The 56,177-nt window shown below is 71.3% G+C and carries 51 protein-coding genes (1 of these 51 running past the window's edge); 28 read left to right on the plus strand and 23 right to left on the minus strand.

Annotation, left to right across the window (positions count from 1 at the left end; genetic code table 11):
* Positions 1–32 precede the first annotated feature (32 nt).
* The 3 genes from AB8A24_RS12455 to AB8A24_RS12465 all read right to left on the minus strand — a co-directional run bounded on the left by AB8A24_RS12455 (position 33) and on the right by AB8A24_RS12465 (position 3,893).
* Positions 33–1,886 (minus strand): glycosyl hydrolase family 18 protein, encoded by a 1,854-nt coding sequence (locus AB8A24_RS12455; RefSeq protein WP_369475556.1) that lies wholly within the window; start codon positions 1,884–1,886, stop codon positions 33–35.
* Positions 1,887–2,058: 172 nt separating this feature from the next.
* Positions 2,059–2,712 carry a response regulator transcription factor gene (locus AB8A24_RS12460; RefSeq protein ID WP_266379849.1) on the minus strand — a complete coding sequence of 218 codons (654 nt, stop codon included), beginning with the start codon at positions 2,710–2,712 and terminating at the stop codon, positions 2,059–2,061.
* On the minus strand, positions 2,709–3,893 hold the full coding sequence (locus AB8A24_RS12465) for a histidine kinase (RefSeq protein ID WP_328961633.1): 1,185 nt from the start codon (positions 3,891–3,893) through the stop codon (positions 2,709–2,711). Before AB8A24_RS12465 ends, AB8A24_RS12460 begins: the two co-directional genes overlap by 4 nt.
* A gap of 163 nt (positions 3,894–4,056) precedes the next feature.
* On the opposite strand from AB8A24_RS12465, the gene AB8A24_RS12470 reads away from it, so the two are divergent.
* The gene (locus AB8A24_RS12470) at positions 4,057–4,635 is read left to right on the plus strand and encodes a hypothetical protein (RefSeq protein ID WP_328961632.1); all 579 of its coding nucleotides are present in this window, start codon (positions 4,057–4,059) and stop codon (positions 4,633–4,635) included.
* A 54-nt stretch (positions 4,636–4,689) separates the two neighbouring features.
* Here the strand turns inward: AB8A24_RS12470 and AB8A24_RS12475 are convergent, their stop codons facing one another.
* Positions 4,690–5,262, minus strand: a complete 573-nt coding sequence (locus AB8A24_RS12475) for a cob(I)yrinic acid a,c-diamide adenosyltransferase (protein ID WP_033218852.1) — start codon at positions 5,260–5,262, stop codon at positions 4,690–4,692.
* Positions 5,263–5,361: 99 nt separating this feature from the next.
* On the opposite strand from AB8A24_RS12475, the gene AB8A24_RS12480 reads away from it, so the two are divergent.
* From AB8A24_RS12480 to AB8A24_RS12495, 4 genes are all read left to right on the plus strand, one after another.
* Positions 5,362–5,901 (plus strand): hypothetical protein, encoded by a 540-nt coding sequence (locus AB8A24_RS12480; RefSeq protein ID WP_369475560.1) that lies wholly within the window; start codon positions 5,362–5,364, stop codon positions 5,899–5,901.
* A gap of 156 nt (positions 5,902–6,057) precedes the next feature.
* Positions 6,058–6,906 (plus strand): 3-hydroxyacyl-CoA dehydrogenase family protein, encoded by an 849-nt coding sequence (locus tag AB8A24_RS12485; RefSeq protein WP_266379839.1) that lies wholly within the window; start codon positions 6,058–6,060, stop codon positions 6,904–6,906.
* Between the two features lie 175 nt (positions 6,907–7,081).
* A complete protein-coding gene (locus AB8A24_RS12490; RefSeq protein WP_030764081.1) occupies positions 7,082–7,405 on the plus strand; it encodes an STAS domain-containing protein in 324 nt (107 codons plus the stop codon).
* 192 nt (positions 7,406–7,597) lie between these two features.
* Positions 7,598–10,117, plus strand: coding sequence for an ATP-binding protein (locus AB8A24_RS12495; RefSeq protein WP_369475563.1), 2,520 nt, complete (start codon positions 7,598–7,600; stop codon positions 10,115–10,117).
* Positions 10,118–10,172: 55 nt separating this feature from the next.
* Here the strand turns inward: AB8A24_RS12495 and nucS are convergent, their stop codons facing one another.
* Positions 10,173–10,844 carry an endonuclease NucS gene (gene nucS / locus AB8A24_RS12500; protein ID WP_189743080.1) on the minus strand — a complete coding sequence of 224 codons (672 nt, stop codon included), beginning with the start codon at positions 10,842–10,844 and terminating at the stop codon, positions 10,173–10,175.
* Positions 10,845–11,064: 220 nt separating this feature from the next.
* Here nucS and AB8A24_RS12505 point away from each other — a divergent pair, with 220 nt between their 5' ends.
* On the plus strand, positions 11,065–11,457 hold the full coding sequence (locus AB8A24_RS12505; RefSeq protein WP_328961628.1) for an SCO5389 family protein: 393 nt from the start codon (positions 11,065–11,067) through the stop codon (positions 11,455–11,457).
* A 94-nt stretch (positions 11,458–11,551) separates the two neighbouring features.
* Here the strand turns inward: AB8A24_RS12505 and AB8A24_RS12510 are convergent, their stop codons facing one another.
* Positions 11,552–12,583 carry an LLM class flavin-dependent oxidoreductase gene (locus AB8A24_RS12510; protein WP_369475566.1) on the minus strand — a complete coding sequence of 344 codons (1,032 nt, stop codon included), beginning with the start codon at positions 12,581–12,583 and terminating at the stop codon, positions 11,552–11,554.
* 229 nt (positions 12,584–12,812) lie between these two features.
* On the opposite strand from AB8A24_RS12510, the gene AB8A24_RS12515 reads away from it, so the two are divergent.
* Positions 12,813–13,139 (plus strand): hypothetical protein, encoded by a 327-nt coding sequence (locus AB8A24_RS12515; protein ID WP_030009607.1) that lies wholly within the window; start codon positions 12,813–12,815, stop codon positions 13,137–13,139.
* A 29-nt stretch (positions 13,140–13,168) separates the two neighbouring features.
* Here AB8A24_RS12515 and AB8A24_RS12520 read toward each other — a convergent pair whose 3' ends face one another.
* The 7 genes from AB8A24_RS12520 to mce all read right to left on the minus strand — a co-directional run bounded on the left by AB8A24_RS12520 (position 13,169) and on the right by mce (position 23,467).
* Positions 13,169–14,005, minus strand: a complete 837-nt coding sequence (locus AB8A24_RS12520) for an ABC transporter permease (protein ID WP_328961626.1) — start codon at positions 14,003–14,005, stop codon at positions 13,169–13,171.
* A complete protein-coding gene (locus AB8A24_RS12525) occupies positions 14,002–15,138 on the minus strand; it encodes an ABC transporter ATP-binding protein (protein ID WP_328961625.1) in 1,137 nt (378 codons plus the stop codon). The genes AB8A24_RS12520 and AB8A24_RS12525 overlap by 4 nt, the downstream gene beginning before the upstream one ends.
* Positions 15,139–15,284: 146 nt before the next feature.
* Positions 15,285–16,058, minus strand: coding sequence for an ABC transporter permease subunit (locus AB8A24_RS12530; RefSeq protein ID WP_328965851.1), 774 nt, complete (start codon positions 16,056–16,058; stop codon positions 15,285–15,287).
* Complete coding sequence (locus AB8A24_RS12535; protein ID WP_266379823.1) at positions 16,058–17,053, minus strand: ABC transporter ATP-binding protein; 996 nt, start codon at positions 17,051–17,053, stop codon at positions 16,058–16,060. Before AB8A24_RS12535 ends, AB8A24_RS12530 begins: the two co-directional genes overlap by 1 nt.
* A gap of 102 nt (positions 17,054–17,155) precedes the next feature.
* Positions 17,156–18,094: a cellulose-binding protein gene (locus tag AB8A24_RS12540; protein ID WP_030386920.1), complete on the minus strand. Its 939-nt coding sequence runs from the start codon at positions 18,092–18,094 to the stop codon at positions 17,156–17,158.
* A gap of 195 nt (positions 18,095–18,289) precedes the next feature.
* A complete protein-coding gene (gene scy / locus AB8A24_RS12545) occupies positions 18,290–22,846 on the minus strand; it encodes a polarized growth protein Scy (RefSeq protein WP_328961624.1) in 4,557 nt (1,518 codons plus the stop codon).
* Positions 22,847–23,038: 192 nt separating this feature from the next.
* Positions 23,039–23,467, minus strand: a complete 429-nt coding sequence (mce, locus tag AB8A24_RS12550; protein ID WP_008738238.1) for a methylmalonyl-CoA epimerase — start codon at positions 23,465–23,467, stop codon at positions 23,039–23,041.
* A 135-nt stretch (positions 23,468–23,602) separates the two neighbouring features.
* Between mce and AB8A24_RS12555 the strand changes: the two genes are divergently transcribed.
* Positions 23,603–24,802 carry an acetyl-CoA C-acetyltransferase gene (locus AB8A24_RS12555; RefSeq protein ID WP_030720841.1) on the plus strand — a complete coding sequence of 400 codons (1,200 nt, stop codon included), beginning with the start codon at positions 23,603–23,605 and terminating at the stop codon, positions 24,800–24,802.
* A 107-nt stretch (positions 24,803–24,909) separates the two neighbouring features.
* Complete coding sequence (meaB, locus tag AB8A24_RS12560; RefSeq protein ID WP_266379813.1) at positions 24,910–25,872, plus strand: methylmalonyl Co-A mutase-associated GTPase MeaB; 963 nt, start codon at positions 24,910–24,912, stop codon at positions 25,870–25,872.
* Between the two features lie 64 nt (positions 25,873–25,936).
* On the opposite strand, the gene AB8A24_RS12565 is transcribed toward meaB, so the two are convergent.
* From AB8A24_RS12565 to AB8A24_RS12585, 5 genes are all read right to left on the minus strand, one after another.
* Positions 25,937–26,512 carry a PepSY domain-containing protein gene (locus tag AB8A24_RS12565; RefSeq protein ID WP_369475571.1) on the minus strand — a complete coding sequence of 192 codons (576 nt, stop codon included), beginning with the start codon at positions 26,510–26,512 and terminating at the stop codon, positions 25,937–25,939.
* Between the two features lie 128 nt (positions 26,513–26,640).
* Positions 26,641–27,144 carry a MarR family transcriptional regulator gene (locus AB8A24_RS12570; RefSeq protein WP_328965850.1) on the minus strand — a complete coding sequence of 168 codons (504 nt, stop codon included), beginning with the start codon at positions 27,142–27,144 and terminating at the stop codon, positions 26,641–26,643.
* Between the two features lie 64 nt (positions 27,145–27,208).
* A complete protein-coding gene (locus tag AB8A24_RS12575) occupies positions 27,209–28,012 on the minus strand; it encodes an AIM24 family protein (RefSeq protein WP_266384722.1) in 804 nt (267 codons plus the stop codon).
* 11 nt (positions 28,013–28,023) lie between these two features.
* Positions 28,024–28,674: an AIM24 family protein gene (locus AB8A24_RS12580; protein WP_030720825.1), complete on the minus strand. Its 651-nt coding sequence runs from the start codon at positions 28,672–28,674 to the stop codon at positions 28,024–28,026.
* Positions 28,674–29,312: an AIM24 family protein gene (locus AB8A24_RS12585; RefSeq protein ID WP_328961622.1), complete on the minus strand. Its 639-nt coding sequence runs from the start codon at positions 29,310–29,312 to the stop codon at positions 28,674–28,676. The genes AB8A24_RS12580 and AB8A24_RS12585 overlap by 1 nt, the downstream gene beginning before the upstream one ends.
* Positions 29,313–29,499: 187 nt before the next feature.
* Between AB8A24_RS12585 and AB8A24_RS12590 the strand changes: the two genes are divergently transcribed.
* The 7 genes from AB8A24_RS12590 to AB8A24_RS12620 all read left to right on the plus strand — a co-directional run bounded on the left by AB8A24_RS12590 (position 29,500) and on the right by AB8A24_RS12620 (position 36,223).
* On the plus strand, positions 29,500–29,847 hold the full coding sequence (locus tag AB8A24_RS12590; protein ID WP_033218884.1) for a DUF3817 domain-containing protein: 348 nt from the start codon (positions 29,500–29,502) through the stop codon (positions 29,845–29,847).
* Positions 29,844–30,140 carry an MTH1187 family thiamine-binding protein gene (locus AB8A24_RS12595; RefSeq protein ID WP_252309841.1) on the plus strand — a complete coding sequence of 99 codons (297 nt, stop codon included), beginning with the start codon at positions 29,844–29,846 and terminating at the stop codon, positions 30,138–30,140. The genes AB8A24_RS12590 and AB8A24_RS12595 overlap by 4 nt, the downstream gene beginning before the upstream one ends.
* A gap of 170 nt (positions 30,141–30,310) precedes the next feature.
* Positions 30,311–31,009, plus strand: coding sequence for a hypothetical protein (locus AB8A24_RS12600; protein ID WP_328961621.1), 699 nt, complete (start codon positions 30,311–30,313; stop codon positions 31,007–31,009).
* Positions 31,006–31,695, plus strand: coding sequence for a DUF4166 domain-containing protein (locus AB8A24_RS12605; protein ID WP_266482533.1), 690 nt, complete (start codon positions 31,006–31,008; stop codon positions 31,693–31,695). Before AB8A24_RS12600 ends, AB8A24_RS12605 begins: the two co-directional genes overlap by 4 nt.
* Positions 31,692–32,321 (plus strand): TetR/AcrR family transcriptional regulator, encoded by a 630-nt coding sequence (locus tag AB8A24_RS12610; RefSeq protein WP_266379796.1) that lies wholly within the window; start codon positions 31,692–31,694, stop codon positions 32,319–32,321. Before AB8A24_RS12605 ends, AB8A24_RS12610 begins: the two co-directional genes overlap by 4 nt.
* Before the next feature lie 162 nt (positions 32,322–32,483).
* Positions 32,484–34,244 (plus strand): glycosyltransferase family 2 protein, encoded by a 1,761-nt coding sequence (locus AB8A24_RS12615; RefSeq protein ID WP_369475576.1) that lies wholly within the window; start codon positions 32,484–32,486, stop codon positions 34,242–34,244.
* Between the two features lie 2 nt (positions 34,245–34,246).
* On the plus strand, positions 34,247–36,223 hold the full coding sequence (locus tag AB8A24_RS12620; protein WP_369475577.1) for a galactose oxidase-like domain-containing protein: 1,977 nt from the start codon (positions 34,247–34,249) through the stop codon (positions 36,221–36,223).
* A 4-nt stretch (positions 36,224–36,227) separates the two neighbouring features.
* Here AB8A24_RS12620 and AB8A24_RS12625 read toward each other — a convergent pair whose 3' ends face one another.
* Positions 36,228–37,268, minus strand: a complete 1,041-nt coding sequence (locus AB8A24_RS12625) for a glycoside hydrolase family 6 protein (RefSeq protein WP_369475579.1) — start codon at positions 37,266–37,268, stop codon at positions 36,228–36,230.
* 148 nt (positions 37,269–37,416) lie between these two features.
* A complete protein-coding gene (locus AB8A24_RS12630; RefSeq protein ID WP_369475581.1) occupies positions 37,417–38,412 on the minus strand; it encodes a DUF5937 family protein in 996 nt (331 codons plus the stop codon).
* A 154-nt stretch (positions 38,413–38,566) separates the two neighbouring features.
* Between AB8A24_RS12630 and AB8A24_RS12635 the strand changes: the two genes are divergently transcribed.
* From AB8A24_RS12635 to AB8A24_RS12655, 5 genes are all read left to right on the plus strand, one after another.
* Positions 38,567–39,823 (plus strand): MFS transporter, encoded by a 1,257-nt coding sequence (locus AB8A24_RS12635; RefSeq protein WP_369475583.1) that lies wholly within the window; start codon positions 38,567–38,569, stop codon positions 39,821–39,823.
* Positions 39,824–39,844: 21 nt separating this feature from the next.
* Complete coding sequence (locus AB8A24_RS12640) at positions 39,845–40,351, plus strand: MarR family winged helix-turn-helix transcriptional regulator (protein ID WP_030720792.1); 507 nt, start codon at positions 39,845–39,847, stop codon at positions 40,349–40,351.
* A 77-nt stretch (positions 40,352–40,428) separates the two neighbouring features.
* Complete coding sequence (locus tag AB8A24_RS12645) at positions 40,429–40,758, plus strand: DUF3817 domain-containing protein (protein WP_328961614.1); 330 nt, start codon at positions 40,429–40,431, stop codon at positions 40,756–40,758.
* Positions 40,759–40,856: 98 nt separating this feature from the next.
* Positions 40,857–42,557, plus strand: a complete 1,701-nt coding sequence (locus tag AB8A24_RS12650) for a methylmalonyl-CoA mutase (RefSeq protein WP_369475586.1) — start codon at positions 40,857–40,859, stop codon at positions 42,555–42,557.
* 55 nt (positions 42,558–42,612) lie between these two features.
* Complete coding sequence (locus AB8A24_RS12655; protein ID WP_328961612.1) at positions 42,613–43,014, plus strand: hypothetical protein; 402 nt, start codon at positions 42,613–42,615, stop codon at positions 43,012–43,014.
* Positions 43,015–43,024: 10 nt separating this feature from the next.
* On the opposite strand, the gene AB8A24_RS12660 is transcribed toward AB8A24_RS12655, so the two are convergent.
* On the minus strand, positions 43,025–43,645 hold the full coding sequence (locus tag AB8A24_RS12660; RefSeq protein ID WP_328961611.1) for a TetR/AcrR family transcriptional regulator: 621 nt from the start codon (positions 43,643–43,645) through the stop codon (positions 43,025–43,027).
* 249 nt (positions 43,646–43,894) lie between these two features.
* Here AB8A24_RS12660 and AB8A24_RS12665 point away from each other — a divergent pair, with 249 nt between their 5' ends.
* From AB8A24_RS12665 to AB8A24_RS12695, 7 genes are all read left to right on the plus strand, one after another.
* Positions 43,895–44,908, plus strand: coding sequence for a tetratricopeptide repeat protein (locus AB8A24_RS12665; RefSeq protein ID WP_328961610.1), 1,014 nt, complete (start codon positions 43,895–43,897; stop codon positions 44,906–44,908).
* A gap of 628 nt (positions 44,909–45,536) precedes the next feature.
* Entirely contained in the window at positions 45,537–46,184 is a 648-nt protein-coding gene (locus AB8A24_RS12670; protein ID WP_369475589.1) for a DUF6230 family protein, read from the plus strand.
* Positions 46,185–46,293: 109 nt separating this feature from the next.
* A complete protein-coding gene (locus tag AB8A24_RS12675) occupies positions 46,294–46,896 on the plus strand; it encodes a DUF6114 domain-containing protein (protein WP_369475591.1) in 603 nt (200 codons plus the stop codon).
* Positions 46,886–48,214: a hypothetical protein gene (locus AB8A24_RS12680; protein ID WP_369475593.1), complete on the plus strand. Its 1,329-nt coding sequence runs from the start codon at positions 46,886–46,888 to the stop codon at positions 48,212–48,214. The genes AB8A24_RS12675 and AB8A24_RS12680 overlap by 11 nt, the downstream gene beginning before the upstream one ends.
* 241 nt (positions 48,215–48,455) lie before the next feature.
* Positions 48,456–49,337 (plus strand): VCBS repeat-containing protein, encoded by an 882-nt coding sequence (locus tag AB8A24_RS12685; protein ID WP_328961607.1) that lies wholly within the window; start codon positions 48,456–48,458, stop codon positions 49,335–49,337.
* A gap of 20 nt (positions 49,338–49,357) precedes the next feature.
* Positions 49,358–53,815 (plus strand): polymorphic toxin-type HINT domain-containing protein, encoded by a 4,458-nt coding sequence (locus tag AB8A24_RS12690; RefSeq protein WP_369475595.1) that lies wholly within the window; start codon positions 49,358–49,360, stop codon positions 53,813–53,815.
* A gap of 5 nt (positions 53,816–53,820) precedes the next feature.
* A complete protein-coding gene (locus AB8A24_RS12695) occupies positions 53,821–54,477 on the plus strand; it encodes a hypothetical protein (RefSeq protein WP_328961605.1) in 657 nt (218 codons plus the stop codon).
* A gap of 104 nt (positions 54,478–54,581) precedes the next feature.
* On the opposite strand, the gene pyk is transcribed toward AB8A24_RS12695, so the two are convergent.
* Together pyk and AB8A24_RS12705 are read right to left on the minus strand one after the other, a co-directional pair.
* Entirely contained in the window at positions 54,582–56,009 is a 1,428-nt protein-coding gene (gene pyk / locus AB8A24_RS12700; RefSeq protein ID WP_328961604.1) for a pyruvate kinase, read from the minus strand.
* A gap of 61 nt (positions 56,010–56,070) precedes the next feature.
* Positions 56,071–56,177, minus strand: the end of a protein-coding gene (locus tag AB8A24_RS12705) for an acetate kinase (protein WP_328961603.1). Its footprint extends 1,108 nt past the window's final position; 107 of the gene's 1,215 nt are visible here — the last part of the coding sequence; its start codon lies off the right edge, out of view; it ends in the stop codon at positions 56,071–56,073.

The following is a 56,177-nucleotide window of genomic DNA, read 5'->3' on the forward strand; positions in this document are numbered from 1 at the left end:
CGGGGGCGGACCCGTCTCCCCGGCTTCGGTCTTTACCGCAGCCCGGTGTGGACCGCGTTCGCGAGCTCACCGTTGGTGGTGTCGCCGCTGAACTCCCAGTAGAAGGCTCCCCTGAGGCCTTGCTGCTTGGCCCAGGTCATCTTCCCGGCGATGGTGGCGGGGGTGTCGTAGCTCCACCAGTTGCTGCCGCACTTGGCGTAGGCGGTGCCGGCGACGGTGCCCGTGGCCGGGCAGCTGTTCTTGAGCACCTTGTAGTCCTCGATGCCCTGCTCGTACGTGCCGGGCGCCGGTCCGGTGGCGGTGCCGCCGGGGGCCGCCTGGGTCACTCCGGTCCAGCCGCGGCCGTAGAAGCCGATGCCGAGGTTGAGCTTCGAGCCGGGGACGCCCTTGGCCTTGAGCTTGGCGATGGCGTCCGCCGAGTTGAAGCCGGCCTGCGGGATGCCGGCGTACGAGGTCAGCGGGGAGTGCGGGGCCGTGGGGCCCTGGGCCGCCCAGGCCCCGAAGAAGTCGTACGTCATGACGTTGTAGAAGTCGGTGTACTGCGCGGCGCCCGCGTAGTCGGCCTTGTCGATCTTGCCGCCGTCCGAGGCGTCGGCGGTGATGGCCGCGGTGACCAGGTTGTTCGCGCCGAACCTGGCCTTCACGGCCTGCATGAGGTTCTTGAAGGCGGCCGCTCCGCTGGTGTCGCAGGACAGGCCGCAGGCGTTCGGGTACTCCCAGTCCAGGTCGATGCCGTCGAAGACGTCGGCCCAGCGCGGGTCCTCGACCAGGTTGTAGCAGGACTGGGCGAAGGCGGTCGGGTTGGCGGCGGCCTGCGGGAAGCCGCCGGACCAGGTCCAGCCGCCGAAGGACCACAGGATCTTGATGTTCGGGTAGGCCTTCTTCAGCTTGCGCAGCTGGTTGAAGTTGCCGCGCAGCGGCTGGTCCCAGGTGTCGGCGACGCCGTCGACGCTCTGGTCGGCGGTGTAGGCCTTGTCGTAGTCGGCGTAGGCGTCACCGATGGTGCACTGGCCGTTCTGGACGTTGCCGAAGGCGTAGTTGATGTGGGTGATCTTGCCCGCGGTGCCGGAGGTGACCAGGTTCTTCACGTGGTAGTTGCGGCCGTAGACGCCCCAGTTGGTGAAGTAGCCGAGCTTGACCTTGTCGCCCGGGTCCGGGGGGATGACCCCGCCGGTCGTCGTCACCGTCGCCGAGCCGGAGGAGGGGCCGGTCTGGTCGATGGTGTCGCGGGCGGTGACGCTGTACGTGTACGTCGTGCCCTTGGTCAGGCCGGAGTCGGCGTAGCCGGTCCCGGTGACCGTGGCGATCTTGTCGGAGCCCCGGTAGACGTCGTAGTTCTTGACGCCCTTGTCGTCGGTGGCCGGGGTCCAGGCCAGGGTGAGCGAGGTGTCGGCGATGTTGCTCGCGGTGGGGGTGCCGGGAGCCGTGGGGGGAGTGTCGCCGGGCTGGGTGCCGCCGTCGCAGGAGGCGCCGTTGATCTTGCAGCCGCTCGGGGCGCCGCCGCCGGCGCCGTTGAAGCCGAAGGAGGCGGTGGCGCCGGGGGCGAGGGTGCCGTTCCAGCCGAGGTTCTTGGCGGTCCAGTGGGTGCCCGAACTGGTGACGGTGGCGTCCCAGGCCGAGGTGACCGAAGTGCCCGCCGGGTAGTCCCACTCCACGGTCCAGCTGCTGAGGGTGGTGGTGCCGGTGTTCTTCACCACCCACTTGCCCTCGAAGCCGGAGCCCCAGTCGGAGACCTTGGTGTACGTCGCCGTCGCGGAGGCGGCTGCCTGGGCCGGGCCGGCCAGGGCGACGAGGCCGGTGACGGGCAGGGCGAGTGCGGCCACGATCGCCGCGACTCGGCTGAAGAACCGGGAGCGCCTGGTGCGGGGTGGGGATGCTGTGCTCAAGGGTGATCCTCCGTAGGTCCGTCGCGGTCGTGGGGACGACTACGACATGGGGGTGGGACCTGCGCCGCCCGTGAGCACGCTTTGTCATGGCACGCTCACCACAGTGTTGCGGCGAGCGTAGAAAGGTCTGGACCAACCGTCAAGAGGTCCAGACCGGTGCGCGCCGACCCGCCTATATCCCCAATTCCTGTGCCAGCACGGCCGCTTGGAGTCTGCTGCGCAGCTCCAGCTTGCCCAGCAGCCTGCTGACGTGCGTCTTGGCCGTCGCCTCCGCCATCTCCAGGCGCACCGCGATCTCCGCGTTCGACAGGCCTTCGCCCAGGGCGCTCAGCACCTCCCGCTCCCGCCGGGTGAGGGAGGCGACCGCCGCGGCCCGCTCCGGCGCCGGGGCCGGCCGCGTCGGGCGGGGCGCCGCGAACTCCGCGATCAGCCTGCGGGTCACCGCCGGGGAGATCAGCCCCTCGCCGCGCGCGACGGTCCGTACCGCCTCGATCAGCTCCGCGGCGTCCGCGTTCTTCAGCAGGAAGCCCGCGGCCCCCGCCCGCAGCGCCCCGAAGACGTATTCGTCGAGGTCGAAGGTGGTCAGCACCAGGACGTCCGCCAGCCCCTCCGAGACCACCTGTCGGGTCGCGGACACCCCGTCGAGCCGGGGCATCTGCACGTCCATGAGGACGAGATCCGGCCGTAGCTCCCGGGCCAGGCGCACCGCCTCCTCCCCGTCGGCCGCCTCGCCCACCACCTCGATGTCGCCCGCGCTGCGCAGGATGAGCACCAGCCCGGCCCGGACCGCGCCCTGATCCTCCGCCACCACCACCCGAATGGTCATGCCTCCACCGCTTTCTCCTCCGCGGGCAGTGTCGCCCGCACCTGCCACACCGCACCGGACCGCCCCGCCGTGAACTGTCCGCCCAGCAGCTCCGTCCGCTCCCGCATGCCGATCAGCCCGGCCCCCGAACCCGGGGCGCGCGGGCCCGGCCGGTCCCCGAAGGGCGAGTCCACCCCTACGGTCAGCAGCCCGTCGGTGTGCGCCACGCGGACCGTGACCGTGCCCGGGGCGGCGTGCTTGAGGGCGTTGGTCAGCGACTCCTGGACGATCCGGTACGCGGCCAGCTCCACCGGCGCCGCCGCCGGCTCACCCGAGGTCCGGTCGTCGTGGAGCACGAACGTCAGCCCGCTCGCCGAGCCGTTGGTCCTGGCCTGCCCGAGCAGGGCGTCCAAGCCGTCCAACGAGGGCACGGCGACCGGCTCCTTGTCGCCGCCGGCATCCCGCAGCAGCCCGATCAGCCGGCGCATTTCGGCCAGCCCCTGCACGCTGTTCTCGCGGATCACCCCGAGCGCGTCCCGGCTGGTCGCGGCCGTGTCGATGGAGAGCGCGGCGGTGGAGTGGATGGCGATGGCGGAGAGGTGGTTGGCCACCATGTCGTGCAGCTCCCGGGCCATCCGGGCGCGCTCGGCGGCCACGGCCTGACTACGGTCCATCTCGGCCAGCAGCGCGGTCTGCTCGGCGCGCAGCCGGGCCGCCTCGGCGGCCTCGCGATGGTTGCGCAGGGTGGCGCCGGTCAGGGCCGGGCCGAAGCTCACGATGCCGGTGATCGCACCGATCAGCAGGGCCTGCGGGGTGCGCAGCCAGGCCAGCGAGGCGATGGTGACCACGAGGGTGATCAGGCCGGTGCTGATCGGGAGCCGCCGGGCCATGGCCGGTTTCCCGTACACGACGGCGGCGTACATCAGGTCGGTGAAGATCACGACGGTGGCGAGGCTGCCGACCGTGAACTGGTCGGCGACCACCCCGACGGTGCCGACGGCCAGGGTCAGATTCGGCTTGGTGCGGCGCAGCAGCTCCATCGCGCCGAGGGCCACGAGGGGGACCAGGGCCGCCCAGGCCGGCAGGAAGCCCCGGCCGGGGCTGCTGTAGACCCCGAGCGACCAGAAGGCCAGGCCGGCGGCCGTGCTGACCACCGCGAGGAAGACGTCGTCACGGTGGGGGCGCAGGCTTTTCTCGGTCACGTTCCCATCCAACAGGGTGCGTGGGCCCCGCACGTCGGCGGAGAGGCCGAGGTGCGGGTACATCGAACGATGCAGGCCCACATGGTCAATGGCGACGACGTATCGGGCCCGGCCGGACGGGAGTCTGGGAGGGAACGGAGAACCCGAGCGGACGGAGAGTCCCATGATCGTCGCGCTGATCATCGCCTGTGAGGTCGGCTTCTGGGTACTGCTGGCGGCCGGCCTGGCCCTGCGCTACCTCGCGAAGATGCCCAGGCTGGGGGCGGCGGTCCTGCTGTGCGAGCCCATGATGGAGCTGGTCCTGCTGGTCGTCACCACGCTCGACCTCAAGAACGGCGCCGAGCCGGACTGGAAGCACGGACTGGCCGCCCTGTACATCGGCTACACCGTCGCCTACGGCCACTACACGATCAAGTGGCTCGACGGGCACGCCGCGTACCGGCTGGCCGGAGGACCGAAGCCGGTGGGTCCCGGGTACGGGAAGGCGCGGGCCCTGCACGAGTGGAAGCTCTGGGTCCGTACGGTGATCGCCGCCGCGGTCGCCCTGACGCTGCTGCAGGTGGCGATCTGGTACGTGGGCGACGCGGGCGACGTCAGCTCGCTCCAGGGCTGGCAGTCCGGCGCCCTGCGGGCGGTCGGGATCCACGCCCTGGTCGCCCTGGGGTACACGATCTGGCCGAGCAAGGCCCCGGCCGTCCCGGACGTCGCCGGGGAACGGCCGCGCGCCCGGACCGAGCGCTAGGGAGTGTCTTGTCGGTCAGGCCCTGCTCGACCGACAAGATCCGAAAGAGACGGCCTAGCGCTCGCCGCCCGGCACCCACAGAACGTCCCCGACCTCCTTGTTGGCCACCCGGGCCAGGATGAACAGGAGGTCGGAGAGCCGGTTGAGGTAGGTGGCGGTCAGCGGGTTCATCACCTCGCCGTGCACCTCCAGCGCCGCCCACGTCGAACGCTCGGCGCGCCGGACCACCGTGCAGGCCTGGTGCAGCAGGGCCGCGCCGGGGGTGCCGCCGGGGAGGATGAAGCTGCGCAGCTTCTCCACCTGCTCCAGGAAGTGGTCGCAGTCCGCCTCCAGCTTGTCCACGTAGAACTGCTCCACGCGCAGCGGCGGGTACTGCGGGTTCTCGACCACCGGGGTGCACAGGTCGGCGCCGACGTCGAAGAGGTCGTTCTGCACGCGGACCAGGACCTTCACCACGTCCGCCGACAGCCCGCCGAGCGCGATCGCCGTCCCGATGGCCGCGTTGGCCTCGTTGGCGTCGGCGTACGCGGAGATCCGCAGGTCGGTCTTGGCGGTGCGGCTCATGTCGCCGAGGGCGGTCGTGCCCTGGTCGCCGGTACGGGTGTAGATGCGCGTGAGGTTCACCATGCGGCCAGGGTAGACGGGCCCGCGGGGGAAATTCCGGGCGAGGTCGCCGCTGCTCACGTACGGTCCGGTGGGGCCGTGGCCCCGGAGGGGAGCGGCGAAGTGGCCGACGTGTACTACATCTGGCGGCTCGCCGAGGCCGCCCAGCAGATCGATCTCCTGGCGGGCTTCCTCGCCACCCGGCACGCGGACGGCCCGGCCGCCCTCCGTGCATCGGCCGAGAGCGCCCGGGCCGGGCGTGCGGCCGTGGCCGCCGGGCGCCTGGGGGAGGCCCTGGACCGCATCGACGACCTGCGCGAACACGCTGCCCGTTGGGCGGGCCACCCGCACCACCCGGGCGAGCCGACCGCCGTCGAGCACGAGGCGAGGGTCTGGGACTACGCCAAGGACATGCTGCGCGCACAGCTCCCGCCCGGGGAGGCGAAGGTCTCCACCGCGGGCCGGATCCTGTGGCAGATCCACCGCCTGCGGCGGGAGATCTGCGCGCGCCCGGAGGCGGACGAACAGGCCCGGGCGGACGCCCTCCACCTCGCGGGACGCGGCGCCATGGCCGTCGAGATCGGCCACCTCGGCGCCGCGCGCAAGGAGCTGAAGCGGCTGCGCGCACTGGCCGAGAGGTACGCCGGGGACGAGGACGGGTGAACTGGACGGCGGGGGAGGGTTGCTGGGCCGTACCGGTGTGATGTCCGTCATCTGAGACGTGACGCGTGTTACTTCACGGTCACACCGCACCGCCCGGGCGCTAGTCTCCGCCGGAGTGGCTACGTGACTGTGCCGTATGGAAACGAGGGGTGTGTAGTGGCTGGGAAGCTCGCCGTCATCGGTGCCGGACTGATGGGTTCCGGAATCGCGCAGGTCTCCGCTCAGGCGGGTTGGGACGTCGTACTCCGCGATGTCACCGAGGCCGCGCTGACCCGTGGCACGGACGGAATCAAGGCCTCCTACGACAAGTTCGTCTCCAAGGGCAAGCTGACGGCCGAGGACGCCCAGGCGGCGCTCGCGCGCATCACCACCACCACGGACCTCGACGCGGTCGCCGATGTCGACATCGTGGTCGAGGCCGCCTTCGAGAAGATCGAGATCAAGCACGAGATCTTCCGCGCCCTGGACAAGATCGTCCGCGAGGACACGATCCTCGCCTCCAACACCTCCGCCATCCCGATCACGAAGATCGCGGCCGTGACGGAGCGTCCGGAGCGGGTCGTCGGCGCGCACTTCTTCTCGCCCGTCCCGATGATGCAGCTGTGCGAGCTCGTGCGCGGCTACAAGACGAGCGACGAAACCCTCGCGACCACCCGTGCGTTCGCCGAGTCCGTCGGCAAGACCTGCATCGTCGTCAACCGCGACGTCGCCGGTTTCGTGACGACCCGTCTGATCTCCGCGCTGGTCGTCGAGGCCGCGAAGCTGTACGAATCGGGCGTGGCCTCCGCCGAGGACATCGACATCGCCTGCAAGCTCGGCTTCGGGCACGCGATGGGCCCGCTGGCCACCGCCGACCTCACGGGCGTCGACATCCTGCTGCACGCCACCAGCAACATCTACACCGAGTCCCAGGACGAGAAGTTCGCCCCGCCGGAGCTCATGCGGCGGATGGTGGACGCCGGGGACATCGGCCGCAAGAGCGGCCAGGGCTTCTACAAGCACTGAGGCCTGGCCCTGCCACGGAGCACCACCGTTCGAATGCCGTCACCCCCCAGGGTGAATTAGGTATCGGTTCGCTCACGGTCGGCAACTTCCCTGCCCGTGCGGCAGTCAGTTGCAGTGAGAGTTGCCGACCACGGACCAGTCGGACCATACGTACGCAGTACCGCCGGGAGTACACATGCACATCAGGGGCGACCACGCCGAACTCGCAGTCGGGGGCCGCCTCGACGTGCGCAGCGCGGCGGACGCCCGTACGGCCCTCCACTCCGCCCTCGACGACGGGCAGGGGGATCTCGTCCTCGACCTCACCGGGCTCGACTCCTGGGACGCGACCGGCCTCGGCGTGATCATGGGAGCGCACCGCCGGGCCGGCCGGACCGGCCGCCGCCTGGTCCTGCGCGGCGTGCCCCCGCAGATGCAGCGGCTGCTCGTCGCGACCCGGCTGCACCGGATCCTCGCGATCGAGGGCGGCCTGGAAGCCGAGTCCCTGCCCCGCGTCTGACCGACAAGCCGCTGACCTTCGCATTCCCTGCGGAAACGTAACGGTCCGGTGGTGATCGCACCCCTGCGGTTTCCCGCACGACCGGCCACGGTCTAGGGTTCGGGCGGAAACCGGACCGGTAGCGACAGCGGGTGCGCGACGGCCGGGAGGTACGACGGCGAGGCGCGCGGCCCGCGATCGGGGGACTGGGTCATGGACCGTACACAGGGGCAGACCGAGCAGCACGAGCAGCCCACGGGCGGCTCCGCGCCCGCGGCACCCACCGCGCCCGCGACACCCGCGACACCCGCGGCGGTCGGACCCGCGCGGGTCGTCAGCCTGACCGCGGGCGGGTTCGCCCTCACCGTGAACCCGGTCGACGGCAGCGAGATCGAACCGCTGCGCCCCGGCACCGAGCCGGCCAGCCCCGCCAAGCGCGACGCGGCCGCCCGCGCGGCCCGCACCGCCGCCGCACGGCCGCCCGTACTGCCGGGCCCCGCCGTCCCCGCCCGCCCCCTGCCGGCGCGCGAGGAGGAGCGGGAGCGGCTCGTCCGGCTGCTGGGCCGGGGTCGGTCCGTACGGCTGACCGGGCCCTCGGGATCCGGCCGTAGCGCCCTGCTCGACGCGGTCGCCGACCGGTGCGCGGGCCTGGCGCCCGACGGCGTCGTACGGCTCAGCGGATACGGGCAGCAGCAGCCCGGGGAACTGCTCCACGCCCTCTACACGACCGTGTACGAGGCCGAGCGGGAGCGCCCCGGCCGGGTCGAGCTCCTGGCCCGCGTACGGGAGATAGGCGCCGTCGTCCTCCTGGACGACCTGGAGATGGGCGGGACCGCCCTCGACGAACTGATGCGCGCCACCCCCGAATGCGCCTACCTGCTGGCAGCGACCCCCGACACCCGCGCTCCCTCCGACGACTCGCACATCGAGGAGGTCTTCCTCGGTGGGCTGGGCAAGGCCGACTGCCTGGAACTGCTGGAAGCGGGCGTCGGACGGCCGTTGACGGACGAGGAGATCGCCTGGGCGGGGGACCTGCGCTTCGCCTCCGAGGGGCTGCCCCTGCGCTTCGTACAGGCCGCCGCGCTGCTGCGGCAGCGGGACGAGCTCAACCACAGCGACGAGGACGACGAGGAGGAGGAGCCCGGCGTCTTCGAGGAACGCCCCCGCGACGCCGTGCACGTGCCGCTGCCGACCCTCGCCGAAGGTGCCGCCCCGGCGGAGCTGCTCGCCTCGCGGGTCAGCGAGTCGGCGCGCGCGGCCCTGCGGATCGCGTGCGCGCTGGGCGGCGAGCTGCCGCACCACGCGCACCTGCCCGCGCTGGTGGGGGACACCCACGCCGACACGGCGGTGGCGGAGCTGCTGGCCTGCGGGCTGCTGACGCCCGTCGGGACCCGGTACCGGCTGGCCGCGGGCGTCGCCCGGCAGCTGGAGGAGGTCGGGTACGGGGACACCGCCTCGGAGGAGGCCCGTACGGCCGCCCGGCACTACGCCTGGTGGACCGGGCACGCCTCGGTGGTCCCGGAGCGGGTCGCGGCGGAGGCGGACGCGGTGCTCGCGGCGCTGGCCGGCGCGGACGTCGTCGCGGCGGTGCTGTTGGCGCGCACGGCGGCTCCGGCGTTCGCGGCCTCGCTGCACTGGGAGGCCTGGGAGCGGGTGCTGCGCTCGGGAGCGGAGGCCGCGCGCAAGGCCGGCGAGGTCGCCGAACAGGCGTACTTCCACCACGAACTCGGCGTGCTGGCCCTGTGCGAGGAGCGCCTGGACCGGGCGCGGGCCGAGCTGGAGACCTCGATCGGGCTGCGCGGCGCCCTGGCGGACAAGCGGGGCACCGTCGCGGGACGTCGGGCGCTGGCGCTGGTCGTCGACCGGGAGACGGCGGGGGCGGCCGCGTCACCCCCGCTGCGGCTGGAGGCACCGGCACCGGCCGCCCTGGCACCGGCACCGGCTGTCCTGGCGGCGGGTGCCGAGGCCGTGACGGTGGCCACCCCGGCGACCCCGGCCGGCCCTGGCGCCGCCGCACCGCGGGTGGCCCCGTCCTCCGCGTCCGCCCCGGCCTCCCGGGCGGCCTCCGAGGCGTCCACGACCCGGGTGCCCCCGGTGGCTCCGGCGGTCCCGGTCTCCGCCGAGGCGGTGACCCGGATGACCCCGGTCGTGCCGGTGACCGCCCGCTCGGAGACGCCCACCACGCTGTCCGAGGTCTTCGAGGACGCCTTCCCGCTGAATCCGAAGCCCGCGCCGCCCACCGCCCCCCGTCCCGCCGCGGCACCCGCCCCGGCCGCCGGCCGTCGCCGGCTCGTGCTGCTGGCCGGCGCGGGCGCGTTGACCGTGGTGGCGCTGGGCACGGTCGTCAGCCTCGCGCTGAGCTCCTCGGACAGCGCGCCGCCGGCGCAGGGCCCGGCGGTGACCTCCGGCCCCACGGTCACGGCGCCCGACACGACCGCGGTCACCAGCGGGAACGATCCTGCGCCGGAACCGCCCGTATCGGCCCCGCCGGCCGAGACCCCGGAGCCCGGCCAGAGCGCCGCCCCGACCCCGGGCCGCAGCCCCGCCCGGACCCCGTCGCGCCGCCCGTCCTCGACGCCGCCGAACTCCGCGCCGCCGACGGCCGTTTCGCCCCCGCCGACCAGTGCCCAGCCCACGCCCACCGTGACGGAGACCGTCACGCCGTCGCCTTCGGCGACCACCACCCAGACGGGGACCACCACCCCGGCCGGCTCACCGGTCACCGGCGGCTGAACGACGACGGCCCCGTCCCGAGGGACGGAGCCGAGGTGCGGGGTGGAGCGGAGGATCAGAACAGGCGGAGCTTGTCGTCCTCGATGCCGCGCAGCGCGTTGTAGTCCAGGACCACGCAGTCCATGCCGCGGTCCGTCGCCAGGACCTTCGCCTGAGGCTTGATCTCCTGGGCCGCGAAGATGCCCCGGACCGGGGCCAGGTGCGGGTCGCGGTTGAGGAGTTCGAGGTAGCGCGTCAGCTGCTCGACACCGTCGATCTCACCCCGGCGCTTGATCTCCACGGCCACCGTCGCGCCCGACGCGTCCCGGCACAGGATGTCCACCGGGCCGATCGCCGTCATGTACTCGCGCCGGATCAGCGTGTAGCCCTCGCCCAGCGTTTCGATGCGGTCCGCCAGGAGTTCCTGGAGGTGTGCCTCGACGCCGTCCTTGATGAGCCCCGGGTCGGTGCCCAGCTCGTGGGAGGAGTCGTGGAGGACTTCCTCCATGGTGATGATGAGCTTCTCGCCCGCCTTGTTGATGACCGTCCAGATGTTGGCCTCATCGCCGCTCCCCTCCTTGAGGGTGCACGGCGGCGACATCCAGTTGAGCGGTTTGTACGCTCGGTCGTCCGCGTGGATCGAGACACTGCCGTCAGCCTTCACGAGGATCAGACGGGGTGCCGAGGGCAGATGGGCGGTGAGCCGGCCCGCGTAGTCGACGGAGCAGCGGGCAATGACGAGACGCATGGTCGGCAACGCTACTCGACGAGAAGGCCTTCACGCGATTCGCCCCTGAAAGCCCCGTTCGCCGATGGCGCGTTGTATGCGCATTCTCCTGGTGCGTCACCGATGGGACGCCTACCGTGGTGAGCGGGAGGTTGTCGAGCGTGCACTCTGCGTCGCGACCTCCTTCCCTGCCCGTAAGACTCCGGCAACCCGAACAGCCGGGGTCGCGAGAGGAGAACCCATGTCGCTCGACGTCTCACCGGCCCTACTCGAACAGGCCGAGCGAGGCGAGGTCGACGAAGCCGCTTTCGTCGACTGCGTCCGGACCTCCCTGCCCTTCGCGTGGGAGATGATCAGCTCGCTGGTGGCTCAGCTGAAGGTGGACGGCGGACAGTTCGCCGACAACCAGACGCCGCCGCCGGACGAGCAGGCGCGAGGGCAGCTGCTGCGCGCCCTCGCGAGTGACGCGATACGCGGTGCGCTGCAGCGGCACTTCGGAGTGCGCCTGGCATTCCAGAACTGTCACCGGGTGGCGGTCTTCCCGCTGGATCCCTCGGTGGACGACCGGCTGGCCAAGTTCACTTCGATCCGCGGTCAGCTGCTCAACCAGTCGTCCGAGCTGCGGGACTGCTAGGCCCGCACGGCCGTGTCCTGGCCGCCTCTTTCGGATCATGTCCGGGTCCACCGGCGTGATCCGAAGGAAACGGCCCAGGTAGGACCGGCAGATCTCAGCCGAGACGGGGAAGGACCTCGGCGCCGAGTCGTCGTACGTTCTCCTCCGTCGCGGCGAGATCTCCGGAGCCCTCCGTCACGAGGGCGAAGCGCGTGATGCCCGTCCGTGCCGACGTGGCCGCCAGCCGGTCCGCCGCCACCTCCGGGGTGCCCACCGGGTGCAGGTCGCAGAGCAGTTCCGTGTAGGCGACCGGATCCCGCATCGCGCGCGCCCGGCCGTCCACCGTCACATGCGCGTCGAGGCCCTGCTTGAGCCAGCTCGGCATCGCCTTCAGCAGGGTCTCGCGCGCGTCCGCCGTACGGTCGGCGATCTGGCACACCCCGGCCGAGACGTGTCCCGCGCCCTCCACGCGTTCGCGCGAGTGACCCGCCGCCAGCGCCGTGCTGCGCCACAGCGCGACCATCTCGGCCTTGCTCTCGTCCCCGCAGTGCATCCCGAGGAGCATCGGCAGCCCCCGCTCCGCGGCCATCCGGACCGAGGCCGGAGAGGTACAGGCCACGATGACCTCGGGCCCCGCCGTGTCCCCGTCCAGGGCCTCCGAGGGGCGCGGTACGACGGCCACCTCGCGGAATTCGTACCGCTCGCCACAAGCCCCGACCCGGGCCTCCGTCAGCCAGCGCCGCAGCAGGTCCAGGGCCTCCGGGAAGCCGTTCTCGTAACTGTCCAGACCGCCCCCGAAGACCTCCAGGTCCACCCACGGCCCGCCGCGGCCCACCCCGAGGGTGAACCTGCCGCCCGAGGTCACGTGCAGCAGGGCCGCCTGTTCCCCGAGCGCCACCGGGTGCGTGCTCGGCAGCACGCTCACCGCGGTGCCCACCCGCAGCCGCCGGGTCCGGCCCAGCAGCAGGGCCGCCAGGGTCACCGCCGAGGGGCAGACCCCGTACGGGACGAAGTGGTGCTCGGCGAGCCACACCGAGTCGAGTCCGGCCTCCTCGGCCACCTCGGCGGTCCGCACCGCCCGGTGCAGTGCCTCTCCCTGTCCCTGGCCCGGGAACTGGGCCGCCAGTACAAACGCTCCTACGCGCATCGCCTTCATCCTCCTCGCGGCTGACGCGGCCTCCCCCAGGTGGACCGGTTCTTCCTATGGCAACAACGTCTGACACGTGCCAAAGGCACGGGCTGACAGGAAAGTTATTGGGATTGTCGGGCCATTCCTCTTCGCGCGACCGCCTTCATCGGCAACCCTGCGGGTACCAGGCCTCGCTGCGCGTAGTCTGGAAGAAAGTCACTGCCGTCCGCCCATCCGTGAGGTATACGTGTCACCGCGCAACAACCGCCCCAGGGGCGGCGAGACCCCGGACGAACGCCCCAGCACCGGCCTCGACCGCTACGGGCTGGAGCGCACGGAGGAGTACCAGGGGGAGGACTGGAAGGTCCGGCACGTGGCCGGCGCGAGCGCGGCGGGCAAGCGCTACCGCTGCCCCGGCTGCGACCAGGAGATCCCCTCCGGTACCCCGCACCTGGTGGCCTGGCCCGAGTACGGCGGCGTGGACGACCGCCGGCACTGGCACAAGGCCTGCTGGAACGCGAAGGACCGCCGCACCTCGAAGGTGCAGCGGTCCCGTAACGCTCCCCGGTACTGACCGGTCCGAGGCCGATCCGGACGGGAGGCCTACACGTCCCGGCGGCCGACGATCACGTAGGAGGCGATCACCGCGCCGCCGGTGACCAGCACGATGAGCATCAGGTGCGAGAGGGTGGTCGGTTCCGGGCCCACGTCGCCGCCCTGCGGCAGGCCGAACAGCGTCATCAGCGCCACCGGTACGTTGTGGCGCAGGATGAGCCCGCCGGCGAACGCGACCGCCTCCCACATGCTGAGCATGGCCCCTATCACCGGCGGCAGCGTGACCAGGCCCAGCATCACGGCGATCGCCCCGGCCGAGTGCCGCACCAGCGCGCCGATCGCGAGCGCCAGCACGCCGAGCAGGGTGACGTAGCCGCAGCCGAGCAGCGCCCCGAACCATTCGCCGGCCGCGTGCGGGCCGGACGCGGTGCCCCCGCGCATGACCGCCGCGGTGACCCCGACCACGAAGACCGACAGCGCGGTGATGGCGAAGGCCACCATGCTGAAGACGAGGTACTTGGCGGTGAGCACCCGGTACCGGTCCGGGGCGGCCGTGAAGGTGGTCCGCACCAGCCCGGTGCCGTGCTCCGAGCTGATGGTCAGCACCCCGAGGACGATCACCGCCAGCTGGCCGACCAGCAGGCCGATGAGCGCGGGCGTGGTGAAGTTGATCTGCGTGTAGTCCACGTCCGTGGTCTGCACGACGACGGTCAGACCGACGCCGACCACGGTCAGCACGAGCGAACCCAGCGTCCACAGGGTGGAGCGGAGCGAGACCAGCTTGGTCCACTCCGAGGCCATGGCGTGCCCCAGGTGCGGCCGCGGCGTGGCGAGGGGAGAGCTGTAGTTCCCGGACTGCTCCGCCGTCGTGGTCGTCGGGGTCATCGGGTGTCCTCGGGGGTGCGCGGGGTGGTGTTCCTGGTGGTGCTCGCGAGCTCGCCCGGCTTGGCGGGCATCAGGAAGGGCTGCCCGCCCGCGCCGGGCGGCGGGGGCGCGTAGAAGCCGGTCTGCGGGACCTCGGGAGCCGTCTGCGCCTCCGCCTCGTCCTCCCAGGCAGGGAGGGAGAGCGGCTCAGGCTCCCACAGCTCGGCCCGCGGGTCGTCGGTGGAGGTGTACTCGACGGTGGACTGCGTCATCCGCATGTACGCCTCCTCCAGTGAGGCCCGGTGCGGTGCCAGCTCCCACAGCCGTACGCCCGCCTCGTGCGCGAGGTCGGAGATGCGCGGCAGGTCCAGCCCGGTCACACGCAGTGCTCCGTCGGGCTCCTGGAGGACCCGCCCGCCCGCTTTGGTGAGGGCCTTACCCAGCGTGTCCCGGCCATCTGGATCGGTGTCGGCCGTCCGCACCCGAGCGAATCCGGCCGAGTTGTGCGCGATGAACTCCTGGGTGCCCATGTCGGCCAGCAGCCGCCCCCGGCCGATCACGATCAGGTGGTCGGCGGTCAACGCCATCTCGCTCATCAGGTGCGAGGAGACGAAGACGGTGCGGCCCTCGGAGGCGAGCCGGCGCATGAGGTTGCGGACCCAGAGGATGCCCTCGGGGTCGAGCCCGTTGACCGGCTCGTCGAACAGCAGCACCTGCGGGTCGCCGAGCAGCGCGGTGGCGATGCCGAGCCGCTGGCCCATACCGAGCGAGAAGCCCTTCGTGCGCTGCCGGGCGGCGTCCTGGAGGCCGACCACGGCCAGCACCTCGTCCACCCGCTTCTCCGGGATCCCGGAGAGCTGGGCGATGGAGAGCAGGTGGGTGCGGGCCCGGCGGCCGCCGTGCACGGCCTTCGCGTCGAGCAGGGCCCCCACGTGCCGCTGGGCGTTCGGCAGCTCCCGGAAGGGTTGGCCGTTGATCGTGACATGACCGGACGTGGGCCGGTCCAGACCGACGATCATGCGCATGGTGGTGGACTTCCCGGAGCCGTTGGGCCCCAGGAAGCCGGTGACGTGACCCGGCTTGACCTGGAAGGACAGCTGGTCGACGGCGGTCTTGGCGCCGAAGCGCTTGGTCAGGCCGACTGCCTCGATCATCTTGCTGCCCCTTACCAGGCCGGGACGACTTTCGCCCGCGTAAGGGTTAAGAGGATAACGAGGTTCCTGCGGTTCCGTCCCGGGCCGGATCCCTGAGCTGCCCCTGAGCCCGACCCGGGGATCACCCGTAGTACGCGGGCAGGAGGTCAGGCGTCCCTCTTGCGGAGGACGGCGTAGCCCCCGAGTACCGCGGCCAGCGTCCAGAGGACCATGATCCCGAAGCCGCCCCACGGGCCGTAGGGGGTGTCGGGGGCATCGAACGCGTTGGGCACGACCTGCATGATCCTTCCACCGGCGTTGCTCGGCAGGTACTGGCCGACCGTCCGGGTCGCGTCGAAACCGACGAGCAGGTTCGAGACGATCAGGAAGAACGGGACCAGGACGCTGATCGCGGCGACCGAGCTGCGCAGCATGGCGGCCACGCCCATGCAGAAGAGGGCCAGCAGCGCCAGGTACAGTCCGGCGCCGGTCACGGCGCGCAGCACGTGCTCCTCGCCGATGCCGATGCCGAGGTCACCGAGCAGCGCCTGGGTGAGGAAGAACGACACGAAGCTGGTCAGCAGTCCCACGATCAGGGCCAGGGCCGTCGCCACCGCCATCTTGCCGAGCAGGAAGTGCTCCCGGCGGGGTACGGCGGCCAGCGAGGTGCGGATCATGCCCGTGCTGTATTCGGTGCTCACGACCAGCACACCGAAGACGATCATGGCCAGTTGTCCGAGCTGCATCGAACCGAGGCTCATCGCCGTGGGGTCGAAGGTGGCCCGCTGAGCCGCCGGCAGGCTGTCCGGGTCGAACGTGGCGCTGAACAGCGCGGCGAACCCGACGGTGACGAGGAAGACGAGGGCGAGGGTCCAGCTGGTGGAGGCGACCGTGCGGATCTTGGTCCACTCGGACTGCAGGACGGCGGTGAAGGCCATGATCACTCACCGGCCTTGCGGGTCGCCTCGAAGCCGGCGCCCCAGGCGGGGACGTCGGCCGGCCGGGCCGGATTGTCGGAGGCCATGCCCGGTGCGTGGGCGTGGTACTCGACGGAGTCCGCCGTCATCCGCATGAACGCTTCCTCCAGTGATGCCCGTTGCGGGCTGAGTTCGTGCAGCACGATCTGGTGCTGGGCGGCCAGCTCGCCGAGCTGCTCCGCACTCGCGCCGTCGATCTCCAGGGTTCCGGTCGCGGGAACGCTCACCGCGTTGATCCCGGCCTCGTGCAGGAGGTCCTTCAGCCGCTCCTGCTGCGGCGAGCGCAGCCGTACGTAGCTGCGCGAGTTCTGCTGGATGAAATCGGCCATCGGCAGGTCTGCCAGCAGCTTTCCCTGCCCGATGACGACCAGATGGTCTGCGGTCAGCGCCATTTCGCTCATCAGGTGGGAGGAGACGAAGATCGTCCTTCCCTCCGCCGCCAGACCCTTCATCAGATTGCGGATCCAGAGAATTCCCTCGGGATCAAGGCCGTTGACCGGCTCGTCGAACATCAGGATTTCCGGATCGCCCAGCAATGCGGAGGCGATTCCCAGCCGTTGGCTCATTCCGAGCGAAAATCCTTTGGACTTCTTCTTCGCCACGGCCGTCAGGCCGACCAGGTCCAGCACCTCGTCCACCCGCTGCCGCGGGATGCGGTTCGACTGGGCCAGGCAGAGAAGGTTGTTGTACGCACTTCGGCCACCGTGCATGGCCTTCGCGTCCAGCAGCGCCCCGACGTGCTTCAGCGGCTCCGACAGGTCACGGTAGTGCTTCCCGTACACCCGGACCGTGCCGCTGGTCGGGTTGTCGAGGTCGAGCATCATGCGCATCGTCGTCGACTTGCCCGCGCCGTTCGGGCCCAGGAAGCCGGTCACCACCCCCGGTCGGATCTGGAAGCTGAGGTGGTCCACGGCAGTCGTCGTGCCGAATCGTTTGGTAAGGCCCTCAAGCTCGATCATGCGGACACGCTAGAACGCCCGAGGGCCCTACGCCACCTCAAAAGGGTGACATAGGGCCCTCGATCGGGCGCACGACGGGTGCCGTGTGCTACCCGTCGGTAATCAGCGGCTCTGCTGTGCCGGGACGCCGCGGGTGACGGGCTCGTCGTCCACGATCGGGTTGGCCGCCGCGACGGCCGCACCGGTGAGCGTCGCCAGCATCTCGCGGACGTTGGTCAGCTGCGCGTTGATCGAGTCGCGGCGGTTGGTGAGCGCCGCCAGCTCGCGCTCGGACTCGCTGCGGATGCGGTCCGCCTTGGCGTTGGCGTCGGCCACGATGTCCTCGGCCTGGCGCTGCGCGGTCTCCACGGTCTGACGGGCCCGGCGCTCCGCGTCCGTACGCAGCTTCTCGGCCTCCAGGCGCAGCTGCTCGGCGCGGTGCTCGATCTCCGCGAGACGCTTCTCGGCCTTGGCCTGGCGGGAGGCCAGGTCGCGCTCGGACTGCTCGCGGCGCTTGGCCAGGTTGGTCTCGAAGTCCGCGGCGGCCTGGGCGGCCTTGGCGCGGGTCTCCTCGAAGAGGGCGTCGGCCTCCTCGCGCTTGGAGGCCGCGTCCTTCTGCGCCTCGGCGCGCAGGGTCGAAGCGTCGCCCTTGGCCTTCTCGACGATGCGGACGCCCTCGTCCTCCGCCTTCGACTTGCGGTCGGCGGCGAACGACTCGGCGTCGTTGCGCACCTGCTGGGCGGCCGACTCGGCGAGCTCACGGTGCTGCTCGGCCGCGCGACGGGCCTCCTCGCGCAGGTCCTTCGCCTCCTCCTCGGCCAGCCGCAGGATCTTCTCGACCCGGGCGCCGAGGCCGGCGTACGACGGCTCGGCGTCGTTCACCTGGGCCTGGGCGTTCTGCGTCTCGAGGTGCAACTCCTCGATCCGCTTTTCCAGAGAGTTGATACGTCCAAGGGCGCTGTCGCGGTCGGAGACCAGCTTGGTAATGCGGTCGTCCACCTGACCACGGTCGTAACCACGCCGCACGAGCTCGAAGCCGAAGGGGGAGGAAGTGTCGCTCATGGGGTTCCTGTCGAATGAGACCGATGAGGTGCTACGTGAGGTGTTAGAGGAATCCTAGGCGCCCAGACGGCGTGTCATCGAGTCAATCCGCGTTTGATCTGGACAATGACACCCCTTTTGAGTGGCAAGACAGCGGAATGCTTGTCACCCGTTCGCCTGAACCTCCATCAGGTGCACACACCTCGGAGTATTTGGCTACCCCTCCGACGACTTGCCACCCGAACGAGTGGAGCCTGCGGACACTCCGGCCTTGGCACCCCCCGCGCCCTGGCCGCCGACCGTGGGCTTTCCGCCACCCGAGGGCGCCTCGAATGATTCCAACGCCTCAAGAACGTCCTGGACACGGGAGATCTCCCCCTGAATGTCCTGCCGCCTGCGGACGAGGACCTCCAGCTCGCGGCGGCCCTCCTCGACGAGGCGCTCGGCCTCCGCCTTGGCCTCCGCCAGGGCGCTCTCGGCCACCCGAGCAAGCTCCGCCTTCTTCTGCTCGGCCTCCTTGAGCAGCGCCTCCGCCTTGCGGACCGCGGCGATGCGCACCTTGCTCGCCTCGCTGCTCGCGTCCGACACGAGCTCCTTGGCCTTCGCCTCGGCCTCGACGCTCTGCTCCGTCGCCGCGCGCACCAGCTTGTCCACGCGCTCGCCGGCCGACTTCATCTGCTCGGCCGACTCCCGGCGGGCCCGCTCGTGCAGCTCCTCGACCTCGCCCTCGACACGGCCGCGCAGCTCCTCCGCCCGTTCTCTTATGGCGGCCGCGTCCGTGCGCGCGCCGACCAGCAGCTCGTCCGCGTCCGTACGGGCCTTCTCCACCATGGAGTTGCCCTCGACGGTGGCCTCCGAGGTGATCCGCACGGCCTCCTTGCGGGCCGCGTCGACCATCGCGTCGGCCTGCTCCTCGGCCGCCGTGGTGGCGGCGAGGGCCTGCTTCTGCGCATCGGACGTGAGCTTCTCGGCCTCCGCCGAGGCCTCCGTGATGAGCCGGTCGACCTGCTCCGCGGCCTCGCTGCGGCGCTTGTTGGCCGCCTCGCGCGCCTCGTCCAGCAGCCGCTCGGACTCGGTACGGGCCTCGGCGCGGGTGCGCTCCGCCGCGGCCGCGGCCTGCGCCTTGACCCGCTCGGCCTCCGACCGGGTGCGGGTCGCGTGCTCCTGCGCCGAGGACAGCGCCTCCGACGCGTCGGCGCGCAGCCGCTCCGCCTCGCCGGCCGCCTCGCCGAGGGTGCGCTCGTTGTCCTTGCGGGTCTGCTCGGTGAGCTTCTCCGTCTCGGACACGGCCTCCGTGACGAGCCGGTCCGCCTGCTCGGCCGCCTCGGTACGCAGCCGGTTCGCCTCGGCGCGCGCCTCGTCCAGCGTCTGCTCGGCGTCGCGCTCGGCGCCCGCCAGCGTCTCGTTCGCCGCGACCGTGACCCGGTCCGCCTCGGCGGTGGCCTCGCCGATGATCCGGCCGCCCTCCGCGCGGGCGTCGTCCAGCACCTTGGCCGCCTCGGCGCGTACCCGGTCGGCCTCCGCCGCCGCCTCGGCGACGGTGGCCTCGTTGGCCACACGGGTCTCGTCGATCAGACGGTCGCCCTCGGCACGCGAGTCGACCATGATCCGCGCGGCGTCGCGCTCGGCGCTCGCCAGGGTCTCGGCCGCCTGCGTCTTGAGCCGGGTCGCCGCGGTGGTGAGCCGCTCGGCCTCCACCGTCGCCTCGCCCACGGTGGCCGCGTTCGCGGCGCGGGTCTCCTCGGTGAGCCGGTCGGCCTCCGCGGAGGCCTGGGTGATGAGCCGGTCGACCTGCTCCGCGGCCTCGGTACGCAGCCGGTTGCCCTCGGCCCGTGCCTCGTCCAGGATGCCCGCGGCCTCGATGCGACTGGCCTCGGCGATCTCGGCCGCCTCGGTGGTGATCCGCTCGGCCTCGGCCTTCGCTTCGTCGACGGTGGCCGCGTTCGCCGCCAGGGTCTCCTCGGTGAGCCGCTCGGCCTCCGCCGTCGCCTCGGCCGTGATCCGGGCGCCCTCGGCGCGGGCGGCCTCCAAGGACTCCGCCGCCTCGCCGCGGATCCGGTTCGCGTCGTCCCGGGCGTCGGCCCGGGTCCGGGCCGCGTCCCGCTCGGAGGCGGCCAGCGCGTCCGTGGCCTCCGTACGCAGGCGCTGCGCGTACTCGGCGGTGTCGCCGCGCAGCTGCTCGGCCTCGGCGATGGCCTCGGCGACCGTGCGCTCCGCCAGCGCCTTCGCCGCGTCCGTCTCGGCCCGCGCCTCGCTGCGGATCCGGTTGGCGTCCTCGGTGGCCCGCTCCCGTTCCGCGTAGGCGTCGCCGCGGACCCGGCCGGCCTCTTCCTCGGCCTCCGACTTCGTACGCTCCGCCGCGTGCTCGGCGGCGCTGCGCAGCCCGGTGATCTCCTCCTCGGCCTGCTCGTGCAGCCCGGCCACGGAGTCCCGTACCTGCTGGGCGGTGGCCTCCGCCGCCGACACGACCTCCGACGCGCGCCGTTCGGCCTCCTCGGTCAGCCAGACCGCCTCGGCCTGTGCCTCCTCGGAGCGCTTGCGGGCCTGCGCCAGCAGTTCCTCGCTCTGCTCGCGGGCCTGGGCCCGCTCGCTGTCCGCGTCGGTCCGCGCCGACGCCAGGGTCTCCTCCGCCTCCCGGCGGCGCCGGGCGGCCTCCTCCTGCGCGGCGGCCAGCGCCTCCGCGGCCTCCTCGGCGACCCGCTCGGCCGCGGCCTTGGCCTCCGCGCGCAGCCGGTCCGCGGTCTCCTGGGCCTCGGAGCGCACCCGCTCCGCCTCGGCCTCGGCCTCACCGCGCAGCCGCACGGCGGACTGCTCGGCCTCGGCGCGCACCCGGCCGGCGTCCTGCGCCGCATCGGTGCGCAGCTGGTCGGCCTCGGTCTCCGCCTGCGTCTGCAGGGTGCGGATCCGCTCCGCCGACTCGGCGCGCAGCCGGTCGTTCTCCTCCGTGGTCTCCCGGCGGATGTTCTCCGCCGCGCCGCGGGCGTCCCGCAGCGTCTGCTCGGCCGTCGTCAGCCGGGTCTCGGCCTCCGTGTGCAGCCGTACGAGCTCCTCGTCGGCCTCCGCGCGCTTGGCGGCCAGCGCCTGCTCGGTCTCCTGGCGCCGGGCGACCGCCGCGGCGTCGGCCTCGGCGCGTACGCCCTCGGCCTGCTCCTCGGCCTCGGCGCGCAGCCGTTCGGCCTCCGCGCGGGTCCGCTCCAGGGTCTCCTCGGCCTGCTTGCGCAGGGTGCCGGCCCGCTCGACGGCCTCGGCGCGCACCCGCTCGCTCTCGGCGGTCGCGCCGCCGCGCAGCTCGTCCGCGTCCGCCTTGGCCTTGCCCAGCAGCTCCTCGGCGGTCCGGGCCGCCTCCTCGATCTGCTGGACGGCCTCGCGGCGGGCCTCGCCGCGGATCCGCTCGCCCTCGGCGACGGCCTCGGCGCGCAGCTGCTCGGCCTCGCCGCGCAGCCGTCGGGCCTCCGACTGGAGCTCGACCGTGCGGGCCCGGTACTCCTCGGTGTCGTCCTTCGCGGCGCCCTTGAGCTCGTCGGCCGTGGTCGCCGCCTGCAGGCGCAGCCGGTCGGCCTCGGCCTCCGCCTCGTGACGGATCCGCTCGGCCTCCTCGGACGCGGCCCGGGTGGTGGCCCGGGCGTCCTCCGAGGCCTTGTTCAGTACGTCCTCGGCCGTGCGGGCGGCCTTCGCCAGCTGGGCCGCCATGTCCTCGGCCGCGGCCGTACGGGCCTGCTGCCCGGCCTCGGTGCGCTGCCGCTCGGCGTCCGCGCGGGCGTCGGCCAGGGCCTGCTCGGCCTCCGCCTTGAGGGCCTCGGCCTCCTTGGTGGCCTCGCCGACCAGCCGGGCGACCTGCTCCTTGGCGGTGCGGGTGCGCTGCTCGTTGACGGATTCCGCCGACGCGAGCTGCCGGGTGGAGCTCTCCTTGGCCTCGGCGAGGAGCTTCTCCGCCTCGGCGCGGGCCTCGCGCAGCGCGGCATCGGCCTCCTGCACCCGGGATTCGGCCAGCCGGCCCAGGTCCAGGGTCTGCTGACGGGTGTGCTCGGCCTCGGCGGTGGTGGTGGAGCGCAGCCGCTCCGCGTGCTCGCTGGCCTCCTGGGCCTGCGAGGAGGCGGCGGTCAGCAGCCGCTCGGCCTCCTTGCGGGCGCGCAGCAGGGTGGCCTCGGCCTCCCCGCGGGCGGCCTCGGCGTCCGCGGCCATCCGGCGCCGGGTCTCCTCGGCGACCCGGGCGGCCTCGGCGCGGGCGGCGTTCAGGGACTGCTCGGCCTCGGCGCGGGACTCCTCCATGAGCCGGCGCGCCTGGGCCTCGGTACGGGCCCGCAACTGCTCGGCCCAGGCCACGTTCTCGTTGACGTGGGCCTCGACGGTCTGGCGCCGCTCGCCCAGCTCCTGGTCCAGGCGCTGACGGCGGTTGACGGCCTCGGCGTGCAGCTCGGCCTGCAGGCGCGCCTGGTGCTCGGCGTGCTCCTGGAGGATGCGCTGGGTCTGGGCCCGGGCGTCACGAAGCTCGCGCTCGGCGTCCGAACGCAACTGGTCGGCCTGGATCTGGGCATTACGGAGCAGCTGCTCCGCCTGGTAGCCCATGTCCGCGCCGTCGTAGGCGGGGCGGGACGCCAGCGCGCGTCGTACCTCGTGAAGCTTGGCGCGCAGCACCTCGACCTGGTATCCCAGGTCTTCAGCGTGCTGGACGGCCTTCCCGCGCTCCTTCTTCAGCCGCTCCATCTCGGCCTCGAAGCGCGAGAGATGGTCGGCCTCGGCCTGATGGCTCTCCTGGCTTTCGTAGCCCCGCACAGCGCGGTCCCATCCGTCCCCTGGTCGCAAGCTCACTCCCAATGAGCATCGCTCGCCCGCTGAACGACGCCCCCGGGGGAATGGTGTCAGATACCGGGGCAGGGATCACAGGCCCCGACCCCGTCTCCGCACCGAACCCCGGCCGAGCCATGGCCACTCTACCGGCCGGGGAATCGGGCCATCAGTGGTCCGTCAGTGCTCGGGGTTCGAGGTGACCAGTTCGGTGAGGACGCCGTGGCAGTCCTTGGGGTGCAGGAAGGTGATGGAGGACCCCATGGATCCCGTGCGGGGCTGGTCGTAGAGGACGCGGACGCCCTTGCCGCGGATGGCCTCGGAGTCCCCCTGGACGTCCTCGGTGCCGAAGGCGATGTGGTGGACGCCCTCGCCGTTCTTGGCCAGCCATTTGCCGACGGCGGAGTCCTCGCGGGTGGGCTCCAGGAGCTGGAGGTACGAGGCGCCGCCGTCGGACGTCTCGTTGATCTTCAACATGGCCTCGCGGACACCCTGCTCCTCGTTGACCTCGGAGTGGAACACCTCGAAGCCGTACGTGGCACGGTAGAACTCGACAGTCTTGTCCAGGTCGAAGCAGGCGATCCCGATGTGGTCGATTCTTGTCAGCATGGTGACAGTGCACCGCCGAAGGGGGTCGTCACGCAACGTGCGCGCGATCACACCGGCACCCCGGTGACCGCTGAGGTACCGCCCAGTACATTCACGTAAACCCTCGTTCACTCCTCATCCAAGGGGCTGTGCCTCATGTCCGGATCGAACAACACCACTTCTGTGATCGTCGCCGGGGCCCGCACGCCCATGGGACGGCTGCTCGGCTCGCTGAAGTCCTTCTCCGGTGCCGACCTCGGCGGCTTCGCCATCAAGTCCGCGCTGGACCGGGCCGGGATCTCCGGCGACCAGGTGCAGTACGTGATCATGGGCCAGGTGCTGCAGGCCGGCGCGGGCCAGATCCCCGCCCGCCAGGCGGCGGTCAAGGCCGGCATTCCGATGAACGTGCCCGCCCTCACGATCAACAAGGTGTGCCTCTCGGGCCTGGACGCGATCGCGCTGGCCGACCAGCTGATCCGCGCCGGCGAGTTCGACATCGTGGTCGCGGGCGGTCAGGAGTCCATGACCAACGCCCCGCACCTGCTGCCCAAGTCCCGCGAGGGCTACAAGTACGGCGCCGTCGAGATGCTGGACGCGATGGCCTACGACGGCCTCACCGACGCCTTCGAGAACATCGCGATGGGCGAGTCCACCGAGAAGCACAACACCCGCCTGGGCATCGAGCGCGCCCCGCAGGACGAGTTCGCCGCCGCCTCGCACCAGCGGGCCGCGGCCGCGCAGAAGAACGGCGTCTTCGAGGCCGAGATCGTCCCCGTGGAGATCCCGCAGCGCAAGGGCGACCCGGTGATCTTCTCGACGGACGAGGGCATCCGTCCCGAGACCACCGCCGAGTCCCTCGGCAAGCTGCGTCCGGCCTTCGCCAAGGACGGCACGATCACCGCCGGCACCTCCTCCCAGATCAGCGACGGCGCCGCCGCCGTGGTCGTGATGAGCAAGGCGAAGGCCGAGGAGCTCGGCCTGGAGTGGATCGCCGAGATCGGCGCCCACGGCAACGTGGCCGGCCCCGACAACTCGCTCCAGTCGCAGCCGTCGAACGCGATCCTGCACGCCCTGAAGAAGGAGGGCCTGGAGGTCTCCGACCTGGACCTCATCGAGATCAACGAGGCCTTCGCGGCGGTCGCCGTGCAGTCAATGAAGGACCTCGGCGTGACCCCGGAAAAGGTGAACGTCAACGGTGGCGCCATCGCCCTGGGGCACCCGATCGGCATGTCCGGAGCCCGTGTGGTGCTGCACCTGGCGCTGGAGCTGAAGCGCCGTGGCGGCGGCGTCGGCGCGGCCGCGCTGTGCGGCGGCGGCGGCCAGGGCGACGCGCTGATCGTCCGCGTCGCCAAGTAGGCGGAGCCAGGCCGCCGGGGCCCCGAATACGGGCGCCCGGCGGCCACCTCATCCCGGGCCTGGCGGCCCTCACGCATCCCGTACGAGAACCGAGGAGCGCAGCACGTATGACGGCGGTGGACGTCCCCCAGCTGGTGGCCCAGGCCCGTGAGGGCCGGCCGAGAGCGGTGGCCCGGCTGATCTCGCTGGTCGAGGGCGCGTCCCCGCAGCTGCGCGAGGTGATGGCCGCGCTGGCCCCGCTGACGGGCGGGGCGTACGTGGTGGGGCTGACGGGGTCGCCGGGTGTCGGCAAGTCGACCTCGACCTCGGCGCTCGTCTCCGCGTACCGCAAGGCCGGCAAGCGGGTCGGCGTCCTGGCCGTGGACCCGTCCTCGCCCTTCTCGGGCGGGGCGCTGCTCGGCGACCGGGTACGGATGTCGGACCACGCCTCGGACCCGGGGGTCTACATCCGCTCCATGGCCACGCGCGGCCACCTGGGCGGCCTGGCCTGGGCCGCGCCGCAGGCGATCCGGGTGCTGGACGCGGCCGGCTGCGAGGTGATCCTGGTCGAGACGGTCGGGGTCGGGCAGTCGGAGGTGGAGATCGCCTCGCAGGCCGACACCTCGGTGGTGCTGCTGGCCCCCGGGATGGGCGACGGGATCCAGGCCGCGAAGGCGGGCATCCTGGAGATCGGCGACGTCTACGTGGTCAACAAGGCGGACCGGGACGGCGCGGACGCCACCGCCCGGGAGCTGAACCACATGCTGGGCCTGGGCGAGGCCCGGGGTCGGGACGACTGGCGGCCGCCGATCGTCAAGACGGTCGCGGCCCGCGGCCAGGGCATCGACGAGCTGGTCGAGGCGCTGGAGAAGCACCGGGCGTGGATGGACGAGCGGGGCGTGCTGGCCCAGCGGCGGGCCACCCGGGCGGCCCGGGAGGTCGAGACGATCGCCGTCACCGCGTTGCGGGCACGGATGGCGGACGTGCACGGCGACGCGCACCTGGACGCGCTGGCCGCCCGGGTGGCCGTGGGCGAGCTGGACCCGTACGCGGCGGCGGACGCGCTGCTGGCGACGCTGACGGAGGCCTGAGCCCCCGCCGGGGCCCACGGCTCGGTGGGGAGCGCGTGCGGCGCTCCCCACCGGTGGCCGGGGGTCAGGAGTTGTCGTCGGAGTCGGAGTCCGAGTCGGAGTCGGTCTGTGCGGTGACCTTGCCGGTCGTCGGGTCCACCGATCCGTTCCAGGTCTTGCCGTCGGAGCCCTTGACCTCGACGTGCCAGTACGGGGTCTTGCCGCTGTCGTCGTCGGAGTCCCACTCGACGGTCCACGTCGTGCCCGGGTGGGCGGCCACGGCGGCCTTGGCGGCCTGCGCGGCAGTGATCTTGGCCGCGAGCAGGCCCTTGTGTTCGCCCGGGTTCTCGTCCTTGTCCACGCTCTCCCGGGAGACCTTGCCCGTGGCGGCGTCGACCTCCAGCTCGGCGTGGCCCTTGCCGTCCTTGGTGATCACGTCCACGTGCCAGATGTTGCCGTCCCTGTCGAGGGACTCGACCACGCCCGGATAGTTCTTGAGGGCGGCGGCGATGGCCTGCTCGGCCGAGACGTCGGCGCGGGCGGCGGCGGAGGCGGGGGCGGTTCTCGCCGAGTCGGCGGACGCCGTGGCGGCGGTCGCCACGGGAGCCGCGGTCAGCAGGACCACGGACGCGGCGGCTGAGACGAACACGTTGCGCTTCATAGGCTGGACCTCCTCAGGCCGGCCCGACGGGCAAGGGCCGGCAGCGAGCGTTCCCAGCCATTGTCGGGCCGACGGCCGTCCGGGGCGCGACGAGCCCGTAAGGCCCGCGCTGCCCGGACGGCTCGGCCTCAGACCTTGCCGCGGTTGTCGCGCAGGTGCTCCGCGACCGGGGTCAGCGAGGCGCGCAGCGCCGCCAGGGCCTCCGGCGGCAGCAGGTCGATGAAGTGCTGGCGGACGGACGCCACGTGGTGCGGGGCGACCCGGCGCATCGTCTCCATGCCCTCGTCCGTGAGCACCGCGTACAGGCCGCGGCGGTCGGACTCGCAGTTCACCCGGCGGACCAGGCCGGCCGTCTCCATGCGCGTGATCTGGTGCGACAGTCGGCTCTTGGACTGCAGCGTGGCGGTCGCGAGATCGCTCATCCGCATTCGGTGGTCCTGTGACTCCGACAGGTTCACGAGGATCTCGTAGTCGTTGTTGGTGAGTCCGAAGGGCTGGAGATCCTTTTCCAGCTGGTGCATCAGCAGCCTGCTGACGTCCAGGTGGGTGCGCCAGGCGCACTGCTCGGCATCGGTCAGCCAGCGGGTGCCCCCGGACGGACTCTGGGGGAGGGGGGCCGTCTCGGTCTCCATGGTCTCCATGAATGAACTCTACCTAAAAAGTTGAATTACGTACAAAAATCCGAGGTCCGGGGGATCACAGTCCGAGGCGGCGCTGGAGATCACCCAGCTGTCCCGGCATCCGCGGCACACCCAGCTGCCCCATCGGACCCTGACCGGCCCCCGGAACGCCCTGCGCGTTGCCCGTGGCCGCCCCGGCGCCGACCGCGCCGATCGCCTGCTCCGCCATCAGCATCTCCGACGACTGCAGCAGCACCGTGCCCGCGCCGACGAACTCGAACTGGTGCTCCTCGCCCGAGCTGCCCCCGATGCCGGTCAGCGAGCGCAGCCCGCCCATCACGCCCGTCATGTAGCCGTGGTCGTAGTGGTGGCACGGCGAAGGGCAGTCGGCCCAACCCACCAGCGCCTGCGGGTCCACGCGCAGCGGCGGCTCCATGAACACCACCGGTCCGTTGGACGCCGCCACGAACTTCCCGGTTCCGATCAGCGTCAGGAAGCCCGGGACGATCGACTGCTTGAGGGCGAGCGAGGGCTGGTACGCGAGCAGGTTGCCCGACCGGATCGTCAGGTTGCCGTTGTCCAGGTCGTACGAGTTCACGTCGAAGGCCCGGTCGGCCAGCAGCATCTTGCCCGAGCCCTCGGCGACCACCCAGTCACTGGCGTGCAGCGGCGAATGGAAGCTGGTGCGCAGCAGACGGTCGAAGCGGCCGTTGCCGATGCCGTTGAACTCGATGTGCCCGTAGTACGAGATCATCTTGCCCTTCTGCAGGAACCACTGGCTCCCCTTGAGCTCCACGCAGAAGGTGTACGCGTTCACGTTGTCGTCGGAGGGCAGCGTGTACGGGTCGTGGACCGTCGGGCCGCCCGGTCCGCCGGTCACAGGGCCAAAGTTCACAGCTTCTCCTCGGAGGCCTGTACGTACACCGCGCCCTGGCCGGACAGCTCCAGCTGGAACGCCTCGCCCGAGCCGCGCCCCACCATGTCCCGCCAGCCGAGGGCGGTGGAGAGCTTGTTGCGCACGTCACCGTGGTGGGCGACGTACGCCTGCGGGTCCACGTGGATCGGGCGCTGGGGGGTGATCGGCAGCTCGATGACCCCGCCGTGGGCCATCACGGCGACGGAGCCGTGGCCCTTGAGGGTGGTGGTGAAGAGGCCCTGGCCGGTCACCTGGCCGCGGACCATGCCCATGACCCCGCCCTGGGAGCCCATGAACATCGTGCCCTGCTGGAGGGTGCCGTCGAAGGCGAGCAGTCGGTCGGCCTCGACGTAGAGGGTCTCGCCGGTCAGGTTGATCACCTGGATGTGGTGGCCGCCGTGGCCGAACATCACGGTGCCGCTGCCCTCGACCGCCATCAGCGGGGTCTGCTCGTTCGCCACCCGGCGCCCGATCATGCCCATGACCCCGCCCTGACCGCCCGTCAGGCTCGGGGTGAAGGAGACCTCGCCGCGGTACGCGAGCATGGCGCCGCGCTGGCTGAACATCTTCTGACCCGGGATCACCTGGGCCTCGACCATCTTCGAGTTGATCTCGCGGAACGGCATCAGATGTCGCCCCCGACGGTGTTGCGCTCGCTGGGCTGCACGTAGACCAGGCCCTCGCCCTCGAAGCGGATCTGGAACGACTCGCCGGAGCCCTCGCCGATGAGTGTGCGGAAGTTCACACCGGACTGGAAGGACTGCTGGAGGTTGCCCGTGTGCGCGATGTACGCGCCGGGGTCGACGGACAGCGGGTACTGGGCGCTCACGCGCAGCACCACGGCCGGCCCGTCGGACATGATCGCGGCCTGGCCCGAGCCCTCGACGGTCGTGGTGAACAGGCCGTTGCCGGTCGTCGCGCCGCGCAGGCCGGTGAAGGTGGTGCCGGTCCGCAGACCGGCGTCGGTGCACAGCAGGTTGCTGGACTCGACGTAGAGCTTCTCACCGCGCAGGTCGACCAGGTTGATCTCGCTCGCGCGGTCGGCGAAGAAGCAGGTGCCGTGCCCCTGCACTTCCATCACTGTCATCTGTTCGCCGGTCAGCCGGCGGGTCACCATGCCGCGGAGGCCTTCGCCGCCGCCGGTCATCTTCTTGAAGGCCATCTGCCCGTCGTACGCGACCATGGAGCCGTTCTTCGCTTTCACGGCATCCCCGGTCAGGTCGACGGCCAGCACCTTGCTGCCTTGGAGTCGGAACTGAGCCACGGGAAGACGTTATCGGCACCGGGCGACCCCGAACAGGGCCCTGTGGACGATATATGCCACACCCGGGAGATATGGGGGCGACCGAGCGCCGCCCGCGGAGGCCGCGGAGCGGGAGGGGCCGGGTCAAGATCCCGTAAAGCGGCTGAGACACTGGCAAGGACCCTGGCCTCCACCCCGAAGGTTCCACGTGGACATCAAGACCGCCTCCGCCCTGCACCGGCTCCGCCTCGTCTCCGTTCCGGAGGCGCTGTCGTTCCCGGCCCTGCTGATCTTCGGTTCGCTGCTGAGCCGGGTCTCGGACATCGACTACCTGCTGATGCCGCTGGGCTTTCTGCACGCGATCCTGTTCATGATCTACGGGGTGCTGCTGCTGGACGTCTGGTACAAGGCGAAGTGGCCTTTCAAGAAGGTCCTGTTCTTCTTCGTCCTCTCCGTGGTGCCCCTGGGCGGCCTCTACGGCGACAAGCTGCTCAAGCGGGAAGAGGCGGACAGCGTGGTGGCGGCCCGCGTCGCGCGCGAGGCGGCCCAGGCATGATCGTCGCGTTCTCGGTGACCCCGCTGGGGGTCGGTGAAGAGGTCGGCGAGTACGTCGCCGACGCGGTCCGGGTGGTCCGCGAGTCCGGGCTGCCGAACCGCACCGACGCGATGTTCACGACCGTGGAAGGCGACTGGGACGCCGTCATGGACGTGGTCCGGCGCGCGGTGGCGGCCGTCGAGGAGCGGGCGCCACGCGTCTCCTTCATCCTGAAGGCCGACATCCGCCCCGGGGTCCACGACGGGATCACCTCCAAGGTCGAGACGGTGGAGCGGCACCTGGCCGAGGGCTGAGCCGCCCTCACCGGCCCGACTTCCCCCGATACTTCCGAAAGCGCACCCGGCCCACAGGCCGGGGGCGCGTTCGCATGCCCGGGGGCCGGGCGGAGATGGTTTGAGCGATCGCTCAACTTCCCCTAAGTGCCGGTTGAGCGATCGCTCAACACGTCGAACGGGGGGTGGGGATGGGTCTCTACGTCGAGACGCGGATCCGGGCCGGCATGGACGAGCTCTGGGAGCGCAGCCAGGACCCGGCCCAGCACCAGCGGTGGGACCTGCGGTTCACCTCCATCGGTTACCTCCCGCGTGCCGAGGGCGAGCCCCAGCGGTTCCGGTACGCGACCCGCGTGCTGCCGTTCCTCTCCGTCGACGGGACCGGGATCTCCGCCGGGGAACGCCACCGCGCCGACGGCACCCGGGTGTCGGCCCTGCGGTTCGCCTCGGAGCACCCGGTGTCGCTGCTCGCGGAGGGCAGCGGCTACTGGCGCTACGTCCCCGACGTCGACGGGATCCGCTTCCTCACCGGCTACGACTACCGCCCGCGCTGGGGACGCTTCGGGGCCCTCGCCGACCGGCTGGTCCTCCGCCCCCTCATGGGCTGGGCCACCGCCTGGTCCTTCGACCGGTTGCGGCTGTGGTGCGAGCGCGGGACCACCCCGGGCCGCGCCCTCGCCCGCGCGATCGGCGAGAGCGCCCTGCGCGCCCTGCTGTCCGTGGCCACCCTGCTGTACGCGCCGCTGCCGATCGCCCTGTTCGTCCTGGCCGCCGCACTGCTGTCGCCCCCGCTGCCCGGTACCCCGGCCGCCCGTCGCTGCCTGCGCACCCCGCCCGGGCGGACCCCGGCCCGCGCGCCCCGCCTGCTGAGCACCCTGGAGCCGTCATGACCTCCATCTTCCGGGCCCACATGGGCGCCGACTTCGACCGTCTGCACCCGCGGATCCAGCGCCGCTTCTCGGTGGGGCTCACGAGCGGCGAGGGCTGCATCGGCCGCGGCACCATGGAGCGGATATGGCACGGCCCCGGTTATGTGAAGCCCTTCCTCCGGCTCGGCGGGATGCGCAACATCCTGGTGCCGCGCGAGGGGCGGAACGTCCCCTTCGTCATCGAGAACCTCCCCTACCTCGACTCCTTCGGGCGCGAGACCGTCACCTTCGTACGGACCTTCCAGCTGCCCGGCGGACCCCACCGCTTCGACGCCACGATGGTCCACAGCCCCGAGCGCGACTGCGTCCTCGACTACCTGGGCACCCACCAGCACCTCGCCAGCGACCTCCACATGAGCGCCGAGCCCGACGGCTCGCTGCTCATCCGCTCCGGCGAACACCGCTTCCGCGAGGGCCCCGTCGACGTCCGCGTCCCCGACCTGATCGGCGGCGACGCCGAGGTCCGCGAGTCCTTCGACGACGCCACCGGCCGGTTCCGGATCCGGGTACGGGTGGTCAACCGCCGCTTCGGACCGCTCTTCGGGTACGAGGGCTCCTTCACCGCGCAGTACGTCGACGCCCGCGACCGGTGGGCGACCGGACTCTGCGGCGACCTGCGGCCGGTCCGCGAGGAGGTCCGGGCATGAGCGCCGCCACCAAGGAGAAGCTGCTCGAAGGAGCCCTGCGCACCCTGGCCGAGCAGGGCATCGCCAAGGCCTCCGCCCGCACCGTCGCGGCCACCGCCGGCGTGGGGCAGGGCCTGATCTTCTACCACTTCGGCTCCGTGGACGAGCTGCTCGCCGCGGCCTGCCGGTACGGCGCCGAGCAGCGCGTGGCCCGCTACCGCGACCGCCTCGCCGCCCTGGGCAGCCTCGCCGAACTGCTGGAGTTCGCCCGCGCCATGCACGAGGAGGAACGGGCCGCCGGGAACGTCGCCCTGCTCGGGCAGCTGCTGGCCGCCGGGCAGACCTCGCCCGTCCTCGCCGCCGCCACCGCCGACGGGCTCGGACTGTGGATCGAGGAGCTGGAGAAGGTCCTCACCCGGCTGCTGGCGGCGACCCCGCTGGACGGGTACGCCGACCCGGCCGGGCTGGCCCGGGCCACGGCCGCCTCCTTCATCGGCATCGAGCTGTACGAAGGGGTCGACCCGCAGGGCGCCGGCAGCGCGCTCGCCGCACTGGAACAGCTCGCCGGACTGGCCACGATGCTGGAAGGTCTCGGCTCCCTGAGCCAGCGCGTGGTGCGGCACGGCCTGCGGCGCGGCACCCGCTGACCCGGGCCGCGCCGCCCGCGCCGCCCGCGCGCATCACCCGTACGGCCCTACGGTGCCCGACCTGAGGAAGGACCGCCCGGTCGGCCCAGGCCCGTTCGACACGAACGAAGTTGTCACCTTTCGTGGGGGTATCTGCCTCGGGATCGAGCATCGGGAGGGACCGTGGCGCCGGAAAGCTTCGACTACGAGACGCACAGCCGCCTCGCCGGTCCGTTCGCTCAGCCGGCCCCCGGCCCCGACGGCGTGTACCGGGTGGAGTACCGCTCCCTGCTCTCGCGCGAAGAGGTCCGCACCCGAATACGGGCGATCGCCCTGATGACCCTCGCCCCGGTGGCCGCGGCCGGACTGCTGCTCTACCTGGTCTGGCCCAGCCACTGGACCGTCCGGGAGGGCGCAGCCCGTTGGCTGGTCGTCCTCGATGCCACGATGCTCTGCTCCATCGCGCTGATCATGCTCTTCACCCTGGTCAACGTGGTGTCGATCGCCCACGCCACGATGGTCGCCCGCGACCCCGTCCCCGTACCGGCCGAGCCCGGCACCCGCGTCGCGTTCCTGACGACCTACGTCCCCGGCAAGGAACCCCTCGCCATGGTGCGGGCCACGCTCCAGGGCGCGCGGCGCGTGCGTCACGACGGGCCGCTGGACGTATGGCTGCTGGACGAGGGCGACGACCCCGAGGCCCGGGCGCTGTGCGCGCGGCTCGGCGTACGGCACTTCACCCGCAAGGGCGTGCCCGAGTGGAACACGGCCAAGGGCCCCCACCGGGCGAGGACCAAGCACGGCAACTACAACTCCTGGCTGCTGCGGCACGGCGACGACTACGAGTTCTTCGCCTCCGTCGACACCGACCACGTCCCGCTCGCGAACTACCTGGAGCGGATGCTCGGATTCTTCCGCGACCCCGACGTCGCCTTCGTCGTCGGCCCACAGGTCTACGGCAACTACACCGAGGCCGTCACCAAGGCCGCCGAATCCCAGCAGTACCTCTTCCACGCCCTGATCCAGCGCGCCGGCAACCGGTACGGCGCCCCTATGTTCGTCGGCACCAACAACGCCGTACGGATCAGCGCCCTGCGGCAGATCGGCGGGCTCTACGACTCCATCACCGAGGACATGGCCACCGGCTTCGAGCTCCACCGCCGCAGGAACCCGGCCACGGGGCGGTTCTGGCGTTCCGTCTACACCCCCGACGTACTCGCCGTCGGCGAGGGCCCCGCCTCCTGGACCGACCTCTTCACCCAGCAGCTGCGCTGGTCGCGCGGCACCTACGAGACCCTGTTCAAGCAGTACGGCAAGAGCCTCTTCACGATGCCCGCCGGGCGCCGGCTCAACTACACGTTGATGCTCGTCTACTACCCGATGACCGCGGTGAACTGGCTGCTCGGCATCCTCAGCTGCGCCCTCTTCCTATGGTTCGGCGCCTCCGGCACCCAGGTCTCCTCCAAGGTCTGGCTGATGCTCTACGCCGACGCGGCCGCCCTCCAGGTCGGCCTCTACCTGTGGAACCGCCGCCACAACGTCTCGCCCCACGAACCGGCGGGCTCCGGCGGCGTCGCGGGCATGGCCCTGTCCGCGGTCTGCGCGCCCGTCTACCTCAGGTCACTCGGCTCGGCGGTGCTGCGCACCGAGGGCCGTTTCGTCGTCACCCCCAAGGGCGGGGACGCCAGCCCCGACCGGCTGGCCACCTTCCGCATCCACCTCTTCTGGGCCGCCGTCCTGATCGCCTCACTGCTGGCGTCCGTCCGCTTCGAGCACACGCACGTCGCCATGCGGGTCTGGGCGGTGCTGGCCCTGGCCATCGCGCTCGCTCCGCTCGCCGTGTGGGGCGTGACGCGCGGCCGGCCGGGATCCGGGGGCGGGACGGACCCAGGCTCCGAGCCGGGTGAGGAGCCGGCGTACGTCCGGGCGACAGGAGGGAACTGAGCATGGGCTACCGGCCGTCGAAGAAGTTCAAGAAGACCGCCCTGGGCGCCGCGGCCGTGCTGGTGCTGGTCGCGCTCAACGCGCCCGCCGCGATCTCCTTCGCCGAGGACAAGTACCACTCGTACAAGATCGGACAGACCAGCTACCGGATCCAGTACGGGGCGTGGGGCATGGTCGGGCTCCCCGAGGAGTACCGGATCAACGCCATGCACGCGGCCCTGCTGCACACGGGCAAGGTGCTGCTCATCGCCGGCAGCGGCAACAACCAGAAGAACTTCGACAAGGGCACCTTCGAGACCGTCCTGTGGAATCCCGAGGACAACAGCTTCAAGAAGATCCCGACCCCGGAGGACTTCTTCTGCGCCGGGCACAGCCAGCTGCCCGACGGGCGCCTGCTGGTGGCCGGCGGCACCGCCCGTTACGAGGTCCTGCACGGGAAGGTCACCCGGGCGGGCGGTCGGATGCGGGTCAAGAACGAGAACCCCGACAAGACCGTCAAGCTGCGCAAGGGCACCCGGTTCCGCTCCCCGTCCGGGGTGGAGTACGAGGCGAAGTTCGACGTGGTCGTGCCGAAGGCCAGGAAGAAGTTCGAGATCACCTACGGACGTGGCGGGCAGGTCATGCCCTGGCGGACGACCGTGGTCGCCGCCGAGTCACGGGTCTTCGTGGAGGCGGTGAAGCCCGGCGCCGCGGGGCTGACGACGGAGGCCGCGCAGTACGAGGTGGTCGGGCTGACCGGCAAGGACGCCGACAACGTCTACGGGCTCGCGGAGCGACTGAGCGCCGACAAACAGGACTTCCAGGGCATCAAGTCGGCGTACGAGTTCGACCCGGAGGCGGAGAAGTACCTCCGCGTCGACCCGATGAGCGACGCCCGCTGGTACCCGACGCTCGTGACCCTTCAGGACGGGCGGGTGCTCGCGGTCTCCGGGCTCAACGACGTGGGCGACGTGGTGCCCGGCGACAACGAGTACTACGACCCGCAGACGAAGAAGTGGTCGAAGGCCCCCTTCCACTACTTCCCGACCTATCCCGCGCTCTTCCTCCTGCAGGGCGGCAAGCTCCTCTACACCGGCTCCAACGCGGGCTACGGCCCCAAGACCAAGGGGCGCGAGCCGGGGGTGTGGGATCTTGCGACGAACGAGTTCAAGAAGGTGGGCGGGCTCGCCGAGCCGGACCGCATGGAGACCTCCTCCTCGCTCCTGCTGGCACCCGCCCAGGACCAGAAGGTGATGGTCCTCGGCGGCGGCGGGGTCGGCGAGTCCAAGCTCTCCTCCAGCCGGACCGCGATCGTCGACCTGAAGGAGGAGAACCCGGTCTTCCGGTCCTCGGCGCGGCTGCCCCGCGCCACCCGCTATCTGAGCAGCGTGCTGCTGCCGGACGACTCGGTCTTCACCACGGGCGGTTCCACCGACTACCGCGGCCGCGGTGCCAGCGACATCCACAAGGCGCAGTTCTACTATCCGCGCACCGACTCCTTCGTGGCCGCCGCCGACCCGACCGTGGGCCGCAACTACCACTCCGAGGCGCTGTTGTTGCCGGACGGGCGGGTGGTGACCTTCGGCTCGGACCCGCTCTTCGCCGACAAGGACAACACCAGGCTGGGCAAGTTCGAGCACCGGATGGAGGTGTACTCGCCCCCGTACCTCTACCGGGACCCGGCCCGGCGGCCGGTCCTGGGCGAAGGGCCCGACGCGTTCGACGCGGCCGGGCGGGCCACCTTCGCCACCGCGCACCCGGAGCGGATCGCGCGGGCCCGCCTGATGCGGCCGAGCGCGGTCACGCACACCACGGACGTGGAACAGCGTTCGATCGAGCTGGGGCTGACCAAGGCGGACCGCTCGGTCACGGTCGAGGTGCCGCAGGACCCGACGCTGGTGCCGCCGGGCTGGTACATGCTGTTCGTGACCGACGCGGACGGGACGCCGTCGGTGGCGAAGTGGCTCCAGGTCAAGGCCCCGCGGCCGGCGGCCCCGTAGGCCGTCATTCCCGGGCGCGGCGGGCCAGCCCCAGGGCGTAGTCCGGCCACCAGGTGCCGGCCGACGGGCCGCCGCGGCAGGTCCCGTCTGACTCGCCGGGCCGCTTGACCCAGAGGTACGCGTCGACGAGCGGGTCGCCCGTCCGGTCGGTCGGCGGCGTCCCGAGGGCGCGGCCCGGCGGATTGCACCAGGCCTGGGCGCGGTCGCCGGGCAGCGGCCCGTCGCCGTTGCGGCTGGTGTCGATGACGAAGTGCTTGCCGCTGGTGCCCTTGGAGATCTTCGCGCCGTAGGCCCGGGCGGCCGCGTCGGGCTGGAAGTTGGAGACGTTGAGGGCGAAGCCGTCGGCCCGGGCGAGGCCCGCCTTGAAGAGGGGGTCGACGAGGTCCATCGGGTTGGGGATCCAGGCCGGGTTGCCGGCGTCCAGATAGACCTTGGTGTTGCGGTTCTTCTTCAGCCGGTCGACGGCTTCGGAGAGCAGTTGGTAGCGCTCGGCGTGGTGCTCGGGCCGGGTGCACCCGTCGATGATGTGCGCGATCGCGTCGGGCTCCAGGACGACGACGGCCTTGGTGTCCTCGATGTTGTCGGCGAAGGCGCCGATCCAGCTCCGGTAGGCGCGGGCGTCCGGGGCGCCGCCGGCCGAGTGCTGCCCGCAGTCCCGGTAGGGGATGTTGTACGCGGCGAGCAGCAGGGTCCGCCCGGTGGCCCGGGCCCCCGCCCGGGCCCGGCGGATCTCGGGACCGGGGTCGTCGCCCGGTCCCCACAGGGTGAGCGGGCGGTCCGCGATCCGGCGCAGCACCTGGGCGTCGCTGTTGCGGCCGGCGGCCTCCCATGCGGCGACCTGCCGGGCGGCGTCGCTGTGCGGGTCCACCCAGAACGGGGACTCCTCGGACGCGACGATGGGGGAGGGCGCCGCGGGCGAGGCGGCGGGGGTACCCGGCTCGGGCGCGGGTTCACCGCCGCAGGCGGGGGCCGCGGCGAGGAGCGCGAGGAGGCCGAGGACGGGGGCGGTGGTGCGAAAACGCGGCCTGCGAGCGGCGGGGGGCATCCGGCTTCCTCGGGACGAAGGGTCGGGCAGCGGAGCGAGATACCGAGATATGTTGACATGTCGGGCAGTTGGCATGGCTGTGCGACACCGGGCGGCGGCGGCGGCTGCGGAGGCGGGCCGGGCAGGCCAGGTCCCCGGCGGGCCGGGCTCAGGGGGCGGGATCGCCCGTGGTGAGGGCGATCGCCAGCGGGGTGCGCTCGTAGCGGACCTGGTGGCCGTGGCGGGCGGAGATGAGCAGCCCCGCCGCGTGCAGGACCCCCAGATGGGCCGAGACCGTGGACGGGGCCAGACCGAGCCGGTGGGCCAGCGCCGTGGTGGAGGCCGGTTCCTCCAGCGCGCACAGCACCTCGGCCCGGGCCCGGCCCAGCAGCCGGGCGAGCGCGTCCGGAGTGTTCTCCTGGGCCGGGGTCCACAGGGCGCCGACGCCACGGGCCGGGTAGACGATGGTGGGCTGCCAGGGCGGGTCGAAGCCGCCCGCGATCCCCGGCCAGATGAAGGCGCTCGGCATCAGCAGCAGCCCCTGGCCGCCCAGGACGCGCTCGTGGTGACTGGGCCGCTCGATGGTCAGGGTGAGGGAGGCGGGATCCCAGGCGAGGCCCGGATGCAGACCGTCGAAGAGCGACTGGAGCCCGCCGGCGGTGAGGCGCCGGGAGTGGAAGAGGATGTCCGCCTCCAGCAGGGCCCGCAGCCGCGGCCAGTGCGGCTCGATCAGCAGGCTCCAGGCCCGCTCCATCAGATCGGCCAGGTCGCGTACGGCCCGCGCCGGATCGGCGAGAAGGTACCGGCCCGCATCGCTGTCGAGGGCGCCGGGCGTGCAGGCCAGCGACTTGCGCATGTCCTCGTGCGCCGCGGCCGGGTCCGCCCCGCGGATCAGTGCGAGCTCCTCCTCGAAGGAGACCCCCGGTCCGCTCGGCGGCGGGCCGATGAAGTCCGCGCTGTGCCCGCGGTGCGGCATCAGCAGCCACAGGGGCCGCAGGTCCAGCCCGTCGGCCGCGGCGCGGATCCGCCGCAGCCAGGGCAGGTGGTAGCCCTGCCGTTCCGTGAGCTTCAACGTGCGCACCGCCTCCATCGTCTCCCACGCGGGCGACAGCGCGAACCGGCACCGCAGCAGATCCTCGTGCCCGAAGTAGTGGTGCAACCCCATCCCGCCCCCCTCCTCTCCCGCTGTACGCGAGCCGATGTCCGCGACGTCTGCGGCGTCTCCGCTGTCTGCGTCGCCTCCGCGCAGGACTCTGCCCCAACATTCGGCCACAGCCGAATCTCTGGAGGGCCGCAGGCGCGCCCTGGACGCTGGGCCCATGCCAGCCGACACCCAGGCGCCCGGGCGGTCCGCACCGCCACCGGGCTACCGCTCCGTGTTCCGGGTCCGTGAGTTCCGCACCGTCTTCGCCGCACACCTGCTGTCCGTGTTCGGCGTGGTCGTCGCCGAGATCTCGCTGTCCGTCCTCGTCTACCGCACCACCGGCTCACCCCTGATGAGCGCGCTCACCTTCGCCCTCGGCTTCCTCCCGTACGTCCTCGGCGGCACCCTCCTCGCCGGGATCGCCGACCGCCACCCCGCCCGCCGGGTGCTCGTCGCCTGCGACCTCGTCTGCGCGCTCTGCGCCGCCGCCATGGTGGCGCCGGGCACGCCCGTCGCCGTGCTCCTCGTCCTGCGCTGCGCCATGGCCTTCGTGGCGCCGCTGTTCCAGGGCACGCGCAACGCCTCCCTCTCCGACATCCTCGGCACCGGCGACGCCTTCGTCCTGGGCCGCTCGCTGCTGCGCATGGTGGCCCAGAGCGCCCAGCTCATCGGCTTCGGCCTCGGCGGGCTGCTGCTCACCGTGCTCGCGCCGCGCGCGGCCATCGCCCTCACCGCCGCCGGCTTCCTCGGCTCCGCGCTGCTGCTGCGGTTGGGCACGCGCAGCCGCCCCGCCCGCAGCAGCGCCCGTACCTCCCCGCTCGCCGGACTGCGCGCCGTCCTCGGCCGCCGCCGGCTGCGGGCGCTGATGCTGCTGTTCTGGCTGCCGCCCGTCTTCCTCGTCGTCCCCGAGGCGCTGCTCGCCCCGTACGCGGACGGCATCGGCGTCGGCACCGCGGCGCTGGGCCTGATGATGTGCGCCATGCCCGTCGGCACCATCGCCGGGGAACTCTGGGCCGGCTCCGCCCTCACCGCCCGAACGCGCTCGCGGATCGTGATCCCGCTCGCCTCCGCCGGGCTGCTGCCGCTCCTGCTCTTCGCCGTCCGGCCGGGCCTGCCCGTGGTCCTCGCCGCCCTGCTGCTCGCCGGGCTGGCCCACGCCTACACCCTCGGGCTGGACCAGTGGTACGTCGACGCCGTTCCCGACGAACTGCGCGGCCGGGCGATGACCCTGCTCAGCACCGGCCTGATGACCCTGCAGGGGGTCGGCATGGCCCTGGCCGGCCTGGCGGCCGAATTCCGCCCGGTGCACGAGGTCGTCACCGGCGCCGGGGTCCTCGGGACCGGGGTCGTCCTGCTGCTGCTGGCCGAACTCCGGTCCGCCGTCCGGCAGGAGGAACGACTGAGGGATGAGACGGCCCTCGCCGTGAAGTGACCTCCCGGTAGGGTCGGACGCGTGCCCAAGCCGCTCAGCCTTCCCTTCGATCCCATCGCCCGCGCCGACGAGCTCTGGCAGCAGCGCTGGGGACCCGTGCCCTCGATGGCCGCGATCACCTCGATCATGCGCGCGCACCAGATCCTGCTCGGCGAGGTCGATGCGGTCGTCAAGCCGTACGGGCTCACCTTCGCCCGGTACGAGGCACTGGTGCTGCTCACCTTCTCCAAGGCCGGCGAACTGCCGATGTCCAAGATCGGCGAGCGGCTGATGGTCCACCCGACGTCGGTGACGAACACCGTGGACCGGCTGGTGAGGTCCGGACTGGTCGCCAAGCGGCCCAACCCGAACGACGGCCGCGGCACTCTCGCCTCCATCACGGAGAAGGGTCGGGAGGTCGTCGAGGCCGCCACGAAGGACCTGATGGCCGTCGACTTCGGCCTCGGCGCGTACGACGCCGAGGAGTGCGGGGAGATCTTCGCGCTGCTGCGCCCGCTGCGGGTGGCGGCGGCGGACTTCCAGGACTAGCGGGCGTCCCAGCGGCCCGGTGCCCGGGCCCGGGGCCGCGTCAAGATCGAGCAAAACGGACGGTTAGGCTCGTCGGCATGAAACGAAGCGTGCTGACCCGCTACCGCGCCATGGCCTACGTGACCGCGGTCATGCTCCTGATCCTCTGTGCCTGCATGGTGGCGAAGTACGGCTTCGACACCGGCGCCGACCTGACCTTCGTGGTCTCGCAGGCCCACGGTGTGCTCTTCATGATCTATCTGGTCTTCGCCTTCGACCTGAGCTCCAAGGCCAGGTGGCCCTTCGGCAAGATGCTCTGGGTCATGCTCAGCGGAACGATTCCGGTGGCCGCCTTCTTCGTCGAGCGCAAGGTCCGCGCCGAGGTCGAGCCGCTGGTCAGCGACTCGCCGGCGACCGCCGAGGCCTGATCTCCGCCGCGTACGAGGCGAGCGTCACCCACCCCCGGGGCGACTCCCCGGGGGTTTGCCATCGACATTTACTAGGACGTCCTAGTAAATTCATGGGTATGGACGCTGACGCCATCGAGGAAGGCCGCCGTCGCTGGCAGGCCCGCTATGACAAGGCCCGCAAGCGCGAGGCAGACTTCACCACGCTCTCCGGCGACGAGGTCGAACCGGTCTACGGTCCCCGCCCCGGCGACGCGTACGAGGGCTTCGAGCGCATCGGGTGGCCGGGCGAGTACCCGTACACCCGCGGGCTCCACGCCACCGGGTACCGCGGGCGGACCTGGACCATCCGGCAGTTCGCCGGGTTCGGGAACGCCGAGCAGACCAACGAGCGCTACAAGATGATCCTGGCCGCCGGCGGCGGCGGGCTCTCCGTCGCCTTCGACATGCCGACCCTCATGGGGCGCGACTCCGACGACCCCCGCGCCCTCGGCGAGGTGGGCCACTGCGGGGTCGCCATCGACTCCGCCGCCGACATGGAGGTCCTGTTCAAGGACATCCCGCTCGGTGACGTCACGACCTCGATGACGATCTCGGGCCCGGCCGTCCCCGCCTTCTGCATGTACCTGGTCGCCGCCGAACGGCAGGGCGTGGACCCCGCCGTCCTCAACGGCACGCTCCAGACCGACATCTTCAAGGAGTACATCGCCCAGAAGGAGTGGCTCTTCGAACCCGAGCCGCACCTGCGCCTCATCGGCGACCTCATGGAGTACTGCACGAAGGGCATCCCGGCCTACAAGCCGCTGTCCGTCTCGGGCTACCACATCCGCGAGGCCGGGGCCACGGCCGCACAGGAGCTCGCGTACACCCTCGCCGACGGCTTCGGCTACGTGGAGCTGGGCCTCTCGCGCGGCATGGACGTCGACGCCTTCGCCCCCGGCCTGTCCTTCTTCTTCGACGCGCACCTCGACTTCTTCGAGGAGATCGCCAAGTTCCGCGCCGCGCGCCGGATCTGGGCCCGCTGGATGAAGGAGGTCTACGGGGCGAAGAGCGACAAGTCCATGTGGCTGCGCTTCCACACCCAGACCGCCGGTGTCTCCCTGACCGCGCAGCAGCCGTACAACAACGTGGTGCGCACCGCCGTCGAGGCCCTCGCGGCCGTGCTCGGCGGCACGAACTCCCTGCACACCAACGCCCTGGACGAGACCCTCGCCCTGCCGAGCGAGCAGGCGGCCGAGATCGCCCTGCGCACGCAGCAGGTGCTGATGGAGGAGACCGGCGTCGCCAACGTGGCGGACCCGCTGGGCGGTTCCTGGTTCGTGGAGCAGCTCACCGACCGCATCGAGGCCGAGGCCGAGAAGATCTTCGACCAGATCAAGGAGCGCGGCCTGCGTGCCCACCCGGACGGGCAGCACCCGATCGGGCCGATCACCTCGGGCATCCTGCGCGGCATCGAGGACGGCTGGTTCACCGGGGAGATCGCCGAGTCGGCCTTCCAGTACCAGCGGTCCCTGGAGAAGGGCGACAAGCGCGTCGTCGGCGTCAACGTGCACCACGGGTCGGTCACCGGGGACCTGGAGATCCTCCGGGTCAGCCACGAGGTGGAGACCGTCCAGGTGCGGGAGCTCGCGGCCCGCAAGGCTCGCCGCGACGACGCCGAGGTCGACGCGGCACTGAAGGCCATGCTGGACGCCGCCCGGGACGGGTCGAACATGATCCCGGCCATGCTGGACGCGGTGCGGGCCGAGGCCACGATGGGCGAGATCTGCAACGTCCTGCGCGACGAGTGGGGCACCTACACCGAGCCGCCGGGCTTCTGACCCGCCGCCCGTAAAGGTGTGGAACGGCCGGTCATGGCGCCCTTACGGTGGCCCCATGACCGGCCTTCCCGTTTCCGTGCCCGGAGTCAGCGCCCGCGTGGTGATGCAGACCGGCTGCGGCCCGTACGCGTACATCGTCGTCGACTTCGAACCGCCCGGTGCCGACGGTGAGTCGGAGTTCCTGCACACCGCGCCGCAGGAGCGGCTGCCGCACGAGTTCCTGCCCGCGGTGTTCGAGGGGATCCGGGAGGGCCTGGGCGGGGTGGCGGCCCGGGTGCGGGTCACGGACGGCGGCTTCCACGAGGTCGACTCCAGGGACGACGGCTACCGGTTGGCCGGGTTGTACGCGGGCCGGGCCGCCCTCGCGGGCGCCGGTCTGGGGCCGCCGCCGGAGAACCAGGGGCGGCAGATCACGGTGAGTTGGCCCGGAAAGCCCCGCCCGACGCCGCAGGCGTAGCCGGGGCAGGTCAGGCCGCCGCCGGGCCCTGGAGGCCGTGCATCAGGAGGGCCGTGAAGGTGGCCACCCAGATCTCGTCCACCGGTTCGGAGCTCACCAGGGCGCGGTGCACGACCGTGCCCGCGATCACGTCGAAGATCAGGTCCGTGGTGCGGCCCGCGAGGGTCTCGTCCTCCTCGTACGGGAGTTCGCCGCGGGCCTGGGCCCGTTCGCGACCCAGTACGACGAGACGTTTCTGCCGGTCCACGATCGCCGACCGGATCCGGTCGCGCAGGGCCTCGTCCCGGGTGGACTCGGCGACGACCGCCATCAGGGCGGTACGGGCCTCCGGGCGCCGCAGCAGCTCCGCGAACTGCAGCACCACCCCCTCGATGTCCGCTTCGAGGGAGCCGCGGTCCGGGAGTTCGAGCGCGTCGAAGAGTTCCGCGACCGCGTCCACGACCAGCTCGTTCTTGCCCGCCCAGCGCCGGTAGAGGGTGGTCTTGGCGACCCCCGCGCGGGCGGACACGTCGCCCATCGTCAGCTTCGACCAGCCCAGCTCGACCAGCGCGTCCCGGGTCGCGGCGAGGATCGCGGCGTCCGCGGCGGCACTGCGGGGACGACCGGTGCGGCCGGGGCTGGGGTTGCGCATGGCCGAGACCATACCCGCCGGTAGCCATACCGGCCGCTGTGGTTCAGATCACGGGCCCGCAAGGGGCGCGGTGGGCCGCCGGGGGAGTTACGCTACGGCTCGTAGCGTAAGAGCGACAACCACGCGAAGAGCTACAGGCGCCAGGTGGGGACCCGGCGCCGGTCGGTATCACGATCGCGACAGTACGGCCGCACGGCCAATTCACGCGATCTTTTTCGTCGGCGCGCGCACACGGGGGAGGATGTACGCATGCAGCCCAGAAACATGTCCATGAGCGGCGTCGTCGACCTCGCCGCGGTGAAGGCGGCCGGCGAGGCCAAGGCGAAGGCCGAGCAGGCCCGCGCCGAAGCGGCGAAGCGGGCCGGCGAGGCCGGCCAGGGCGGCGAGGCGGGTCCGTCCGCCGGCGCCGTGCCGCCGTCCGCGCTCGTCTTCGACGTAGACGAGGCCGGTTTCGAACGCGATGTGCTCCAGCTCTCGGCAGAGGTTCCGGTCGTCCTGGACTTCTGGGCCGAGTGGTGCCAGCCGTGCAAGCAGCTCAGCCCGCTGCTGGAGCGCCTGATCGCCGAGGCCAACGGTCGCCTCGTGCTCGCCAAGATCGACGTCGACGCCAACCAGATGCTCATGCAGCAGTTCCAGATCCAGGGGATCCCGGCCGTCTTCGCCGTGGTCGCCGGTCAGGTTCTGCCGCTGTTCCAGGGTGTGGTCCCGGAGCAGCAGATCCGTGAGACCTTCGCCCAGCTCGTCCAGGTCGCCGAGGACCGCTTCGGGATCATCGGCATCGAGGTGGACCCGGACGCGGAGGGTGTCGCTCCGGCCGCCTCGGCCGCGGACGAGATCCCGGCCGGCCCGTACGACGCCCTGCTGGAGGCGGCCGTCGTCGCGCTCGACGCCGGTGACCTCGGTGGCGCGGTCCAGGCGTACAAGAACGTGCTCGCGGACGACCCGGGCAACACGGAGGCCAAGCTGGGCCTGGCCCAGGCCGAGCTCCTCGCCCGGGTTCAGCACATGAACCCGCAGGCGGTGCGGGCCGCGGCGGCCGAGAACCCGCGCGACCCGGCGGCGCAGATCGCCGCCGCCGACCTCGACCTGGTCGGCGGTCATGTGGAGGACGCCTTCGGGCGCCTGGTGGACACCGTCCGGGTCACGTTCGGTGAGGACCGGGACGCCGTGCGGCTGCGGCTGCTGGAGCTGTTCGAGGTCATCGGCGCGGACGACCCGCGGGTCTCCGCGGCGCGTACGGCGCTCGCCCGGGTGCTCTTCTAGGCCGGCTCCGGACCGGCTGCGAGGCCGCTCCGGGCCCCTCGACGCGCGCCTCCCGGACATCGCCGGGTCACCGGCGATTTGTTGACACGTAGATAAACAGCGGCCGCACTTTGCCAAAACTTGGCAATTGCGGCCGCTGTTACTCGCAGTAAATCGAACCCTGTGAACTGTCCGGTGTGTTCGTCATTCGACCGTTCTGTCGTGGCCCTGGGTAACACCCTGTGTTGCTGCCCGACGGCGGCGGGTCGCACCTAGGTTATCTGGCCGTTACCCGCCAGTAACGAACCCCCTTGTGCCCCGGCCTGGAATGGACCACGATCGGCGACGCTCGGTCCTTCCCGCAGAGCCGCTCACTCGGAGCCGCGGTGAAGGGTCCCCACCGAGTCGGCCTGTGGCAGTGGCACCGGCCGTGGGACAGGGGGGTCTCTGCCACTCCGGCGGGGCCTGTCCTCCAGGTTGCGCGAACGCGTGGCCCAGTGGTTGTCGCTCGGGGGTGATCGCCGGTGTATCGGACGTGGCTCGGCCGCGGCCCGGCCGCCTGCGCTCCTTCCCGAGGACGTAGCACTTCTCCCATCCCAGGACGGGCACGGCCCGGACCGGAGATGTACGTCCGAGAAGGAGGAACGAAATGAGTTCTCAGGTTCGTGGCGGGACCAGATGGAAGCGCTTCGCGCTCGTCATGGTGCCGAGCATCGCGGCCACGGCCGCGGTCGGTGTGGGTCTGGCGCAGGGCGCCCTCGCGGCGTCGTTCAGCGTCTCCGGCCAGGACTTCAAGGTCTCGGCCGACAAGCTCGACGGTGAAAACCTCATCCAGTACGGCGGGATCGCCAAGGGTCACGAGCTCGACCCCAACGGCAAGGCGCAGGCCCACCCGGTCACCATCTCCGGGTTCAGCCGTGCCGAGATCACCAACATGTGCCAGTCCCTGGTGACCCCGACTCCGCTGGGGCCGATCACGCTCCAGCTGAAGACCGGTCACAAGGGCACCCCGGCCGTGGCGACCAACATCTACCTGGATGTGGCCGAGCTCGACACCGACGCCGAGTTCAAGAACCTCGACATCGGTGTCGCCGTGGGCGACGCGAGCCACAAGACCAAGCCGCAGGCCGGTACGGTGTCCAGCCCCTACGCGTTCTCCCAGCGCGCCGACAGGGCGATTCTGACGGACGTGAAGCAGAAGGCGTGGGCGACCACGGCGGGCACCTTCAAGCTGCCCAACCTGAAGCTGCGCCTGATGGGTGGCGACCAGCCCTGCTACCAGGACATCAAGGACTGACTCAGTCCCCGTGTCTGACCGGACGGGCGGGTGGTGACAGCCGTCGCCCCCGCCCGTCCGGGCTCCACAGAGTTCTCACGTACCACCCGTTTCCAGGGAGCTGTTGTCCATGAACCCCCAGGCCCCGGTTTACGTTCGCGCAGAAGACGACGCCTGGCCCACCGTGGCGTACTACCACTTCCACGCCTGGCGTGGCCGCCGTCCCTTCTGGGCCGGGTTGTTCACGCTCCTCGGTGGCTTCCCGATCGCATACTTCCCTTACGCGGACCTCCGGCTGGGCAACGTCAGTCTTGCGATGGCCACCACGGGCGGCGCAGGCGCACTGATCATCGGTGTACTGCTCATCACGCTCGGCCTGGCGCTCTGGTTCCAGGCGACCATCCGCGTCTTTGCCGGCGTGGCCGCGATCCTGCTCGCCCTGGTCTCCATCCCGGTGTCCAACCTCGGCGGCTTCTTCATCGGCTTCAGCCTCTCCATGGTCGGTGGCGCGCTCGCCCTGGCCTGGGCGCCGGGGCAGCCGGTCGAGGAGGTCGAGCAGTCGACGGACGCGCAGCCGGCGGTCGAGCAGCAGCCGGGTGCGGTCGGCCTGACCAAGGCGGAGGCGACGGCAGACATGGGTGCCCAGAGCGTTCCCGGCCCCCGTGGTACGGAAACGGCATACGCGAGCGAGACGACTGCCCACGCCGATGGCGGGAGGAACAGTGCGGGGTGACGAGACGCAGCGGGGCGTGGCCCCTGCCGCAGAGTCCCGTGTAGTGAAGGGGCCGCGCCACGCGGCGCCCAGGAAGTCGCTGCTGAACAAGATCCAGATACCCGTCGGCAAGACGATGGCGCTCGCGGCGATGCCGACGGCCGTGTTCGTCGGGATGGGCATGGCGCCCAAGCTCGCGGTGGCCGACGACAAGGAGATCCCCTTCGCGCCCGGCCCGTGTGTGACGCGGTCCGACGAACCCGCGGAGACCGAGTCGAAGTCCCCGTCGCCGACGCCGTCCACGACGCCTTCGCCGAGTACGTCGCCCACCGCGACGCCCTCTCCGTCCGCGTCGGCGTCCCCGTCGGCAGCGGCGAAGGTGAAGCCGAGCAGCTCGCCGTCGGCGGCCAAGCCCCCGGTGACGAACGAGAAGGCAGCGGCCCCGGCCACGACGCCGGCTCCGGAGCCGACCAAGTCCACGAACCCGCTGGACCCGCTGGGCGTCGGCGACGCGCTCAAGAACCTCGTCGACGAGCTCGGCAGGCCCCTCAAGGACGCGACGGCGAAGGCGACCCCGACGCCCGCGCCCACCCCGTCGGGCGCTGCCACGCCGACCCCGGACCCGGCCGCGGACGCGATCCGCGACGCGGCGAAGAAGGCCGGTGTCGACGTCAAGGAGCTGTCCGAGGAGGTCAAGAAGACCGAGAAGGACCCCAAGAACGAGACGGGCGAGGCCAAGGACAAGGCCAAGGACGAAGCCGCGGACGACAAGTCCAAGGCGGACGACGAGGCCAAGGGCGACGAGGACAAGGCCAAGGACGAGGAGACGAAGGACCCGGACGGGAAGCAGCCTTTCCCGTGCCCGACCTACGACGCCAAGGCCCTGGCCGACGCCGAGTTGGAGCAGGGCGTCCCGCTCCTGCCGGACGAGCCCTGGTACCTCGACAGCTCGCTGCTGACCCTCTACGGCCTGGACTACCACGGCATCGTCGAGGTGAAGACGGCCGGCGGCAAGACCAAGAAGGTCCTGAAGTTCACCGCGGACTCGCTGGACATCAAGGACCTGTACCAGACGGTCGGCAAGTCGGGGAACGTCGCCCACCTGAAGTCGCGTCCGGGCTCCACGTCCAAGATCCGCGGCGGCACGGTGACGATGTACACCGAGAGCCTCAAGGGGAACCTGTTCGGTCTGATCCCGATCGAGTTCACCCCGAACAGCCCGCCGCCCCTGAACGTCCCGTTCGCGTTCTTCACGAACGTCAAGGTCGTCCAGGCCGGCCAGTTCGGCGGCACGCTCACCGTTCCGGGCCTGAAGAACTACATCGGCCCGCCGGAGTAGTACCGGCTCACGCACGTTCCGACGGCCCGTCCCCTTCCCGGGGGCGGGCCGTCCGCTTTTCGTTACTCACAGGTAACTCACATAATCTTCACAGGGTTTGTGGCCTCGACTAGCGTTCAGGTGCCGCTGTCATGACGCGGCGCGCAGCTGTCCACGGGGGGACTCACAAGCACTTCGGTGTGCCCTTGGCATGCCTGCGCTCGTGACTTCCCTGAGGATTCGCACTTTTATGCTGCACACCATGAACCGCTCGGTGCGCCGGGTGGTGATCTGCGCGATCGGCCTGGTGCTGGCCGCCGTCGCGTTGGGGGTGTCCGGAGTGGCGCCGCCGCTCTGGCCGGACGGGACCGCCAACGCCGGTTCCGCGGGGGCCACGGCCCCGCCCCTGAAGACGTTCCCGCTCCTCGCGCGGAACGCGAGCACCGGCAAGCTCCGGGCGTACGAGGCGAACGGTACGGGGGGCCTGAAGGCCGCCTACGAGCTGGGCGGCGGCTTCGGCGAGGCGACCGCACTCGTCCAGTCCAACGTGTCGGAGGGCGGCCGGGCCAACGACCTCTACCACCGCGCGGCCGGAATGCTCTACTACACCGCGGAGCACGGCAACGACACCAAACTCATCGGCGGCGGCTGGGACATCTACGACACGATCGTCTCCGTGGGGAACATGGGCGGCTCCGCCGATCCCGACCTGATCGGTCGCGACGCCGCCGGCAACCTCTGGCTGTACCAGGGCCGGTCCGACGGCACGCTCGCGGCCCGGATGCGGATCGGCACCGGGTGGGGCGGTATGACGCTCGTCGGCCGCGGTGACTACACCGGCGACGGCAAGGCCGACATCCTCGCCCGGTACACCGACGGCACGCTCGCCATCTACGCCGGTACGGGCTCGGCCACGGTGGACGCCGTGGTCGGCACGCGCCACGTCGTGGGCCCGGGCTGGCAGGCGTACAAGACGCTCGCCTCCGCGGGTGACACCGACGGCGACGGGAAGACCGACCTGATCGCCGCCGATACCGCGGGCGCACTGTGGCTGTTCAAGGGCACCGGCAACCCGGCCGCCCCCTTCGCCGCCCGGGTGCAGATCGGCACCTCGGGTTGGGCGGCCTTCGATGTCCTCTTCTGAGCAGAACGGCTGATACGGGTATGCGCAAGAACGCAACCACGCCCAGACGCCGTCGTTTCGGCAACTGGACGAACTTCCTGACCCTCACGGCCCTGGCCACCGCCACGGCCGTCACCCTGACCAGCAGCGGGGTGCAGCCCCCCGACGGCCTGCGCTCGGCCGCCGCCGCGGAGCCCGCCCCCTACGACCTGGACGCGGCCCAGAGGGTCCGCGAGGCGCAGTGTCTGCTGGGCAACGTGCTGCGCAAGGGCGGCACGGAGATGAAGGCCGTCGCCCGCACGGGACTGAAGGGAACCGAACCCGAACTGCTCGCCGCCGCGGCGCCCAACTACTGGGACGGAACCGCGCTGTCCGCGGCATACGACAAGGACCACGCCGCCTCCGACGCCAAGTTCGCCGAGATGGGCGAGCGCAACAAGGCGTGGCAAGCCTCTCTGTACATGTACGACGTCCCGCCCGGTTACACGGTTACCGGATTCCAGTGGCCGCCGGACAACCCGACCATCTTCATGGCGACGGGCTACGGGGGCTGGATCGCGGACCAGTTCTGGACGAGTCAGGGCGAGTTCTACACCGATCAGCACCCGCCGGCCGGCAAGGACTCGGTCGACGCCACCACCAAGATCGCGAAGGCCCGGTACTACCCGGAGACGCACGAGACCTACGAGGACCGCAAGGAGTGGGAGTGGCACATGGCGGGGTCCACCCCCATGTACGCCGACGACGCCCGCATCTTCCTGCAGAACGGTGGCTTCCCCACCAGCGCCCCCGCCCCGGATTCGATGGAATTCCGGATCGACGTGGAGCAGCTCAAGGCGCGCTTCGCGTCCTGCGCGACACGCAACCCGCTCGACCCGCACAAGGTCCTGACGGCCGAGGCAGCCGTCGCCTCCCAGGAGTGGCAGGCCGAGATCGCGGGCCAGAACGCCCAGCGGGACACCATCCTCGGTGCCGAGCAGGCCGCTTCCAAGGACCTTCAGATCGCCGCGCAGGCCATGGCCGAGGCGCTCGGCCAATCCATGATCGCCAGCCGGCTCACCGACTGGGAGGCACACTTCCTGAAGGTTCCGGCCGGCAGCGGACGGCCGTCGGCGAGTGAGTTCACCAAGGCCCGGACGTGGATCGAGCAGGCTCAGGCCCGCGCGACCGGGCGGCTCTACGTGGCCTCGCGCGCGGCCCAGGACGCCCAGGCGCAAGCCACCAAGGTGACCACCGCGCAGAACGCGGCGTACGCGATCGCCGACAACGCGGGTCTGCCCCGCGGCCGCGGTCTGCTCTACGGCCAGCAGGCGGCCCAGGTGACCAAGGCCTCTGCGGCTGCCGCCCAGGCCGCGGCCAAGGCCACCGAGACCGCGTTGAACGCGACACGCGCCTCGGCGGCCGACAGCAAGACGCTGAACTCGCTGGCCATGACACAGGCGCACGCCTCGAAGGCGGAGTTCCGTCGCAAGGCGGCCGAGGAGGCCGCCGCCCAGGCGAAGGCCTCCGCCGAGGGCGCCGCGGCGCAGGCGGTGAAGGCCGCGGAGAACGCCTCGAAGGCGAAGGCGGCGCAGGTCAAGGCGGCGGCAGCGGAGAAGGAGGCCAAGACCGCCGCGGCCGACGCGAAGGCCAAGCGCGAGAAGGCCGAGGCCGAGCGGGACTACGCCAAGTCGCAGAAGGAGCTCGCCGAGTCGGAGCGGGCGAAGGCCGCGGCGGCCGAAGCCAGGGCCCAGACCCAGCGGACCGAGGCGGGGAACCAACTGTCCGCGGCGCAGACCGCGGGAACCACCGCCGAGAACAAGATGAAGGACGCGGTCGACGCCGAGAAGAAGGCCGTGACGGCCCGGAACAAGGCGATCGACGCCGAACAGCAGCGTGACGCCCTGGAGGCCAAGGCCTACGCCAAGGAGTCCAAGGCCGCAGCCGACGAGGGCACGAGCGCGGCCGAAGGGTCCCGTACCGCGGCCACCGCCGCACGTACCGCCGCCGACAACGCGGGCACGGCGGCCAAGGCCGCACGCGCCGAGGCGGACACGGCGACCGAGGCCGCGACCAACGCGAGAGCGGCGGCGACCCGTGCCCAGGGAGCGGCCAAGCGCGCCCAGGCAGCGGCGGACGCGGCCAAGAGGGACGTCGCGGTCACCGAAGCCGCAGTGCAGAAGGCCCACGCGGCGGCGGCCGATGCCATCGACGCGTCGGACGCGGCCAAGTGGAACGCGATCACCGCGAAGTCGCAGGCGGAGACGGCCCACCAGCAGGCGGAGAAGGCCAAGACGGATGCCTCGGTGGCCCGCAGTGAAGCGGTGGCCGCCGGAGCCGAATCCATCCGTACGGCCGGGTTCGCCTTCGCCACGGCCCAGGCGGCCGTGGCCGCCGGCGCGTCGGCGATGCAGGTGGTCAAGCCGGCCAACGACGCCATCGAGCTGGGCTCTCCGTACAAGGAGACCGACTCCTCGGCGGGTCTGGCCGTGCTGACCGGTCAGGCCGCGAAGACGGCGGCGGAACAGCAGGCGGCCCTGGCCCAGGCCAAGGCGGACCAGGCGGCGAAGGCGGCCGCCGAGGCGAAGAAGCTCGCCGAGCAGGCGGACGCGGACGCGAAGGCTGCGGCGGATGCCGCGCTGCAGGCGGCCGACTGGGCCGCCAAGGCGACCAAGTCGGCGCAGGCCGCGCAGAAGTCGGCCAACGAGGCGGCAGTGGCGGCCAAGGCCGCGAAGGCTTCCGAGGCCAAGACCATCGAGTACAACCGGCAGGCCACGGCGGACGCCGCGGCGGCGCAGACCGCGGCCACCACGGCGGGCACCCACGCCTCCGCCGCGGACGCCGCGGCCACGGACGCGGAGCGCGACGCCGCCTCCGCCCGCAAGGCGGCCACGGCGGCGGAGGCTGACGCGAAGACCGCGGACACGGTCGCCACCAAGGCCGAAACCGACGCCACGACGGCGGAGACCGCCGCGAAGCGGGCCCAGGAGGCGGCGAAGGAGGCGCAGGACGCGGCGACCCGAGCGGAGAACCAGAAGAACCACGACACCATCGCCTCGGGCGGTGTGACGGGCCGCAAGGGCGTGTTCACGCGCAACACGATCGAGCCGGTCGGAGAGCCGGTGGACCAGAACAAGTGCGTCCTGGAAATCGGCTTCGACGGCTGCACGGTGACGTTCAAACTGAGCTACAACCTCACCGTCGACTTCTACCTGTGCACGGACCCCGCAGCACCGGAGAACGTGACCGAGGCCAACTGCCCGGCCGGGTCCGTGACCTGGCTCTACGCCGAGAACATGGGCCTGCAGGCCTACTACAAGGACGTCTACTTCACCAGGTGGGAGCTCGCCAAGATCTTCGACAAGATGTTCCTGAAGACCCTCTGGCACATCGTCACGGATGATTTCGTGAGCTGTGCCAAGGGGGACACGCAGGCCTGCATCCAGCTGAACATCGACGCGATCATGTCGATCAAGAACAAGCGCCTCGAACTCATGATGGACGCGATGCTCGCCTACCGCTCCGTCATGAGGACAGGCGTGGGTCTGGCGGACGCCAGGGCGTTGGCCAAGAAGGCCGAGATGGACCCGAGCACGATCGCCGCCCTCGAACGCGAGGCGGACGCGTCCATCGATGCCCTCACCCGCTGCGCGACGAACAGTTTCCCCGCCGCGACTCCCGTGCTGATGGCGGACGGCACGTACAAGCCGATCGACCGGGTGCGCGAGAACGATCTGGTCATGGCGGGCGGGCCGGTGACCGGAGCAGTCCGGCCGCAGCGGGTGACGGACACCTTCCAGCACGATGCCGGCCGTCTGCTGAGCGTCGAGGTGGAGGGCACCGGCACGGTGAGCACCACACCGGGGCACAAGTTCTTCGTCGTCGGACGCGGCTGGACCGTGGCTTCCGGCATGCGAACAGGTGATCAGCTGAAGGCGCCGGACGGCTCGGTGCGCACGGTGACCTCACTGAGGGAGCTTCCGGTGCCCAGCCCGCGCAGGGTGCACGACATCACGGTGGACGGACTCCACAGCTTCTTCGTGCGTACGGCGGGAGCCCAACCGCAGGACGTCCTGGTCCACAATTGCTTGAACATCAGGCTGCACGAAGGAGACCGCGGCGCTCACACCGTCAGGGATCACGTGGACGCCACGGCCGACCAAGCGATCGCGAAGGCGCAGAAGGACCTTCTGGACCACCCGACCACCAGCCGGGGCGAGTCTTCCGTCTGGACGGACTTCGAAACCGCGCAGAGGGCCGTGGACGAAGGATTCGCGAAGTGGCACGCGTCCGATGCCCACAAGAGGCAACTGACGAAGTGGATGAACGACACTCGGGTGGATTCGGAGAGTCCGACGGACCTCTTGTCGTTCACGGTGAGGCTGGACACGCCCGGGTCGCTCGGCAAGATCTACAAGCACGACAGAAGCGTGCGCGACGCGGGGAACTCGGTGACCATCGTGTTGAAGAGGTCGAAGCACAAGGGATACATGGTCTACTCCGCTTACCCGGTGGACTGATGCCGATGAGAGATGACCGGTGGCCGTTCTACATCGACTTCGGCCTCAGCGGTCTCACCAGGATGGTCGACGTCGGATGGAGTTCCGGCACGACTCTGCCGGAGATCGTGGCGGCCGTCGCCGACTGGGGTGACGGCGTGTACGCCCCTACCCTCCTGGAGGACGCGCTGCGCGTGCTGGAGTCGGACCTCTCCTCCAGGGAGGTGGACATCCTGTGGTGCGCGGCCTCGAAGCGCTCCTACCGGCCCGATTTCTTCGGTGTGGGGGGCCGCGAGTGGCTGCGGCAGGTGGTGGACATCTGCGCCGAGCGGATCCGGCAGGACGATCCGTCCTTCGCGGTCGCCCCGGCGGGTCCCGCCCCGGCGGCGTCCTTCGTGGACGAGGTGCTGGCCGAGGTGGAGGCGGTCGCCGGCGCACTGCGCTCAGTGGAAGGGCACGCGCACTACGCGGTGCCCGACGTGGTTCGCACCCTGAGGAGGACGGTGACGCAGGCCGATCCGGATCTGGGCTTCAGGATGCTCCTGAGGGTCGTGAAGGCGTACCAGCTCACCGTCGACGCATCCTGCCTCGCGCGTTACCAGGACCTCGGTGAGAGGCTCGGCTACGACGAGTGCGTGGTGGAGGACGGAGGGATCGACGTCAGGCCGGACCCGGCGGACTGACCCGGACCTCCGGAACACACCGAGGGCGGTGCCCCGGATCCCTTTCAGGATCCGGGGCACCGCCCTCGGTCTCTGTGCGGCAGAGTTCGAGCGGGCCCGCGGCGTCAGGCCTGGGTGTCGCCCAGGTGGTGGACGCGGACCATGTTGGTGGTGCCGGGGACACCGGGGGGCGAGCCGGCGGTGATGACCATGGTGTCGCCCTGGTTGTAGCGGTTCAGCTTGAGCAGCTCGCCGTCCACCAGGTCGACCATCGCGTCCGTGGTGTCCACGTGCGGGACGATGTAGGAATCGACGCCCCAGCTCAGCGTGAGCTGGTTGCGGGTGTTGACGTCCGTGGTGAAGGCCAGGATCGGCTGGGTCACGCGGTAGCGCGACAGGCGGCGGGCGGTGTCGCCCGACTGGGTGAAGGCGATGAGCGACTGGGCGTCGAGGAAGTCCGCGATCTCGCACGCCGCGCGGGCGACGGAGCCGCCCTGGGTGCGGGGCTTCTTGCCCTGGACCAGCGGCTGGAGGCCCTTGGAGAGGAGCTCCTCCTCGGCCGCCGTGACGATCTTAGACATCGTCTTTACGGTCTCGATCGGGTAGGCGCCGACCGAGGACTCGGCCGACAGCATGACCGCGTCCGCGCCGTCGAGGATGGCGTTGGCGACGTCGGAGGCCTCCGCGCGCGTCGGGCGGGAGTTGGTGATCATCGACTCCATCATCTGGGTCGCGACGATCACCGGCTTGGCGTTGCGGCGGCACATCTCGATGAGCCGCTTCTGGACCATCGGGACCTTCTCGAGCGGATACTCGACGGCCAGGTCACCACGGGCCACCATGACCGCGTCGAAGGCGTCCACCACGGCCGCCATGTTCTCGACCGCCTGCGGCTTCTCCACCTTGGCGATGACCGGGACCCGGCGGCCCTCCTCGTCCATCACCTTGTGGACGTCCTTGACGTCGTTGGCGTCGCGGACGAAGGAGAGGGCGACCATGTCGCAGCCCATCCGCAGGGCGAAGCGGAGGTCGTCGACGTCCTTCTCCGACAGGGCGGGGACGTTCACGGCGGCACCCGGCAGGTTGATGCCCTTGTGGTCCGAGATGACACCGCCCTCGATGACGATGGTCCGGACCCGGGGGCCCTCGACCTCGGTCACCCGGAGCTCGACGTTTCCGTCGTTGATCAGGATCTGGTCACCCTTGGCGACGTCGCCCGGGAGCCCCTTGTAGGTGGTGCCGCAGATGGACTTGTCACCCGGGACGTCCTCGGTGGTGATGGTGAACTCGTCACCGCGCACCAGCTCGACGGGACCCTCGGCGAAGGTCTCCAGACGGATCTTCGGGCCCTGGAGGTCGGCGAGGACGCCGACGGCGCGCCCGGTGTCCTCGGAGACCTGCCGGACGCGGTCGTACCGCTCCTGGTGTTCTGCCTGGGACCCGTGGCTGAAGTTGAATCGGGCCACGTTCATACCTGCCTCGATGAGCGCTTTCAGCTGCTCATACGAGTCGACGGCGGGGCCCAGCGTGCAGACAATTTTGGAACGGCGCATGACTGGATCCTATCGGTTTGTTTCGTAGCGGAATATTCCGTCTGGCGGAAACTCCAAGTGACTAGCGAGTAACCAGCTCGTACGCCTGGGTGGCGATCTCCAGTTCCTCATCCGTCGGGACCACCGCCACCGCCACCCGGGCCTCCTCCGCCGAGATCAGCCGGGGCT

The sequence above is a fragment of the Streptomyces sp. BF23-19 genome, assembly GCF_041106355.1.
Taxonomy (GTDB): Bacteria; Actinomycetota; Actinomycetes; order Streptomycetales; family Streptomycetaceae; genus Streptomyces; species Streptomyces virginiae_A.

What these genes read in the sequence shown, in the direction of transcription:
- AB8A24_RS12525 (WP_328961625.1), bottom strand. Translation starts at nt 15,138, where the DNA reads ATGATCGAGGCAGTCGGCCTGACCAAGCGCTTCGGCGCCAAGACCGCC.
- AB8A24_RS12605 (WP_266482533.1), top strand. Translation starts at nt 31,006, where the DNA reads ATGACCTCCATCTTCCGGGCCCACATGGGCGCCGACTTCGACCGTCTG.
- AB8A24_RS12580 (WP_030720825.1), bottom strand. Translation starts at nt 28,674, where the DNA reads ATGCCGTTCCGCGAGATCAACTCGAAGATGGTCGAGGCCCAGGTGATC.
- AB8A24_RS12660 (WP_328961611.1), bottom strand. Translation starts at nt 43,645, where the DNA reads ATGCGCAACCCCAGCCCCGGCCGCACCGGTCGTCCCCGCAGTGCCGCC.
- AB8A24_RS12540 (WP_030386920.1), bottom strand. Translation starts at nt 18,094, where the DNA reads ATGAGCGACACTTCCTCCCCCTTCGGCTTCGAGCTCGTGCGGCGTGGT.
- AB8A24_RS12655 (WP_328961612.1), top strand. Translation starts at nt 42,613, where the DNA reads ATGACCGGCCTTCCCGTTTCCGTGCCCGGAGTCAGCGCCCGCGTGGTG.
- AB8A24_RS12595 (WP_252309841.1), top strand. Translation starts at nt 29,844, where the DNA reads ATGATCGTCGCGTTCTCGGTGACCCCGCTGGGGGTCGGTGAAGAGGTC.
- AB8A24_RS12625 (WP_369475579.1), bottom strand. Translation starts at nt 37,268, where the DNA reads ATGCCCCCCGCCGCTCGCAGGCCGCGTTTTCGCACCACCGCCCCCGTC.
- AB8A24_RS12610 (WP_266379796.1), top strand. Translation starts at nt 31,692, where the DNA reads ATGAGCGCCGCCACCAAGGAGAAGCTGCTCGAAGGAGCCCTGCGCACC.
- AB8A24_RS12495 (WP_369475563.1), top strand. Translation starts at nt 7,598, where the DNA reads ATGGACCGTACACAGGGGCAGACCGAGCAGCACGAGCAGCCCACGGGC.
- AB8A24_RS12670 (WP_369475589.1), top strand. Translation starts at nt 45,537, where the DNA reads ATGAGTTCTCAGGTTCGTGGCGGGACCAGATGGAAGCGCTTCGCGCTC.
- mce (WP_008738238.1), bottom strand. Translation starts at nt 23,467, where the DNA reads ATGCTGACAAGAATCGACCACATCGGGATCGCCTGCTTCGACCTGGAC.
- AB8A24_RS12685 (WP_328961607.1), top strand. Translation starts at nt 48,456, where the DNA reads ATGAACCGCTCGGTGCGCCGGGTGGTGATCTGCGCGATCGGCCTGGTG.
- AB8A24_RS12510 (WP_369475566.1), bottom strand. Translation starts at nt 12,583, where the DNA reads ATGCGCGTAGGAGCGTTTGTACTGGCGGCCCAGTTCCCGGGCCAGGGA.
- AB8A24_RS12570 (WP_328965850.1), bottom strand. Translation starts at nt 27,144, where the DNA reads ATGGAGACCGAGACGGCCCCCCTCCCCCAGAGTCCGTCCGGGGGCACC.
- AB8A24_RS12695 (WP_328961605.1), top strand. Translation starts at nt 53,821, where the DNA reads ATGAGAGATGACCGGTGGCCGTTCTACATCGACTTCGGCCTCAGCGGT.
- AB8A24_RS12645 (WP_328961614.1), top strand. Translation starts at nt 40,429, where the DNA reads ATGAAACGAAGCGTGCTGACCCGCTACCGCGCCATGGCCTACGTGACC.
- AB8A24_RS12675 (WP_369475591.1), top strand. Translation starts at nt 46,294, where the DNA reads ATGAACCCCCAGGCCCCGGTTTACGTTCGCGCAGAAGACGACGCCTGG.
- AB8A24_RS12490 (WP_030764081.1), top strand. Translation starts at nt 7,082, where the DNA reads ATGCACATCAGGGGCGACCACGCCGAACTCGCAGTCGGGGGCCGCCTC.
- AB8A24_RS12690 (WP_369475595.1), top strand. Translation starts at nt 49,358, where the DNA reads ATGCGCAAGAACGCAACCACGCCCAGACGCCGTCGTTTCGGCAACTGG.
- meaB (WP_266379813.1), top strand. Translation starts at nt 24,910, where the DNA reads ATGACGGCGGTGGACGTCCCCCAGCTGGTGGCCCAGGCCCGTGAGGGC.
- AB8A24_RS12600 (WP_328961621.1), top strand. Translation starts at nt 30,311, where the DNA reads ATGGGTCTCTACGTCGAGACGCGGATCCGGGCCGGCATGGACGAGCTC.
- AB8A24_RS12470 (WP_328961632.1), top strand. Translation starts at nt 4,057, where the DNA reads ATGATCGTCGCGCTGATCATCGCCTGTGAGGTCGGCTTCTGGGTACTG.
- AB8A24_RS12475 (WP_033218852.1), bottom strand. Translation starts at nt 5,262, where the DNA reads ATGGTGAACCTCACGCGCATCTACACCCGTACCGGCGACCAGGGCACG.
- AB8A24_RS12535 (WP_266379823.1), bottom strand. Translation starts at nt 17,053, where the DNA reads ATGATCGAGCTTGAGGGCCTTACCAAACGATTCGGCACGACGACTGCC.
- AB8A24_RS12635 (WP_369475583.1), top strand. Translation starts at nt 38,567, where the DNA reads ATGCCAGCCGACACCCAGGCGCCCGGGCGGTCCGCACCGCCACCGGGC.
- AB8A24_RS12555 (WP_030720841.1), top strand. Translation starts at nt 23,603, where the DNA reads ATGTCCGGATCGAACAACACCACTTCTGTGATCGTCGCCGGGGCCCGC.
- AB8A24_RS12520 (WP_328961626.1), bottom strand. Translation starts at nt 14,005, where the DNA reads ATGACCCCGACGACCACGACGGCGGAGCAGTCCGGGAACTACAGCTCT.
- AB8A24_RS12620 (WP_369475577.1), top strand. Translation starts at nt 34,247, where the DNA reads ATGGGCTACCGGCCGTCGAAGAAGTTCAAGAAGACCGCCCTGGGCGCC.
- AB8A24_RS12505 (WP_328961628.1), top strand. Translation starts at nt 11,065, where the DNA reads ATGTCGCTCGACGTCTCACCGGCCCTACTCGAACAGGCCGAGCGAGGC.
- AB8A24_RS12460 (WP_266379849.1), bottom strand. Translation starts at nt 2,712, where the DNA reads ATGACCATTCGGGTGGTGGTGGCGGAGGATCAGGGCGCGGTCCGGGCC.
- AB8A24_RS12650 (WP_369475586.1), top strand. Translation starts at nt 40,857, where the DNA reads ATGGACGCTGACGCCATCGAGGAAGGCCGCCGTCGCTGGCAGGCCCGC.
- AB8A24_RS12630 (WP_369475581.1), bottom strand. Translation starts at nt 38,412, where the DNA reads ATGGGGTTGCACCACTACTTCGGGCACGAGGATCTGCTGCGGTGCCGG.
- nucS (WP_189743080.1), bottom strand. Translation starts at nt 10,844, where the DNA reads ATGCGTCTCGTCATTGCCCGCTGCTCCGTCGACTACGCGGGCCGGCTC.
- pyk (WP_328961604.1), bottom strand. Translation starts at nt 56,009, where the DNA reads ATGCGCCGTTCCAAAATTGTCTGCACGCTGGGCCCCGCCGTCGACTCG.
- AB8A24_RS12565 (WP_369475571.1), bottom strand. Translation starts at nt 26,512, where the DNA reads ATGAAGCGCAACGTGTTCGTCTCAGCCGCCGCGTCCGTGGTCCTGCTG.
- AB8A24_RS12665 (WP_328961610.1), top strand. Translation starts at nt 43,895, where the DNA reads ATGCAGCCCAGAAACATGTCCATGAGCGGCGTCGTCGACCTCGCCGCG.